46 protein-coding genes and 1 tRNA gene (1 of these 47 cut by a window edge) are annotated in these 57671 nt (G+C 71.9%); 20 read left to right on the forward strand and 27 right to left on the reverse strand.

Annotated features, from left to right (window positions below; genetic code table 11):
* Positions 1-250 precede the first annotated feature (250 nt).
* Positions 251-538 carry a hypothetical protein gene (locus EKH77_RS27070; RefSeq protein ID WP_126916884.1) on the forward strand — a complete coding sequence of 96 codons (288 nt, stop codon included), beginning with the start codon at positions 251-253 and terminating at the stop codon, positions 536-538.
* A 50-nt stretch (positions 539-588) separates the two neighbouring features.
* Positions 589-957: a GntR family transcriptional regulator gene (locus EKH77_RS27075; protein ID WP_126916885.1), complete on the forward strand. Its 369-nt coding sequence runs from the start codon at positions 589-591 to the stop codon at positions 955-957.
* A 406-nt stretch (positions 958-1363) separates the two neighbouring features.
* Here EKH77_RS27075 and EKH77_RS27080 read toward each other — a convergent pair whose 3' ends face one another.
* A complete protein-coding gene (locus EKH77_RS27080) occupies positions 1364-2245 on the reverse strand; it encodes an IS5 family transposase (RefSeq protein ID WP_126916886.1) in 882 nt (293 codons plus the stop codon).
* Positions 2246-3266: 1021 nt separating this feature from the next.
* Here EKH77_RS27080 and EKH77_RS27085 point away from each other — a divergent pair.
* Positions 3267-4646, forward strand: coding sequence for a Shedu anti-phage system protein SduA domain-containing protein (locus tag EKH77_RS27085; protein WP_164737870.1), 1380 nt, complete (start codon positions 3267-3269; stop codon positions 4644-4646).
* Positions 4647-5034: 388 nt separating this feature from the next.
* Here EKH77_RS27085 and EKH77_RS27090 read toward each other — a convergent pair whose 3' ends face one another.
* The 4 genes from EKH77_RS27090 to EKH77_RS27105 all read right to left on the reverse strand — a co-directional run bounded on the left by EKH77_RS27090 (position 5035) and on the right by EKH77_RS27105 (position 9082).
* Positions 5035-5985, reverse strand: a complete 951-nt coding sequence (locus EKH77_RS27090) for a PIN domain-containing protein (RefSeq protein ID WP_126916888.1) — start codon at positions 5983-5985, stop codon at positions 5035-5037.
* 238 nt (positions 5986-6223) lie between these two features.
* Positions 6224-6889, reverse strand: a complete 666-nt coding sequence (locus tag EKH77_RS27095) for a transposase (protein WP_126916889.1) — start codon at positions 6887-6889, stop codon at positions 6224-6226.
* Between the two features lie 168 nt (positions 6890-7057).
* Positions 7058-7951, reverse strand: coding sequence for a hypothetical protein (locus EKH77_RS27100; RefSeq protein WP_126916890.1), 894 nt, complete (start codon positions 7949-7951; stop codon positions 7058-7060).
* A gap of 168 nt (positions 7952-8119) precedes the next feature.
* A complete protein-coding gene (locus tag EKH77_RS27105; RefSeq protein ID WP_240667556.1) occupies positions 8120-9082 on the reverse strand; it encodes a site-specific integrase in 963 nt (320 codons plus the stop codon).
* Between the two features lie 15 nt (positions 9083-9097).
* On the opposite strand from EKH77_RS27105, the gene EKH77_RS34035 reads away from it, so the two are divergent.
* From EKH77_RS34035 to EKH77_RS33140, 3 genes are all read left to right on the forward strand, one after another.
* Positions 9098-9427 carry a hypothetical protein gene (locus EKH77_RS34035; RefSeq protein ID WP_240667557.1) on the forward strand — a complete coding sequence of 110 codons (330 nt, stop codon included), beginning with the start codon at positions 9098-9100 and terminating at the stop codon, positions 9425-9427.
* A 131-nt stretch (positions 9428-9558) separates the two neighbouring features.
* Positions 9559-10233, forward strand: coding sequence for a cutinase family protein (locus tag EKH77_RS27110; protein ID WP_126916891.1), 675 nt, complete (start codon positions 9559-9561; stop codon positions 10231-10233).
* 367 nt (positions 10234-10600) lie between these two features.
* A tRNA-Leu gene (locus tag EKH77_RS33140) sits at positions 10601-10676 on the forward strand.
* A 46-nt stretch (positions 10677-10722) separates the two neighbouring features.
* On the opposite strand, the gene EKH77_RS27115 is transcribed toward EKH77_RS33140, so the two are convergent.
* Together EKH77_RS27115 and EKH77_RS27120 are read right to left on the reverse strand one after the other, a co-directional pair.
* Positions 10723-18735, reverse strand: coding sequence for a type I polyketide synthase (locus EKH77_RS27115; protein ID WP_126916892.1), 8013 nt, complete (start codon positions 18733-18735; stop codon positions 10723-10725).
* 156 nt (positions 18736-18891) lie between these two features.
* Entirely contained in the window at positions 18892-19341 is a 450-nt protein-coding gene (locus tag EKH77_RS27120) for a MarR family winged helix-turn-helix transcriptional regulator (protein WP_126916893.1), read from the reverse strand.
* 103 nt (positions 19342-19444) lie between these two features.
* Between EKH77_RS27120 and EKH77_RS27125 the strand changes: the two genes are divergently transcribed.
* The 4 genes from EKH77_RS27125 (at position 19445) to EKH77_RS27140 (ending at position 23651) form a co-directional block, all read left to right on the forward strand.
* Entirely contained in the window at positions 19445-19849 is a 405-nt protein-coding gene (locus tag EKH77_RS27125; protein ID WP_126916894.1) for a nuclear transport factor 2 family protein, read from the forward strand.
* 382 nt (positions 19850-20231) lie between these two features.
* Positions 20232-21131: a hypothetical protein gene (locus EKH77_RS27130; RefSeq protein WP_240667558.1), complete on the forward strand. Its 900-nt coding sequence runs from the start codon at positions 20232-20234 to the stop codon at positions 21129-21131.
* A 178-nt stretch (positions 21132-21309) separates the two neighbouring features.
* A complete protein-coding gene (locus EKH77_RS27135) occupies positions 21310-22545 on the forward strand; it encodes a wax ester/triacylglycerol synthase domain-containing protein (protein ID WP_164737871.1) in 1236 nt (411 codons plus the stop codon).
* Between the two features lie 38 nt (positions 22546-22583).
* Positions 22584-23651 (forward strand): glycosyltransferase, encoded by a 1068-nt coding sequence (locus EKH77_RS27140; RefSeq protein WP_126916897.1) that lies wholly within the window; start codon positions 22584-22586, stop codon positions 23649-23651.
* A 2-nt stretch (positions 23652-23653) separates the two neighbouring features.
* Here EKH77_RS27140 and EKH77_RS27145 read toward each other — a convergent pair whose 3' ends face one another.
* The 3 genes from EKH77_RS27145 to EKH77_RS27155 are packed head-to-tail and all read right to left on the reverse strand — an operon-like array spanning position 23654 to position 27811.
* Positions 23654-25687, reverse strand: coding sequence for a prenyltransferase/squalene oxidase repeat-containing protein (locus tag EKH77_RS27145; RefSeq protein ID WP_126916898.1), 2034 nt, complete (start codon positions 25685-25687; stop codon positions 23654-23656).
* Entirely contained in the window at positions 25605-26756 is a 1152-nt protein-coding gene (locus EKH77_RS27150) for an aromatic ring-hydroxylating oxygenase subunit alpha (RefSeq protein WP_126916899.1), read from the reverse strand. The genes EKH77_RS27145 and EKH77_RS27150 overlap by 83 nt, the downstream gene beginning before the upstream one ends.
* Complete coding sequence (locus tag EKH77_RS27155) at positions 26753-27811, reverse strand: NAD-dependent epimerase/dehydratase family protein (RefSeq protein ID WP_164737872.1); 1059 nt, start codon at positions 27809-27811, stop codon at positions 26753-26755. The genes EKH77_RS27150 and EKH77_RS27155 overlap by 4 nt, the downstream gene beginning before the upstream one ends.
* A gap of 141 nt (positions 27812-27952) precedes the next feature.
* On the opposite strand from EKH77_RS27155, the gene EKH77_RS27160 reads away from it, so the two are divergent.
* The 3 genes from EKH77_RS27160 (at position 27953) to EKH77_RS27170 (ending at position 30015) form a co-directional block, all read left to right on the forward strand.
* Positions 27953-29266, forward strand: a complete 1314-nt coding sequence (locus EKH77_RS27160) for an FAD-dependent oxidoreductase (protein ID WP_164737873.1) — start codon at positions 27953-27955, stop codon at positions 29264-29266.
* Positions 29267-29398: 132 nt separating this feature from the next.
* Positions 29399-29788 (forward strand): hypothetical protein, encoded by a 390-nt coding sequence (locus EKH77_RS27165; RefSeq protein WP_126916902.1) that lies wholly within the window; start codon positions 29399-29401, stop codon positions 29786-29788.
* Positions 29785-30015, forward strand: coding sequence for a hypothetical protein (locus EKH77_RS27170; RefSeq protein WP_126916903.1), 231 nt, complete (start codon positions 29785-29787; stop codon positions 30013-30015). Before EKH77_RS27165 ends, EKH77_RS27170 begins: the two co-directional genes overlap by 4 nt.
* Before the next feature lie 50 nt (positions 30016-30065).
* Here the strand turns inward: EKH77_RS27170 and EKH77_RS27175 are convergent, their stop codons facing one another.
* On the reverse strand, positions 30066-30392 hold the full coding sequence (locus EKH77_RS27175; RefSeq protein WP_126916904.1) for a hypothetical protein: 327 nt from the start codon (positions 30390-30392) through the stop codon (positions 30066-30068).
* Positions 30393-30562: 170 nt separating this feature from the next.
* Here EKH77_RS27175 and EKH77_RS27180 point away from each other — a divergent pair, with 170 nt between their 5' ends.
* Both EKH77_RS27180 and EKH77_RS27185 read left to right on the forward strand, forming a co-directional pair.
* A complete protein-coding gene (locus EKH77_RS27180; protein ID WP_164737874.1) occupies positions 30563-31663 on the forward strand; it encodes a phosphotransferase family protein in 1101 nt (366 codons plus the stop codon).
* 422 nt (positions 31664-32085) lie between these two features.
* Complete coding sequence (locus tag EKH77_RS27185) at positions 32086-33723, forward strand: ABC-F family ATP-binding cassette domain-containing protein (protein WP_126918323.1); 1638 nt, start codon at positions 32086-32088, stop codon at positions 33721-33723.
* 13 nt (positions 33724-33736) lie between these two features.
* On the opposite strand, the gene EKH77_RS27190 is transcribed toward EKH77_RS27185, so the two are convergent.
* From EKH77_RS27190 to EKH77_RS27210, 5 genes are all read right to left on the reverse strand, one after another.
* Positions 33737-34951, reverse strand: coding sequence for a cytochrome P450 (locus EKH77_RS27190; RefSeq protein ID WP_126916906.1), 1215 nt, complete (start codon positions 34949-34951; stop codon positions 33737-33739).
* Positions 34952-35024: 73 nt separating this feature from the next.
* Complete coding sequence (locus tag EKH77_RS27195; protein WP_126916907.1) at positions 35025-36245, reverse strand: cytochrome P450 family protein; 1221 nt, start codon at positions 36243-36245, stop codon at positions 35025-35027.
* Positions 36242-39361, reverse strand: coding sequence for an amino acid adenylation domain-containing protein (locus tag EKH77_RS27200; protein WP_126916908.1), 3120 nt, complete (start codon positions 39359-39361; stop codon positions 36242-36244). Before EKH77_RS27200 ends, EKH77_RS27195 begins: the two co-directional genes overlap by 4 nt.
* 89 nt (positions 39362-39450) lie before the next feature.
* Positions 39451-39930, reverse strand: a complete 480-nt coding sequence (locus EKH77_RS27205) for a pyridoxamine 5'-phosphate oxidase family protein (RefSeq protein ID WP_126916909.1) — start codon at positions 39928-39930, stop codon at positions 39451-39453.
* A gap of 124 nt (positions 39931-40054) precedes the next feature.
* On the reverse strand, positions 40055-41599 hold the full coding sequence (locus EKH77_RS27210; protein WP_126916910.1) for an MFS transporter: 1545 nt from the start codon (positions 41597-41599) through the stop codon (positions 40055-40057).
* Between the two features lie 158 nt (positions 41600-41757).
* Here EKH77_RS27210 and EKH77_RS27215 point away from each other — a divergent pair, with 158 nt between their 5' ends.
* From EKH77_RS27215 to EKH77_RS27225, 3 genes are all read left to right on the forward strand, one after another.
* Positions 41758-42276, forward strand: coding sequence for an EF-hand domain-containing protein (locus EKH77_RS27215; RefSeq protein ID WP_240667559.1), 519 nt, complete (start codon positions 41758-41760; stop codon positions 42274-42276).
* 93 nt (positions 42277-42369) lie between these two features.
* Positions 42370-43176: a MerR family transcriptional regulator gene (locus tag EKH77_RS27220; RefSeq protein WP_126916911.1), complete on the forward strand. Its 807-nt coding sequence runs from the start codon at positions 42370-42372 to the stop codon at positions 43174-43176.
* Positions 43173-44390 carry a glycosyltransferase gene (locus EKH77_RS27225; protein ID WP_126916912.1) on the forward strand — a complete coding sequence of 406 codons (1218 nt, stop codon included), beginning with the start codon at positions 43173-43175 and terminating at the stop codon, positions 44388-44390. The genes EKH77_RS27220 and EKH77_RS27225 overlap by 4 nt, the downstream gene beginning before the upstream one ends.
* A gap of 105 nt (positions 44391-44495) precedes the next feature.
* Here the strand turns inward: EKH77_RS27225 and EKH77_RS27230 are convergent, their stop codons facing one another.
* From EKH77_RS27230 to EKH77_RS27240, 3 genes are read right to left on the reverse strand one after another with little or no spacing between them, the layout of a single operon-like run.
* Positions 44496-44999 (reverse strand): AAA family ATPase, encoded by a 504-nt coding sequence (locus tag EKH77_RS27230; RefSeq protein WP_126916913.1) that lies wholly within the window; start codon positions 44997-44999, stop codon positions 44496-44498.
* Between the two features lie 39 nt (positions 45000-45038).
* Entirely contained in the window at positions 45039-46904 is a 1866-nt protein-coding gene (locus tag EKH77_RS27235) for an ABC transporter ATP-binding protein (protein ID WP_126916914.1), read from the reverse strand.
* The gene (locus tag EKH77_RS27240) at positions 46901-48730 is read right to left on the reverse strand and encodes an ABC transporter ATP-binding protein (protein WP_240667560.1); all 1830 of its coding nucleotides are present in this window, start codon (positions 48728-48730) and stop codon (positions 46901-46903) included. Before EKH77_RS27240 ends, EKH77_RS27235 begins: the two co-directional genes overlap by 4 nt.
* A gap of 182 nt (positions 48731-48912) precedes the next feature.
* Between EKH77_RS27240 and EKH77_RS27245 the strand changes: the two genes are divergently transcribed.
* Positions 48913-49863 (forward strand): phosphotransferase family protein, encoded by a 951-nt coding sequence (locus EKH77_RS27245; RefSeq protein WP_126916915.1) that lies wholly within the window; start codon positions 48913-48915, stop codon positions 49861-49863.
* A gap of 49 nt (positions 49864-49912) precedes the next feature.
* Here the strand turns inward: EKH77_RS27245 and galE are convergent, their stop codons facing one another.
* Both galE and EKH77_RS27255 read right to left on the reverse strand, forming a co-directional pair.
* Entirely contained in the window at positions 49913-50881 is a 969-nt protein-coding gene (gene galE, locus EKH77_RS27250) for a UDP-glucose 4-epimerase GalE (RefSeq protein ID WP_126916916.1), read from the reverse strand.
* On the reverse strand, positions 50878-51444 hold the full coding sequence (locus tag EKH77_RS27255; RefSeq protein ID WP_126916917.1) for a D-glycero-alpha-D-manno-heptose-1,7-bisphosphate 7-phosphatase: 567 nt from the start codon (positions 51442-51444) through the stop codon (positions 50878-50880). The genes galE and EKH77_RS27255 overlap by 4 nt, the downstream gene beginning before the upstream one ends.
* 52 nt (positions 51445-51496) lie before the next feature.
* Between EKH77_RS27255 and EKH77_RS27260 the strand changes: the two genes are divergently transcribed.
* Positions 51497-52633 (forward strand): glycosyltransferase family 4 protein, encoded by a 1137-nt coding sequence (locus EKH77_RS27260; RefSeq protein WP_126916918.1) that lies wholly within the window; start codon positions 51497-51499, stop codon positions 52631-52633.
* A gap of 74 nt (positions 52634-52707) precedes the next feature.
* Here EKH77_RS27260 and EKH77_RS27265 read toward each other — a convergent pair whose 3' ends face one another.
* From EKH77_RS27265 to EKH77_RS27290, 6 genes are all read right to left on the reverse strand, one after another.
* Positions 52708-53568 carry a galactose-1-phosphate uridylyltransferase gene (locus tag EKH77_RS27265; RefSeq protein ID WP_164737875.1) on the reverse strand — a complete coding sequence of 287 codons (861 nt, stop codon included), beginning with the start codon at positions 53566-53568 and terminating at the stop codon, positions 52708-52710.
* A 29-nt stretch (positions 53569-53597) separates the two neighbouring features.
* Positions 53598-54614 carry a zinc-dependent alcohol dehydrogenase gene (locus EKH77_RS27270; protein ID WP_126916920.1) on the reverse strand — a complete coding sequence of 339 codons (1017 nt, stop codon included), beginning with the start codon at positions 54612-54614 and terminating at the stop codon, positions 53598-53600.
* Between the two features lie 10 nt (positions 54615-54624).
* Complete coding sequence (locus tag EKH77_RS27275; RefSeq protein WP_126916921.1) at positions 54625-55239, reverse strand: SIS domain-containing protein; 615 nt, start codon at positions 55237-55239, stop codon at positions 54625-54627.
* A 65-nt stretch (positions 55240-55304) separates the two neighbouring features.
* A complete protein-coding gene (locus EKH77_RS27280) occupies positions 55305-56081 on the reverse strand; it encodes a phytanoyl-CoA dioxygenase family protein (RefSeq protein WP_126916922.1) in 777 nt (258 codons plus the stop codon).
* Positions 56082-56097: 16 nt separating this feature from the next.
* Positions 56098-57252: a DegT/DnrJ/EryC1/StrS family aminotransferase gene (locus EKH77_RS27285; protein ID WP_126916923.1), complete on the reverse strand. Its 1155-nt coding sequence runs from the start codon at positions 57250-57252 to the stop codon at positions 56098-56100.
* Positions 57249-57671: the final stretch of an NAD-dependent epimerase/dehydratase family protein gene (locus tag EKH77_RS27290; RefSeq protein WP_164737876.1), read on the reverse strand. Its footprint extends 519 nt past the window's final position; 423 of the gene's 942 nt are visible here — the last part of the coding sequence; the start codon falls outside the window, past its right edge — the gene reads right to left on this strand; the stop codon is at positions 57249-57251. Before EKH77_RS27290 ends, EKH77_RS27285 begins: the two co-directional genes overlap by 4 nt.

Genomic DNA, 57671 nt, shown 5'->3' on the forward strand with positions numbered 1-57671 from the left:
GGGACACCCTGGCGTGTACGTGGGCCGTGGTTCCCTGTAGCCCGCCATCCGGCATTGCCTGGAACTGGCCGACAGACCTGGGGGCGCGGGACGGCCGGCCCCGCGCGGGGTGCGCACAGCACGCGCCGACAGTGACACCCGAAGGTGACGTAACCGATCGTCGCATGGTGTGGTTACAGAACCGAGTGGCTGGAAGATCATATTCCGGTCCTATGTTTCGTTCCTGCTCACCGACTCGTGAGGAAACATCATGAACTCGACTCTCCGCTCCCGCCTCTCTGCCGCAGTGGGTGCTGCGGCTCTGATCCTGGGCGGGGCGGTCATCGCCGCGCCGGCCGCCCACGCCGACAACACCGCCTGTGCGGGGTACCTGGCCGCCAGCCCCTCACCCAACCGCAACAACGACCTCAACAGCGTCGGTTGCCTGCTGGGCAGCCTGGGTGTGCCGGCGGGCCAGCAGCTGTGCACCACCGTGCAGGGCCCGGTCGCCGGGGTCCGGGCGGACCGCGCCGCCAACGCCTGCGGCCTCGCCCCCTGAGCACCCGACCCCTGTCGGCATGCGGCCCTCCCCCCAGGGGCGAGGGCCGCATGCCGTGCGCGAACGCGCCCGGCGCGCTGTACGAGTGGGTGGACGCCGAGATCACCAGTGCCGTCACCGCGGGCGAGCTCCCGCCCGGCTTCCCGCTCCCCACCGCAGCCGAGCTCGCCAAACGCCACGAGGTCTCACGCGTCGCGCTGCGGAGCGCGTTCACCGTCCTTCGATCCAGGAGGCTGTTCCGAGGTGTGCGCGGCAAGAGCAGCTACGCCCGCGCCCTGCCGACGGCCGTCGTCAGCCGGACGGTGACCAGCGACGGCCAGGCGTCCACCCTGCTTCCCGGCAGCACCCGGCAGCCTCTTGACGAGCCGACCGCCCTCCACACCACCGCCGGTGCGGCCCTCAGCGCCCAGCTGGGATGAGACCGAGAAGGAAGCACTGTTCGGGTGCAACTGGCTCCTGGCGGACCCCGTCTCCGACGGCCGCCTCGCACGCCGGGCGTTAGGGCCTGTCCGACGGGTCTCAGAATCTGATGGCCTGTCGACTTGTTGTGGCTGGCTTGCCTTCTCAGCAACCCGGCCGAATTGCCACTCAAGCAGGGATGCAGCAAGGGGCGGATGTCAGGACAGGCGGTGCAGCAGCGTGCGAGCGCGCGTAAGATCCAGGCCGACCATGATCACGTTGCTTGGAGGCAAGATGGCTGACGACAAGACTCAACTGGTGAAAGGCATGCACGAGCGCGGCATGGACCTCGAGGACATAGCCAAGTTCACCGGTCTGGACATCTCGGAGGTTCGCCGGATCCTGAAGAGCTAGACGTCCGGCGATCTACGGCCGAAGCCAAAGGCGCACCGTGGCGACGGTGACCGTGCCGTGAAAGATGTACGCGCGCTTGTTGAAGCGGCAGGCAACGGCGCGGAAGCCCTTGAGTGCGTGGATCGTGCGTTCCACCTCGTTGCGGCGCTTGTAGATCGCCCTGTCGAAGCCGGTGGGCCGGCCGCCTGCGCTGCCTCGGCGCCGGCGGTTGGCCTGCTGGTCTTTGCGTTCAGGGATGGTGTGCTTGATCTGGCGACGTCGTAGGTAGCGCCGGTTGCGGCGGGAACTGTACGCCTTGTCGCCGCTGACGCGGTCGGGCCGCGTGCGCGGATGCCCTCCCGCAGGGCGGGGGACACGGATACGTTCGAGCACGGGGATCAGCTGCGGGGCGTCTCCCCACTGACCCGGCGTGATGACAAACGCGAGGGGACGTCGGCCGCCGTCGCTGGCCAGGTGGATCTTGCAGGTCAGCCCGCCCCGGGACCGGCCAAGGGCCTCGTCGTCCCGGTGCTGGGCAGGTCGGCCGCTTCGGCCCGGAACGCGTGGTGGGCGGTTACGGGCACCGGCGGCATGCTGGTGAGCCCGGCAGGATGTCGAGTCCACGCTGACCATGCTCCAGTCGATCCGGCCCTCTGCGTCGGCGTCGGCCTGGACGGCCCGCAGGATCCTGTCCCAGGTTCCGTCCGCCGACCACCGGCGGTGCCTGTCATAGACCGTTTTCCACTTCCCGAAGCGCCGCGGCAGATCCCGCCACGGGATACCGGTTCGCTGACGGAAGAGAATGCCGTTGATCACCCTACGGTGACTCTTCCATCGTCCACCCCGACCGGCGTTCTTCGGCAAGTGCGGCTCCAGCCGAGCCCATTCCGCGTCCGACAGATCACCACGCCCCACGAGGGTCGGAACGACGTGGACGCCTTCCGGTCACACAACCCGTCAGACACTACCTAGTCAGCCCGTCCAGGTCCGCCTCGTGGGCGAGGACCGGGCAGTGCGGCGCCTCGCCGAGGCCATGCAAAAGGCAGGGCACTGCGGGCCGGCCTCCTACAGACCGATGCGCGACGGAACCGGAACCCGCGTGTATCTCTCGGTGGTCGTCCCGCTCGAGGAGATCGCCCAATGAACATCATCCGTGGACGAACAACCGCGCCACCCGAACTGCCGGGACACCGTTCCTGCCAGTCAGTCATCAGCGGATTGGCCGGCGGTACCGTTCGGCGCGGGCGGCTCGGGTTACCTGGTCTCGGCGCACCTCAAATGGATCGAGTTCATCAGTCCGCTCGGGGTAGCGAAGGGACCTCTGTGCGATCTCGGCGAAGTACAAAGCCAGTCGTATGCGTGCAGGGCTGACAAGCCCAGCATCGAACGTCTCAGAGCGACCACCTTGAGGCATCTGATCCGGGGACAGGAATGCTCCCTCCAGAAGCCGAAGACGAGGAGTGGCGGGCGGGGCCCCGCAGTGACGGCAACCCGCGATAGTGCCGTGTCCGGGTAAGCCGTCGATGCCGCGGGCGCCCCAGCCACTCGCTTCCCACACTCGGGTCGCAATACTGTCGAGCACCACCCGCTCGATCTCCTTGGCGTCAAGGGCCGTGGGGGTGCTGAAGTCGGCCAGCAGAACCCACCCGCGGCGTTCGTGTTCGCGGATCCTCCGCCGTGACTCAAGGCAGACCCCTGCCTTGACCGCCCCATAGCCGGGGTGGTGCATCGCGTACACGACAGCCGGTTGCTCAGGAGAAAGTCCCATGGGGGGTGGGATACCAGAAGCCTCTGACAATGGCGCCTGACCAGGTGAGACTTGGCAGGACGTGGAAACCTCCTGCCGGACTCGGGTGTCTGGGGCGCATGCACATGCCCCATGTGGCCCGTCAGCCTTGCACGTTCGCTGTCAGACCCCCCTGGCAACATGTCCTGCATGGTCGACAGAGATGCGCAACATCCGGCAACCGATGCGGTCCGGGCCTGCTGGACTCGCCACTACAGCCGCCCGGACGAGGGCGGGGCAGTATCCATCAGGCAAGCCTGGCAGCCCATCATGCAGTTCATCACGGATGACCTCGTAAGGGCCGGAGTCGACGCCGATTCCATCCACACGGAGCTGAGGAAGTCCCTCCCTAGCGCCTACTCGCCGAGCGGTAAGCTCTGGGACCTCGTCGTTCTAGACAATGGCGTTCCGATCGCCGCCATGGAAATAGTGTTCCAGTCCGGCACCGGCGCAGGGCCAAATTTCAGAAACCGAATCTCCGAAGCTGTAGCAGATTCCATCGGCCTCTTGCAGTCGTACCGGAGATCGACGGTCGCACACCTCACACCCTTCATTGGCCGGATGTTCGTCCTTGAAGAGACAACGGAGACCACAAAACCACGACGTTGGCCGCATCAGTTGCTTGAAGACCCCGCAGCAACGACGGCCCCGCAAAGCGTCCTGGACCGCTATACAAGCGCTTTCCGCGAACTCATCGGGGACGGCACATATAGCAACATCTGCTACCTCACCTTCGATCGAAAAAATGACGGCTTCGTCCGCGAGCCATGCCCCGATATGGGGTACAGAAAATTCATTCAGTCCGCAGCAGACCGAATCGCGCAGCTACGGAAATTGAACAAAGAATCCTCCGTCAGCGCCGTGGAGTTCGGACGCCTCCTCGCTCAGCGAGACGACATCGCCGACGTCGTATCCGGGCTAGTCTCGACACCAGAGGGCCTCTCAGCCGCAGAAGCCGCTGTCATCAACCAACGCCGCAAGACGGTGGCCGCACTCCAGAAACTTGCTCTGGACGGCGGGTCCAACGAAACGACCATGCAAAAGGCCCTCAAGGATCTGTACTGGGTTTTCGGAGGACAGTACGTAGGCATCGCCGAGCGACGCGATCTAATGCCTTTGGATCAGCACGACATCCCACTTGTGTGCGCTGACGGAAGTCTTCAAATCGTTGAGCTAAAGGGGCCAGAATGCAAGGTCGTTGAGCGTCACCGAAATCACTTCATCGTCTCCAGTGAAGTCCACAAGGCTGTTGGTCAGTGTATGAACTACCTCCGCACTATGGATGAAACCGGCATGGGGTTGCAGACGGTTCACGAAAACGATCTCGGGATCAGCTATGACTACCGCCGCGCCGGTGGGATCGTGGTAATCGGGCATCCGGGCCGTAAGGGCAGCACGGAAATCGAGCGCAAGCAGGTAGAGCAGACGATCCGCTCCTACAACTCACATCTATCGAGAGTTCAGGTACTCACGTATGCCGATCTCTTGGACAGTGCAGAGCGAGCCCTCGGGGTTGGAGGGCAACCATAAAGCCATCCAGATCTTTCCCGGAGATTCGGCCTTCAGTGAGGCAGTTGGTCCTGACGGTGTCGCGAAGCATCACACCCTTCACAACAGCCCCAGGGAGCTGGTGACGCGCTCCAGATGGCCAGCGCGCAGCATCACCTTCTTGTGCTGCCCGTCTCGTACAGGGCCTCGGCCCGGTGCAAGTAGAGGGACGACTGGGGTTGAGGCAGGAAGGGCCTTCCGTGCGTTGTCAATGGCCGTCGTGATCGAGTGGACACGGTCTTTCGTGTGGCCGCTCTCGGAGGCATGCACTCCCATTTCCGCCAGGATGAACGCTCCGAAGTGGCCTTGTCTCGGTATAGCTACCGCCAGGTGGCGTGTAGCGCAGTGTTACTGCCGCGGTGCTTGACTCTCAACTGGCCGTCGGGGCCTCGGTTTCGGCCTGCCGGGCGCGTCGCTGCGCGCGTACGCCACTGCCTGACCTGTCCGGGGCCGACCAGTCCGGCTCATCCCCGGGGTCCTTCGTCGCCACCTTGGTCACCCGCAGCCCGGCGGCCCGGCCCCGGGTGTGCTGACTCGTATCGCACGTCAGCAACCGCACGTCGCGGCCGGCCAGGCCCTGGATGGCCACCATCCGGTCGATGATTTCGACATCGGGGCGGTCCAGGCGCACGTGGCCGGGGGGATCGAGGATGATCTCAACATTGACCCTGCCGCGGGTCTCGCCGTCCTGAACAGTGTGCTCACCCTCATGCAGGACTCCGTGGGTGTCGCCCTTGAGGACCCCGTCGAGGAGACCGAGCGTGTGGGCGGCACGCCAGCGGGCCCGCTGCTTGCTGGCGTCCTTGAGGTCGTCCAGCTCGTCGACCACCACGATCGGGAACAGCAGGCGCACGAACTGCCAGCGCGGCACGTCGAGCACCTCGTGCAGGTCGACGTCGGCCAGCTTCACCTCGTTCTGGATGTAGAAGCTGGAGTCGGCCACGACGAACACCTCCCGCTGGCTCCACCGGCCGATCCGCGTATCCAGCGCAGCCACGGCTGCCTCGAACGCCTCGATCCGTTCGGCGACCTCAAGTTGGACCAAGCCGTTCACGAGTCGCTGCTGGGCGGTCCCGGCGAGCGTGCCGCAGCTGCCCAGCAGCGCCCGGTAGCGGTCAGTGAACACGAGCTGGTCGAGATCCCGGTCACTGATCTGGGAGCGCAACATTCGCGCAGACTCCGTGGCCCACTCCAGATACGCCAGCAACCCCTCGAAGGCGCTGCCGTACGGCCGCCGCAGGTTCATCGCCGTGGTGTGGACGCCGCTGAGGGCCTGCCGGATGTTCTTCCGGTCTGCGCCGGGGCGCGGTGTGATGAGCATGCGGTGATCCTGCCAGCGCGGCCCGCTGCACCACGACCGCAGCCCACCCCGTGTTCCTCGGCAAGTGCGGCTCAAGCCGGGCCCACTCCCGATCCAAAAGATCACCTCGCCCCACACCGCCCGGAACGACGTCCGCGCAGCCCGGTCACGCGACGCGTCAGACACGCTCTAGAAATCCAGTGAAGATGTTGGAGTTGGGTCGTTCGGTCAATGGGTCGGGGTGGCCCGTTGCGCCTGGTCAGGGGCTGGTTGGGGCGAGGGTCCAGGTTCCGTTGTGGTGGTCGAGTCCGAGGTTGATCAGTCGGCGGAGGTTGAGGGCGGCGGCCCGGTGGCGGATCCAGCGTTCGCCTTTGATGGTGCCGCGGCAGGGCAAGCGGCGGTTGCCTCGGTGGACGAGCCAGGCGATGGTCCGTTCCACGGCGGGACGCCAGCGGCGGTAGTCAGCCTGCCAGGTAGGGTCGGCGGCTTGCTGCCGGGCGGCTTCCTGCAGGTGGTGGTGCGGGCGCCAGGTGACGACGCGGCCGCCTTTGGCGGTGGTGCACCGCGGCCTGAGCGGGCAGATGGTGCACTGCTTTGCAGTGAACCAGGCTTTGCGCTGCTGGTGTTTGCCGCCTGGCGGCAGCAGGGCGGTGGTGTGGCCAGCCGGGCAGGTGACCGTGCCGGCCGCCGCGTCGATGCGGAAGTCGTCGAGGGTGAAACCGCCGGTGACGGCCTTCTTCAACGCGGCCGGTTTGATCAGAAGGCGGTGCCCGGCCGCGGTCAGCGTCGCCCACAGGGCGGCGGTGGAATAGGCGGAGTCGGCCAGGACATCAAGTGCTCGGGTCTCCTCGTTGAGCAGGGGCCGACGGACCGTGTGTACGTGTGCTCCGGCGCACGCCCCAAGATGTGGTGCGATCCTGCTCATTGTGTGGTGGGGTACCCGCCACTGACGGCGCCCGGCGGCGAGCCCCGCACTTGGCGGGTCCGCTTTATGTTGTGCCCGGCACCGGCGCCAGCCCCTGTGCCGGGAGACCAAGGGCAATCGGTCGCAACTGAACACGAGGTGATCGGTGCGGGTGTACCGGCTGCGGGATCAATCGATGTCCACCTCGGACTCCAGGGCACGACGTAGTTGTTCGAGTTTTGGTGGCAGTAGGTGCGTGAGTTCGTAGCGATGGCGCCCGCTGTTGTAGCTGCGGATGAGTCCGCGCTGTTGCAGAGGCATGCCCTGGCGGCGCCGGGTGTATGAGCCGTCGTCGTGCAGCGTTCCGGCGTGGTTGTGGGCGAGGGAGACCCACAGCGCTGTGGCGCTGCCCTCGAGGGTTTCGGTCAGTTCCGTGCGGATGGGGAGCCAGCGGTCGAGGGCATCCCGGCTCAGCGGGGACAGGGGAAGGGTTTCGCGGAGTGGCGGGGTGTCCGTGCCGTGCTGTGGTCGGCGGAGGATGTCGATGCTTCGACCGTTTCCTGAGAGGTGGTCGATGCGCTGGGCCACCAATTCTCCCACTCTGGCCCGGGTGTCGAGTGCGACCGCCAGTACGGCGATGAACCTGGCGTGAGCGGGTGACCGAACCCTCGACAGATCGTGTCGCAGCCGGCGTCGCAGGGCTCCGAGCCGCTCGCTCTCGGGTACGGACTTCAGCGTGACAGGTCCGGCGGTTTCCAGGGCGATGACCGGCAGTCCCGCCGACCGGCGGATGATCGTCAGGCAGGCCAGCCGGGCAGCGTTCGTCGGCCCGGAAGTGGGCGGCTTCTCGCCGTTCACCAGGCGACTGCGCAGCGCGCCGGTCTTCGCCACCTGGACGTAGTGCCGTAGGACCGCCTCGTCGAGGAGCTGCGGTAGATCCCTTCGGGCTCCGCCGGGCAGCAGGTGCTGCTCGAGGGCGACGGTCAGCTCCTGACGCACCATGCCGAGCTGCCGCCGGCGTGCGGGCCCGACGGCCAGACTGCGGAGAAGCTCGTCGAGGACCGTGATGGACGGATGTGACACAAGGGCATTGTGCAGCACAAGTCGATGCGCGAGCTGCCGCTAATAACAGGCCCCATGCGCCATGAGGCGGCGTACCGCCCCTTTCGGGGCGCACAACGGAGATAAGCCATCAGCAAGGGAGGGTGGTGGCGTTGCGGCCGCTTCAAGGCCGCGCTGCGGCAGGGAGGGTCAAGCTGCGCCAGGCTCATCCAGTGGGACCAGTTTGGGACCACACGGTGCGCACGCTGCCAAACGGAATCCGTTATGCCCAACCTTGAGAAGCGTCTTTTGGTGTCGATTGCCCCTTTTTGGGGGATGTCTACTTGACTGGGGGTCAAGGGGTCGTGGGTTCAAATCCCGCCGTCCCGACCAGCGATTTTCGCAGGTCGGAGGCCGTTCTCGCATGATGCGGGGACGGCCTTTCTGATTTGTGTCGGCTTGTGGTCGCAAGGCGGTCGCAGGTGTTGGAGATCTTGGGGCTGGGGTGGAGTAACCCCTGGTCCTGGTGGGCTGTCTGATGATGGTCATCTGGTTGTGCAGCTGGGGGATGTGGTCGCGGAGCGGTCGCGGGGTAGTGATCGGCCGTGGGGCAGTGGGTGGCCGGTCGGCTCGGGTGAGGACTTTGTCGATAACGTCAACGGCTTCGCGGGCGGCCTGGGCGGTCAGATGGCTGTAGATGTTCGCTGTGGTGGAGAGCGTCGAGTGGTGCAGGGTCTTCGACACCACGGTGAGCGGCACGCTGGCGTTGAGCGTGATGGTGGCCGACAGGTGCCGGAGATCATGGATCGTGGTGCGGGAAACACCGGCTTGCCGGCAGCGGTAGTGGAAGTGGTTGAGGACGTACTCCGGGCGGAGTGGCTGTCCGTCGTCGCGGTGGAAGACGAAGGCGCCCTCGAGCCCCTCGGCGGTGGAGGGGCATCGTTCGCCTCTGCGAGGTCGCAGGTCGTCGGCGACGCGGCGGGAGATCGCGACCCAGTTGCGGCTGCTCCTGGTCTTCGGCGTCGTGATCACGAGGCGGTTGTTGTCGATCGCGGACAGAGGGGTGTGTATATAGAGGACACGCTTGTCCAGGTCGATATTCTCCCAGCGCAGGGCGAGAGCCTCTCCCTTGCGGATGCCGGTTCCGATGAGGACTTCGACGAGATCGGCCATGAGCGGGTCCGCAGCATGGCAGTACCGCAGGAAGACGACAGCCTCATCGATCGTCCAGATGCGGCGCTCGGCGGCGGCCGGCCGGGGGATGATCGTGGGCCGGGCCGGGTTGTGGTCGAGCCGGTGGTGCCGGAAACGCTGTCCGCGACACGTGACCTCGACGGGCGGCTCGAACTGTTTGCCTCCGGCGAGGGCCGGGTGGACCGCAAGGCACAGTCGGCGCCGAACGTATGGCAGGACTGGGAGAGCTTCGGTCCCGGCACGTCCGGGTCCGGGTCCGGTGCCAACGCCGACGGCCGTATCGAGATCATCGCCGGGACCTCCGCCAGCCCGCCCCTGGCGTGAGTCCGCTCGGGCACCACGGGTTTCACAGGGATTTCATCGGCCACTGCCACTGTCGTCCGATGAACTCGGCCGACCGACCGTGCACCGCATCGGACGGCAGACGCGTAGGCCCACTACATCGGGAGAATCGAATGAGAAGAGGAAGAATCGCGGCCGCGTTAGCCGCTCTTCTGCTGACATCCGGGCTTTCGCTGGCGCAGGGGTCCACGGCGCAAGCGGCAATAGCACGGGCAGCAACAGCTCCGTGCGAGGGCACGTACACGATCGTTGTCGGGGGCACGTGGAGCAGGTGGGACAACGACCGTTTCACCGGCAACATCCAGCAGCACGTGGGGTACATGAGTGATATCCCCACCGGCCTGGGCGTCCGGTCGGGCGTCAACGAGCTGAACCGGCTGGTCCGAGAACAACGTGCCGCGTGCCCGGGACAGCACGTCAAGATGGGCGGGTACTCCTTGGGCGCCGCGGTGGTGCACGTCTGGATCAGCGAGAACTGGCAGACGTTCGGCGGCAACGTCAACGCGATTCTCCTCGCGGACCCCAAGCGTCAGGGCGGGCCCGGCACCAACGGCAGCACCTCGCCGTGGGGCCCCCTCGTCGGCTTCCCGCTCGCAGGCACTGACCGGAACTTCGGCAACGTACCGGTCAAGTCGATCTGCTACTGGGACTACATCTGCGACGAATCCGCCGGTATCGGGACCTACCCGAAGAACCACAACGACAACTACTGGCCGGACTTCAACATGGATCACCACAACGACGACGCCAACGAGCAGTGGTACAACGGCGCGTGGTATCCCTGGTAACCACGGGAAGGTCCGTCGGGCGGGTGCGTAACCGAGGTACCGCCATGGCGATGGCGTGGTGGTACCCGGACCATCTTTGCAGCGGAATTCCGCTGGGCATGCTTGCCAACGCGCGATCTACACCACCAACGCCGATCCGCGATTCGAGGGCAAGGGGCACTCGCCGATTGGCGCCCGATCGGCGAAGACCACTGGTACTCCCGGGGGCGAGGCAGTGGTGGCAGATCTTCCTGAGATGCCCGGCGTGAGCCGCGACGGCTGCGGCGGCACCCCTGCCCTTGACTCGGGCTTGGGACCAGTTTGGGACACGCGATCCGCACACCATCGAACGATGCCCCTAATACCCCACGTCGAGAAACCCCATTTGATGGATATTGTGTACACCTGATGAGGTGTCAACTTGACTGGGGGTCAAGAGGTCGTGGGTTCAAATCCCGCCGTCCCGACAGATCGAGCGGGGATCTTCCCAGCTCAGAGGTCCTGTCTCCATCACTGGAGGTAGGACCTTCGTCGTTGTGGCGGGCGATCTTGTGTGCCGAGCCATGCTCTGATCGCCTGCGCGGTCGTGTGGGCGTGCTCCTCGGTCATGGTCCAGTGGTCGCCGGGGACGTCCACGGCGGTGTGCGGCATCGGCCAGGAGGTTCGCGGCTCGTCGGACACCGTGCCCGGCCTGCCGTGGGCGGGTGGTCTCGGCAGCGGTTCGCCGGCGCGGATCAGCAGGGTCGGGACGTCTGCCGGTTCCGGCTGCCAGCCGCGGGCGATGCGGGTGTAGGCGCCGAGGGCGGCCAGGGACATGTCGTCCACGGCCGTGTCGAACCGCTCGCCCATGCGCAGGGGGAGACGGGCGGGCAGGGCGAGCAGCCACGGTTCGTCTTCGAGGTCGGGGGTGACGTGGTAGGTGTCGACGAGGACGAGGCCGACCGGTGGTGTGCCCGTCGCCGCGAGGCGCGCGGCCACCGAGTGCGCCGGGCAACCGCCCATCGAGGAGCCGAGGACCGCGTACGGGCGGTCGCCGAGGTGTTTGCGCACCGTGCCGGCATGCAGGTCGACGAGGGTCTCCCAGTCGCGCGGAACCGCGTCGCCGTGGACGACGCCGGGGTGCTGGATCTCGAGGACGTCCCGTTCGCCGGCGAAGGAGGCGGCCAGGGCCGCGTGCCAGGGCCTGCCGAGGGCGGGGGAGAAACCGGGGAAGCACACGAGCACGGGATCAGCTGTGCCTTCCGCGAGTTCGAGGGGCGCGAGCTCGTGCCGGCCGCTGTCGGCACGTTCGAAGACGGGCACGGCGAGTGAGGCGGTCACCAGCAGGCGCATCGCCGATACGACGTCTCCTGTCTCGCACACACGCCGGTAGAGGGAGGTGAGGGTCTGCGACGGCCGTCCCGTTGTCCGTGGGGCGGCGGGCCCGGCGGTGTCGGACTCTTCGAGCATGGCGCCGCTCAACTCCTGGTGGAGATGGCCGGCCAGCTCGGCGGCGCTCGGCCACTCGAACACGACGGTGGCAGGCAACGGCAGACCGGTGAACGTACTCAGACGGTTGCGCAGTTGCACCCCGCTCAGGGAGTCGAAGCCCAGCTCGGCGAAGGGGCGGCCGGGGGCCACGGCGTCCGCGCCGGCATGGCCGAGCACCATGGCCACTTCCTCGCGGACGAGATCCAGCAGGGCTGTCGCCCGGTCGGATCCGGGCAGCGCGGCGAGCCGTTCCCGCCAGGATCCGGCCGCGAATCCGGCATCGTCGCCCGCACCCGCACCCGCCCCGGCAGTCGGACGGGCTGTGCGCAACAGTCCGCGCAGAGGCGGCGGCACCGGGCGCCCGACGGTCCCCGCCCGCCGGGAACGGTCCAGCAGTAGCGGGGCGAGCACCGGTTCGCCGCTGCCCAGCGCGGCGTCGAACATCGCCAGGCCCTGTGCGGGGGAGACGGCCCGCAGCACGCCGTCCAGGGCCTGGCCGTGGCCGGCGGTGCGCGCCGCCATGCCCTCCCCGCCCGCCCACGGGCCCCAGGCGAGGGAGAGCGCCGGCAGGCCGAGGGCGGCGCGGTGGTACGCGAGCGCGTCCAGGAAGGCGTTCGCGGGGGCGTAGTTGGCCTGGCCGGCGGTGCCCAGCAGTCCGGCCGCCGAGGAGAACAGGACGAAGCGGGACAGGGGCAGACGCCTCGTCACCTCGTGAAGATTCCAGGCGGCGTCCACCTTCGGCCGCAGCACCGCGGCAAGCCGCCCGGATGTCAGGGCCTCCATCACACCGTCGTCCAGGACCCCGGCGGCATGCACGACGGCGGTCAGCTCGTGCGCGTACGTGGTCACGACGGCGGCCAGCCGGGCGCGGTCGGCGGCATCGCACGCGATCACGTCCACGCGGGCGCCGGACTCCTCCAACTCTGCCGCGAGCCGCCGCGCGGCAGCCGACCGGAGGCCGTGACGGCTGAGGAGGACGAGTCGGCGGACGTGGTGCCGGGCCACGAGGTGCCGGGCCAGCAGGCCCCCGAGGGCTCCGGTGCCGCCCGTCACCAGGACCGTGCCGTCTGCCGGAAAGCCGCCCGGCCGGGTCGGTGAGCCGGCCAGCCGGGGGACGCGTACGGCTCCTTCCGCGAGGGAGATCTGGGGTTCGCCGGTGGCGACGGCGGCGGGCAACAGGCGTAGCGAATCGGGTCGGCCGTCGATGTCCACGACCGTGAGGCGCCCGGGATACTCCGCCTGCGCGGAACGCACCAGACCCCACACCGCCGCGGCCGGGAGGTCCGGCTCCGTGGATGTGGCGCCGCGTGTCACCACGACGAGGCGCGATCCGGGCGCGGCCGGGACGGACAGGCGGGCCTGCAGCACGGCCAGGGCACGTGCGGTCAGCACATGGGTGGCCACGACGGGGTCGGCGCCCGAGGAGGGGGCGGACAGGGAGAGCACCACCGCCCCGGGGTCGCTCCGCCGTGCGGCAGGCGGCTCGGGGAGCACGGAGCGCAGGCCGAGGTCGTCGGGTTCCGCCACGAACAGGGGCGGTCCGTCGCCGTCGGCCCGGATGCCGGCCCACCGCAGGCCGTACAGCCGCCCGGCCGCGCTCGCTTCCGCGGCCGCGGAAGCGACGGATTCCGGCACCGGCCGGACGGTCAGGGAATCCACCCGGGCCACCGGCCTCCCCGCCGGGTCGGCGAGGTCCACGGAGGCCGTGTCGCTGCCGGTGGCGCGTACGCGTACGCGCAGCGCCGTGGCACCGACCACGTACACGCTCATGCCGCGCCAGGCGAAGGGCATCCGGGCGGGCCCGGTGGCCGGCGCGGCGAGCAGTGACGCGTGCAGGGCGGCGTCCAGCAGGGCGGGGTGGATGCCGTACCGCCCGGCGTCGGCGCTCGTCGCCCCGGGCAGCCGTACCTCGGCGAACACTTCCTCGTCCGGCCCGCGCCAGACGGCCGTGACGCCCTGGAACGCCGGGCCGTACGCGTGACCGGCGTCGGCCAGGCGGTCGTAGGCGTCCGTGAGGTCCACGGGCACGGCACCCCGGGGCGGCCACGCGGAAGCGCCGCGATCACGCCCTCCCTGCCCGGTGGCCGGGCCGAGCCGCCCGGTCGCGTGGTGCGTCCAGGCGCCGAGCGGGCCCGACTCTCCCGGGCGGGAATGGACGTCCGCGGTGCGGCGGCCGGAGGCGTCCGGTTCACCGAGGACCACCTGCACCTGGACCCCGTCCCCGGTGCCGGGCAGGGGCAGCGGAGCCAGCAGCGCGAAGTCCTCGACGACGTCCAGCCCGCACGCGTCGCCCGCGTGGACCACCATCTCGGCGAACGCGGCGGCGGGTACGAGCACCTGCCCGGCGATGACATGGTCGCGCAGCCACGGCTGGGCCGCGACGGAAAGGTGACCGGTGCACAGCAGGCGCTCCGTGCCGGGCAGGGTGGTCGTCCCGGTCAGCAGAGGATGTCCGCCGTCGGCCGACGCGGGGGCCGTGTCGTCCAGCCAGTAGCGCTGCCGCTGGAAGGGGTAGGTCGGCAGATCCACCCGCCGGGCGCCGCTGCCCGCGTACACCCGGGGCCAGTCCACCGGCAGACCGTGCGCGTGCAGCCGGCCGAGCGCGGTCAGGACCGCTTCCGCCTCCGGTACGCCGGCTCGTACGGTGGCCGTGCACATCGGCCCCTCGCGCTCCCCGGCGACGCCGCTCATGGCAGCTGTCGTGAGCTGCGCGTCGGGGCCCACCTCGGCGAAGGCGGTGACCCGCTCGTCGTGGACGAGACGACGCGTCGCGTCACCGAATCGTACGGATTCGCGGGCGTGGCGCACCCAGTACGCCGCCGAGCGCAGATCGCCCCCTTCCGCCCGGCGTCCCGTCAGCGTCGACATCACCGTGACGCGCGGCTTCCCGTACGTCATTCCCGACGCGACGCGGCCGAACTCGGCGAGCATCGGTTCCACCAGCGGTGAGTGGTAGGCATGGGCGGCCCGCAGCCGCGTGGTGCGGCGTCCGCGGCCGGCGAACCGGGCCGCGACGGCGCGTACGGCCTCCTCCTCCCCGGAGACGACGACCGACCGCGGACCGTTCACCGCCGCGATCGCCACACGGTGCGCGAGATCCGCCAGCTCTTCCGCCGCCTCGTCCTCGGACGCCTCCACTGCCACCATGGTCCCGCTGCCGGGCAGTTGACGCATGAGCCGCCCCCGGGCCGCGACCAGCTCCACCGCTTCCGGCTCCGACAGGACGCCCGTGACGTGAGCCGCCGTCAGCTCGCCCACGGAGTGGCCGGCCACGGCGTGCGGCCGCACGCCCCAGGACTCGAGCAACCGGAACAGCGCCACTTCGAAGACGAACAGCCCGGCCTGCGCGAAGTCGGCCCTGTCCAGCAGAGCGGCATCGCCGGTGTTCCCGTCCGCCCACAGCACGGAACGCAGTGGCCTCTCCAGGTCGCCGGTGCCGTCGAACCGTTCGCACAAGGCATCGAAGACGGCCGCGAAGCCGGGAAAGACGGCGTGCAGTCCCCGGCCCATGCCGGGCCGCTGCGCGCCCTGGCCCGAGAAAAGCAGTGCCAGCCGCCCGGACGGCGCTATCGGCCCCGCCCCGGAGCTTCCCGGCGCGTCACCGGTGGCCGCCCATGCGTCCAGAGCCTTCAGCAGCGTCTCGCGGTCCCCCGCGGTCACGGCTGCCCGGTGCGTGAGCGCCGCCCGGGACGTGGCGAGGGAAAAAGCGACGTCCAGCGAGGTCAGCTCGGGTCGTTCCCGCAGCAGGTGCGCCACCTGCCCGGCTCGCGCGCGCAGGGCCCGCGGATCCGCGCCCGACAACAGCAGCGGCGGCACCGTACTCCAGGGCCTTTCGGGAGAAGCCTGCTCAGCGGTGTTCTCAACGGCCTCTTCCAGGAGGACGTGGGCGTTGGTCCCGCCGATGCCGAAGGCGGACACCCCGGCCCGGCGTGGGCTGCCGGGCGCCGGGTGCCACTCCTCCTCCCGCGTCAGGAGCCGTACGGCGCCTGACGCCCAGTCCACATGCGGTGACGGCTCCTCGCAGTGCAGGACGCGCGGCAGCCGTCCGTGGCGCATCGCCATGACCGTCTTGATGACACCTCCGATACCGGCGGCGGCCTGGGTGTGCCCGATGTTGGACTTGAGCGCCCCGAGCCACAGCGGCCGGTCGCCGGGCCGCTCCCTCCCGTACACGGCTTGCAGTGCCCGGGCCTCCACGGGGTCGCCGAGCGCGGTACCCGTGCCGTGGGTCTCGACCGTGTCGACGTCCGCCGGGGACAGGCCGGCGGCGGCGAGGGCCTGACGGATCACCTCCTGCTGGGCCGGGCCGCTCGGCGCGGTCAGGCCGTTGGACGCGCCGTCGGAAGCGACCGCCGAGCCGCGAAGGACGGCCAGCACCGGATGGCCGTTGCGCCGGGCGTCGGAGAGGCGCTCCAGCAGGACCACTCCGGCGCCCTCCGCCCAGGCTGTGCCGTCGGCGGCGGCCGAGAACGGTTTGCACCGGCCGTCCGGCGCGAGGCCGCGCAGCCTGCTGAACGCGACGAACGGGGCCGCGGTGGCCATGACGGTGACGCCCCCGGCCACGGCCAGAGAGCACTCGCCGGACCGCAGCGCCTGTGCCGCCGAGTGCACGGCCACCAGCGACGACGAGCAGGCGGTGTCCACGGTCACGGTGGGCCCGCGCAGGTCGAGGGCGTAGGCGATGCGCCCCGAGGCCACGCTGCCCGCCGAGCCCAGGGCGAGGTCCGCCTCCAGCTCGTGCGGGCCGCGGTGCAGGAAACGGCCGGCGTAGTCGTCGTGCATCACACCGACGAAGACACCGGTGTCGCTGCCGCGCAGGGCCGCCGGGTCGATACCCGCGCGCTCGCAGACCTCCCAGGTGGTCTCCAGCAGCAGCCGCTGCTGCGGATCGGTGGCCAGTGCCTCCCGTGGGGACATCGCGAAGAAGGCCGCGTCGAAGTCGGCCGCCCCGCGCAGGAAGCCGCCGCGCCGGGTGACGGAGGTGCCGAGCCGGTCGGGGTCCGGGTCGTGGAGACCGGACAGGTCCCATCCTCGGTCGACGGGGACGTCCGAGGTCGCGTCGATCCCGTCCGCGACCAGCCGCCACAAGTCCTCGGGCGAGGCCACGCCACCCGGGTACCGGCAGGCCATCGCGACGACGGCGACCGGCTCGGCCGGAGGCACACGCGCCGCGCCGCCGTCCGGGGCCGGGCCACCGAGTAGCCCGGCCTCCAGGAACGCCGCCGCGGCGGCGGGCGTCGGGTGGTCGAACACCAAGGTCGCGGGCAGCTCCAGGCCGGTGACCGTGCCCAGCCGGTCACGCAGCACCACACCCCCGAGAGACGTGATCCCGAAGGCGGTGAAGGGCCGGTCCGGTGCGAGGCCCCGTTCCGGCACGCCGCTCGCCCGCGCCGTCGCGGCGAGGACGAGACCCAGCACGGCGTCGGACCGGCCGGACGGGGACAGCGCCGACAGACGCCGGCGCAGGGCGGACGCCGTGGCCTCGCGCGCCGGACCCAGCCGCTCGGCCAGCTGCCGGGCCAGCGCGGAACGGTCGGTCTTGCCGGAGGGGGTACGGGGCACGGCGTCGGTCCCGTACACCTCGTCGGGCACCTTGAAGCCCGACAGCCGCTCCCGGCACAGGGCACGTACGCGGTCGGTGTCGACGCGGTGCCCCGGTTCGGCGACCACGAAGGCGACCGGCACCTCGCCCAGCACGTCGTGCGGTCTGCCGACGACGGCCCCGTCCGCGACGCCGGGGCAGGCGAGCAGCACGTTCTCGACCTCGACCGGGTTGATGTTCTCGCCGCCGCGGATGATCAGTTCCTTGACGCGACCTGTGACGCGCAGCCCGCCGTGCCGTTCGCGGCGGCCGAGGTCTCCCGTGCGGTACCAGCCGTCCTTGAACGCCCGTGCCGTGTCGTCCGGGCGGTCGTGATACCCGAGCATCAGGTTGGGACCGCGAACCCGGATCTCTCCTTCGCCTCCGTCGGCGACATCCTCACCACTGGCGGGGTCGGTCAGCCGCACCTCGACGCCGGGCACCGGCAGACCGCCGTCCCCTGAGCCACCGAGCCGCTCGACCGCGATCTTCCCGCAGGTCTCGGTACTGCCGTAGCCGTCGAGCAGCGGGGCGCCCAGTAGTTCCTCGACGTCCGCCCGTAGCTCCGGGGGACACGGCGCGCCTCCTGTGACGCACAGACGCAGGCCGGCCGGCGATCGTAGGGAGGCTTCGCGGGCCGCGCTCGTGAGCAGGCGGTAGGTGGCGGGCACGCCGGCCATGATGGTGAACCGCTGTTCGGTGAGTGCCTGTGCGACGTTCGCGCCTCGGTCGAGGAGGTACGCGCTCGCGCCCACGGCCACCACTCCCAGCAAGCACAACGAGTGCGCGTAGGCGTGGAACATGGGCAGCGGCCACAGCAGTCGGTCCTGCGGCCCCAGGTCCCAGAACGGGACGTAGGCCGCCGCCACGGACCACAGCGCGGCGCGCTGGCTGGAGACCACCCCCTTGCTCCGGCCCGTGGTCCCCGAGGTGTAGAGGATCCAGGCCGCCTCGTCGAGCCCGAGGTCGTCCCGTGGCGTGCGTCCCGGGTCCGCCCCGGCGAACTGCTCGAAGACGTGCGTGCCCGCCGCCGCTCCATGCGGCATGGCCTCCGTGCCCACCACCAGGATCCGTGACCGCAACCGTGGCCGTTCGGCGGCCAATCGCGAGACCCGGGGCAGCAGCGTCCGCTCGGTGATCACCGCCACCGCTCCGCTGTCGTCGAGGAAGTGGGCGAGCTCCACGTCCGCCGCCCCGGAATCGAGCGGAACACCCACCGCCCCCGCCCGTAGAACCGCGAAGAAACCCTCGACCGTCTCCACCCGGTTGCCCAGGAGGAGCACCACCCGGTCGCCCCTCCGTACCCCCAAGCGCACCAGGTGTCCCGCCAGCCGACGGGTCCGCACTTCCAACTCCTGGTACGTGACGCCCCGTCGCGCGTCCAGGAAGGCGGTCTTTCCTCCGGATCGGGCCGCGTGCGCCTCCAGCACGCCCGGCAACGCGCGGATGAGTTCGCCCCGGATCTCCGTCATTTCGGCGCCTCCGGCGACGTGGCGTGTGGGTCCACTCCATGAAACCAAGGGTGTCCCATCACCGACAGACCCAACCGCCGCCGGGCCGGGATCGTCGAGACGCCGCCCAAGGGCCGGCAGCGGGTGAGGAGTTCGCGGTGGTCCGCACCATGAACGTCACTTGGACGCGAACGGGCCGGTGGTGACAAAGCGGTGGAGTTGGCGGGCGAAGCTCTGTGCCTCTTCGGGTGGCCAGGAGGCGAGGGACGCCTCGATGAGCGTGGCGAGGCGTTGCCGGGTGGTCCGCACGGTCCGGTGTCCGGTTTCGGTGAGGGCGAGCAGGGTGGCGCGGCGGTCGTCGGGGTCGGGTTCCCGGCGTAGCAGGCCGGCTTCCTCCAGGCGGGTGGCGCGGCGGGTGACGCCGGAGCGGTCCAGGCCGATCTCGCCCGCGAGGTCGGCCGCGCTGCGCGGGCCGGTCCGGGCGAGTCCGCTGAGGACGGGGTAGGTGGTCTCGTCCACCGCCTCGCCCAGGCCGTCCGTCAGGCGGGCGTACAGCTGTGCCCGGGTGCCTCGCCTGAGCAGGGTTCCCAGGGCGTCGGCGATCTCGTGTCCCACATCGTCGGTCATGGCCCAAGAATAGCGTGCGCGACGCACGCAATCTGTAGTACGGTGCATATGCGTGCTCAGCGCACGCACTTTCCGCCGAAACGCGAACCCCAAGGGGACCCTCATGACCGTCGCCGGCACCCGCACCGACGTCCGCGCCGCCCTCACCGACCTGCTCCTCACCCCGGGCCTCGACCTCGACGAGGCCGCCGACCGGCACTTCGCCCCCGACTACCGCCAGCGCACCGACGGAAGCTGGGCGGACCGCACCGAGTTCCTCGCCCACATCGCCCACCTGCGCACGGTCGTCGCCGGCGGCTCGGTCGAGGTGCACGACGAACTCTCCTCCGGCGATCGCTACGCCGACCGCCACACGATGGAGGTCATCAAGACCGACGGCTCCACCGTCCGCATGGAGGTCTACCTCTTCGGCGAGTTCGCCCCCGACGGCCGCTTCCGCCGCATCGAGGAGACCACCCTCATGCTCGAAGGCTCCGACGCCGACCGGAACCTCGGCAGCGCCCGCTGAGCCGCATCGCCCACCTGACGCCACGAGGCCGCGCCCGTGCCGGCGCACGGGCGCGCCGCCGTCATCGCCGGGGCCGGCCCGGTGGGGCTCTGGACGCAGCCGACGCGCACCCTGTGCCGCTGAACGCCGCTCGGTGAGCCCACCCGCCCGGCCCGGCTCGGGGTTCCGCCGCCACGGTGGACGACAACCGGGACGAGGCGTAACCCCCGTTCCGGCGGCGGTTGGAGGTCACCGGTCCAGTTGTTACTTCGTATCGGAGACGTATCGAGGAGGTAACCGGGTGAGGCTGTCCCGGGGCCCGGCCCGTACGGGCTGGTGACGGCTTCGGGCGGACCGGAGCGTTTGACCGTGGGGGGTAACCGTGATCCGTAAACACACCGCAGTGATCGTCTCTGTCGCCACGAGTGGAGTACTTCTGCTGTCCGCCTGCGGCGCGGAAAACAAGGGCGGTTCCGCATCCGCCTCTTCGGCGGCCGCTCCCGCGGCGGGCCAGGGCGGGGCCGCCGGCGGCAGCCCGTCGGCCGGGCAGGACCTGAGCCTCCTCAGCGGCACCGCGAAGGCGAACAACGCCTCGCCCAAGACAGGCGACTGGGCAGTCGAGCCCGGGAAACCGGCGACGAAGCCGGAGGCGCTGCGATGGGTGCAGTTGTCGGCCTCGAAGGCCGGGGCACTGAACCCGGTGGTGGTCAACGGGGCGGGCTTCACGCTCTACCGCTTCGACAAGGACACCGCGAACCCGTCGAAGTCCACCTGCGACGGCGACTGCGCGTCCACCTGGCCCCCGGTCGTCGTCGCACCGGGCGGCAAGGTCTTCCTCGACGGCGTCGACAAGTCGAAGGTCGGCACCGTCAAACGGGATGACGGCACGCTCCAGGTCACGGTCGGGGGCTGGCCCGTGTACCGTTTCAGCAAGGACTCCAAGCCCGGCGAGACCAAGGGCCAGGGCGTCGGGGGCACCTGGTTCGGTGTCACTCCCGACGGCAAGAAGGCCGGCGGTGGCGCCGACGGCGACGCCGGCAGTGGCAGCCCCCAGGCCAAGCCCGCCACCAGCGTCGTCCTCTTCGACGACCGGAACTTCGGCGACCCCTCCCAGGGACTGGCCGGCAAGGGATGCCAGAACGTGCCCCGGGACAACGTCGCCTCCTCCCTCCAGGCCCAGGGCAGCCTGAAGATCTGGTCCGAGCGGAACTGCACGGGCAAGTCCAGGATCGTCAACGGTGACGTGGCCGACCTGGCGGCCATCGGCTTTGACAATGACATCTCCTCGGTCTTCTTCGGCTGACGGGCCATTGAGCCGGCTGCCGCCGGTTCAATGGACAGGTCGTCAGACCGCGGTCGGTGTGCGGGCCCGCTGGAAGGCCGACGGAGGGGTGCCGGCCCCGCGCGCGATTTGGACGGGTGCGTCGCCCTATGGACGGCCCCGCGTTTCGTCCGCACGCCGCGCAGGCAGTATCAGGCTGATGAGCCGTTGCGTTCCTCTCTCGCTGGCGGACGAGTTCGTGGCCCGGCACACTTGCGGCCCTCTGATCTGGTGCGTGGTCTTCCTGCTCCGCGGCCGCCCACCGGGCGCGGAGGAGCTGCGACGTCGCGTGGCGGCACGGTGGGCCCATCTGCCGCGGATGCGGTGGGTGTTGATGCCGTCACCCGGGGCGCCGGCCGCCGGCCGGCGTCGCTGGACCGAGCGGTCCGCGTTCGTGGCCGAACACCATGTCCTGCGGGATCCGACCGGACGCACGCTCGAGGCGTGGGCGTCCGGGGCATTGACGCATCCGCTGCCGCCGGACCGGCCCTTGTGGCAGCTGCGCCTCATGCCGTGCCCGACGGAGGGTGGGTACGGGCTGTTGCTGCGCATGCATCACGCCCTGGCCGACGGCCAATCGGCCATCACGTTGATGCGTCTGCTCCTGGACGGCCCCGGCGACGCACGGCCCGCGCCGGCGCGCCGCCCCGAGCGCAGCGACCCGCGCCGCGTCGCGGAGAGCTACCTGCGGGCGGGACTGGCCGTACCGCTCCCTCCGGGGCGCGGTGTCGAGCCGGCTCTCGCCTGGTCACCGGTGGATGCCGACATGTTCCGGGCGGCCCGCCGGGCTCTGCCCGATGGCACGGCGACCACCACCGAGACATTGATGGCGGCCGCGGCGGGAGCCCTTCGTGGCTGTTTCGGCGACCCGGCCGGATGGCCGGGACGCGGCCGTGTCTTCACCTGGGTCCCGGTGAGTCTCCGCACCGCCGAGAACGCCGATGAACTGGGCAACATGGCGAGCGCGCTCCGTCTGCCCCTGCCCGTCGACGGCGATACGCCGGTCGCCCGTCTCTCGGCGTGCCGCGGTCTCGTGGACGCCTTCGGCCGTCGTGCCCTGGACCTGCCCTGGCGACTGGCCCGTCTGGTGCGCCTCATGGGGCCACGGGCCATGGACGCCGTGCTCGCCCGTGCCATGCGGCCCTCACATGCGGCTGTCAGTTGCACAAGTCTGCCGTGGGGACGCACCCCGTGGGCGCTCGACGGGGATCCCGTGGCCCGCGTCGTGGCGTCGTCCGTCGTGCCGCCGGTCGGCTGCTGCCACTTCGTCCTCAGCAACTACGCCGACACCCCTGTCGTCGCCGTGACCACCCACCGTCTGCCCGGCGACGCCCGTCGGCTGGCGGCGGCCTTCGCCCGCGAAGTCGCCCGTCTCGCCGAGTGCGGCGCGGCGTGACGCGGGCCGGGGGAACCGGTCGCAGTGGGCCGCCGCGTGTGCTGGTGGTTTCGGGCGGCATGGGGGCGGGGCACGACGGTGCCGCGCGGGAGCTGGTCCGGCAGCTCGGGGAACGCGGCGTGGCCACGGAGGTGCGTGATTTCCTCGACGCGTTGCCCCGGCCGCACCGGCCACTGCTGAAGGGCTGGCACGCCTTCACGGCCCAGTACACGCCTCGCCTGTTCGACTGGATGGCCCGCTGCGAGGAACGCGACTCGGTCGTCCGGGAGGCGACGCAGAGGGTGTGCCGCACGGCCCGCCGCGCGGTGGCTCGCTGGGCGGCCGGCGGATTCGACGCGGTGGTCTCGGTCTTTCCCCTCGCCACACAGACGCTGGGCATGCTGCGGTGGAGTGGTGAGCTGGGCGTGCCCGTGGTGTGCTGCCTGACCGATCCGGCGCCGAACCGCCTTTGGACGCATCCGGGGGTCGATGTGTATCTGACGGCCCTTGAGGCGACCGCGACCGAAGCCGCGGAGCGTTACGGAGTGGCGATGTCGGTGGGCGGGCCGCTGGTCGACCCCGCGTTCCGTCGGCTGGTGGACGAGGCCGTGCGCCGGGCGGTGCGTGCGGAGTTGGGGGTTTCGCCGGATCGGCTGATGGTGCTGTTGGCGGCGGGGGCCTTGGGTTCCGGTGAGGTGATGGCGAGCGCCACGGCCGTGCGGGACGTGCCCGGCACCGTGGCCGTCGTGTTGTGCGGCCGCAACGACCGGCTGCGGCGCAAGGCCGCGGCCTCGCGCGGCGTGGTGGCGCTCGGCTGGCGCGACGACATGCCGCGGTTGCTGGCCGCGGCCGACGTCCTGGTGCACAACGCCGGGGGCCTGTCGCTGACCGAGGCGCTGGTCGCCGGGGTGCCGGCGGTCAGTTACCGGGTGCTGGCGGGCCACGGCAGGCAGAACGCCGCCACGCTGGCCCGCGCCGGGCTCGTGCCTTGGCCCCGTACCCCTGAGGAGCTCGCCGAGGTGCTGCGCCGACAGGCCTCCCGGGGCCGGATGTCCCTCCTGCCCACGCCGTCGCCCGGGACGGCCGAGACGATCGAGGCGTTGACACGGCGGGGCCGTACGGGCTGACGTCAGCCCGTACGGCGGCGGGCGGCGAGGTGGGCACCGAGCGCCCAGAGCGGGAAGCAGTCGGCGTAGCGGCGGTAGTCGAGCATGGCCGTGCCGAAGAAGACGCCGGTCACAGCCCCCTGATGCCAGGAACCGTCCTCCCCCTGCCGCTCGCACAGCCAACGGACGCCCTCGCGCACGCTCGCCGAGTCGGGGCCGGTGATCTGCAGCAGCGCGAGCAGCGCCCACGCGGTCGTCACGGGCTGGCTTTCGGGGTGCTCGACGTAGCGGTCCTCGGCGCATCCGCGATGGTGTTCCCCCCAGCCTCCGTCGCCCCGTTGGACGGACTCCAGCCAGGCCGCGGAGCGCTTGAGCCGAGGGTGGGTCGGCGCGAGTCCGGCGGCGCGCAGGCCACGGACGGCGAACAGGGTGCCGTAGACGCGGTTGACGCCCCAGGCGGCGCGCCATGAGCCGTCCGCGCACTGGGTGCGGAGCAGGAAGCGGGCGCCGCGCCGGATGGCCCGCGACACCGCCTCACGGTGCGTCTGTCCCGCCTGCCGCCTCAGTTCCGCGAGGGCGACCAGGGCGGAGCCGGTGCATTCGGTGTAGGAGTCCTCCACCATGCAGTGGGAGAACATCTCGGCCGGGTTCGCCGCCTCCAGCAGGCGGCTGCCCCGGCGCGGCTCGTACGACCCGAAGCCGCCGTCCCGGTTCTGCCGGTGCAGCAGGAACGCGACGGCCTGGCGCAGCCGCCGCTCGTCGGGTGCCGGGGCATCCGGGACGTGGGTGGCGGTGTGGAGGAGCGCGGATACCGCCTCGGCCGTGCAGTCGCTCACCGGCCAGCGGTGGGCGCTGTCGGAGACGCACCAGCCGCCGGCGGCCGGGGCGCGGGCGGTGACCTCGGGCCGGGGTACGTCCTCGGTGACCTGGGCGTCGCGCAGATACGCGCAGGCCCGGCGCAGGGCAACGTCGGCGTGGGCATCGGTGTCGGCGTGGGCGTCGGTATCGGTATCGGCATCGGGCCGGTGAGCCAGCAGGGCCTCGACGGCGAACGCGGTGTCCCACGTCTGCGTTCGGGCGCCGGCGTAGCGGATGCCGCGCTCCGGGTCTTCCCAGCGCCAGTGGTCGAGGGCCTTCAGGGCGCGGTCCACGTCCGCCGGGCCCGCTCCGGAGGCGTGCAGCACCAGGACGTTGAGCAGCGAGCTGACCGGGGAGAGGCCGAGGTGGTGCGTGGCCTCCTGCTCGTGGGTCACGCGATCGAGGCAGCGGGCCAGTGCGCGCTCACGCGTCCGGCGCGGGGGACGGCGCTCGTACAGCGCGAGTGCGTCGAACGCGGCCCGCAGCAGCGGGTGCGGGGGGACGACGGTGTCGGTGCCGAGCAGGCGGCGCCGGGTCCGGAACGGCAGGCGCCGCTCCTGGCCGAACAGGTCCTCCCGTAGTTCCGCGGTGAGCGAGTGGCCGAGGTCGCCGGAGAAGCGGATGCCGTAGAGGTAGGCCATGGCTTGGTAGATGGTGCGGGTGTGGCAGTAGAGCCGGTCGGGGTGGAATGGCAACCGGCGCGGCAGCAGGAAGAGTTCCGGAGGCAGCGGATTGACGGCCCGGTAGTCGTACAGCCCCGCGAAGGCCAGCCAGAGCCTGCCCCAGGTGGGCACGGATCCCGCTCCTGCCGGCCGGGACCGGAGCCAGGCCGCCGAGCGGGCGCACAGCGGGTCGTCCCGGTGGTTGCCGAGCAGCCGCAGCGCGACGTGCGCGAGGGCCGTGCAGTACGGGGAGGTGTCCGACTCCGGGTGCAGCCCCCACCCGCCTGCCGGGGTGAGCGTCGTGCGGTAGTGCAGCGTCATCGCCGCCCGGGTCCGCTCCGGCAGGTCGTGCCCGACGAGGCGGCACACGATGACGTACTGGGAGAGGATCATGGTGTTCCACACCATCTCGCCCTCCCAGCAACCCGACTGCTCCTGGAGGGACAGCAGTCGCTCAATCGCCTTGCGGTGCGCCTGATCCGGGCTCGGGGCGCGGCCGGCCCCCGGGCTGTCGCCGGGCGTGTGCGTCGCGCGCAAGGTGTTCCCCCCATTTGCGGATGGTCAGGTCCTGGCAGAGCCGGACGGCCGGGTTGAGCTCGACCGAGGGCGCGGCGAAGTGCCGCTCGTAGCCGAGCTGTTCGCCTTCCACCGCCCTGCCGTCCTGGGACAGGGTCGGGCGCGCGGTGAGCGCGCTGACCGCGCGCATCAAGGGGGCGGTCAAGCGGTAGGGCATGGTCAGGCCGGTGCCGGGCAGCTGGATCCCGTCGGCCTTGAAGTAGAAGAGGAAGAAGACCCGGGTGGTGCGTCGGTCCATGGGGAGGAGGAAGAGCCAGTGCTTGATGTAGCCGCCGGTGTCGGAGCACTGGTACGGGTAGTGGTAGGTGATGTCGATGGAGGTGGTGTCGGCGCGCCTGCGGTCGACGAAGTGCCGTACGAAGCGGCCGCCGCCGATGAAGGCGTCGTAGGAGATCTCCACCCCTTCGCCATCATCCGTCGTGGCGTGACGGGTCAGCTTGGCGTCCCAGAACGGCCGGTACCTGCGGTGGAGATAGGCGTGGGTGAAGTCGCTGGTGTTGTCCATGATCAGGGAGTGGTGGGCCCGCCAGACGTAGGAGATGTCCATCCGGGGCCAGGGCCTGGGGCCCGTCAGTTCGGGGATGCCGGGGATGCGCCGCCCGCCCGCGAGGGCGGGGTCGCCGGGGAAGACCCAGATCAGGCCGTGGCGGGTGGCCACGGGGTAGTCCCGCACCTTCACCTCGGGTTCGGCGCGTCCGAAGAGGTCGTGGGCGTAGTGCACCACGCGGCCGTCACCGCGGTAGGTCCAGCCGTGGTACTCGCACGTGAGGTGGCAGCCGTCCACCACGCCCGCCGAAAGCCGCAGTTGGCGGTGTGCGCAGCGGTCCTCCAGGGCGTGGAGCGAGCCGTCGGCGCCGCGCCAGACGACGATCGGCCGGTCCCAGAACGAGGTGGCGAGGGCCTGCCCGGGGGGCAGCGCCCGCTCGTACTCCACGGGGTACCAGTGGTCGGGGTCGAGGCCGGCCGCGAGGACCTTCTGGCGCCTGCCCCGCGCCGTTCCGAAACCGGGCGGGCCCGGCGGGCCGGTCATGACGGTCCCGCCGTGCGGCGTACGGGCCGCTCGACCCGCCGCCGCACCGGCACGGTGACGACCCGGCGGGCGTCGATCAGCCCGCGCCGGGCGAAGCAGGTGAACGCCTCCTGCACCGCGCGCGCCACACTCGTCGGGCGGTAGCCGAGCTCCGCGACGGCCCGGGAGCAGTCGGCGCGCCGCCGGGAACGGAGGAAGTCCAGCGCCGCCGGGGTCAGCCGCATCTCATGACGCGGCGCCAGCACGGACACCACCGGCGCGGCCGCCCTGGCGATCCCCGCCATCACCGGCGACGGCACCCGCAGGAGGCGCCGGCGTCGTCCGCAGACCTCGCCGTAGTGGTCGAGTATCTCCTCCACCGTGTGGAATCGCGTGGAGAACAGGTACTTCCGCCCCGCGACCCCACGGCGCATCGCCAGCATGTGCCCCGCGACGAGATCCCCGACGGACACGAACTCGAAGCCGCCCGGGACGTAGGCCAGCAGCCGCCCATTGGCGAAGTCCAGCAGCAACCGGCCCATCCGGGACGGCCGGTAGTCATGGGGCCCGATGATCGCGGTGGACGTCGCGACGACGACGTCCAGCCCCCGTGCCGCGGCCTTGACGCACTCGTGCTCCACCAGCACCTTGCTGACGGTGTACGGCGTGTGCGCGGCGAAGGGGTAGAAGAGGTCCTCCTCCGTGCACGGAACGCCGCGCCGCCAGCCGGTCGCGCTCAACGACCCCGTGACCACCACCCGCCGGACATCCGCCCGCCCGGCCGCCGCCAGCACATGGTGGGTGCCGAGCACGTTGATGTCGTAGATCCGGCGCTCGCCGCCGCTCCTCGTGGAGACCTCGGCGGCGCAGTGATAGACCTCCTCGCAGCCCGAGACGGCTCGCCCCACCGCCGCCGGGTCCCGCACATCACCCGGTACGCGGTGCACCGCCAGGCCGTCGAGAGCGGACCCGGCCGGCCCCCTGAGCAGCACGCGTACGTCCTGACCATCCGTCAGCAGCGCGCGGACCAGATTGGCGCCCAAGTGCCCGGTAGCGCCCGTGACAAGGATCACCACGCCCCCCAATCACGCCCCCGCCGTGCCCCGTTCATGCGCGTTCGCAGGCGCCATGAATATGCGATCACATCGCATATTTCGCAGTTTAGCGACCCTGCGATACGAGCAGAAGAGGGCCAAGGAGACACCGAGGGGGAGCTCGTGCGGACCGTGGATGTACTGGTCGCGGGAGCCGGGCCGGCGGGCTGCATGTCAGCGCTGTGCCTAGCCCGGCAGGGCGCCACCGTTCTCGTCGTGGACCCCTGCCCGCCCCCCGTCCGCCAACTGGCCGGGGAGTGGCTCCACCCGGCCGGGGTGATCGCACTGCACCGGATGGGAATCACCACCGCCGGCCGCGAGTTCACCACCAACCGCGGGTTCCGGCTGCACACCTCCGACGGAAAGCCTCCGCTGCACTGCCCCTATCCCCACGGCACCGCCGTGAGCATGTACCACCATGTCCTCGCCACGCTCCTGCTGCGCACGGTGCGCGCCACTCCCGGCATCACCCTCCGCCAGGGAGAGCGGGTCACGGCCGTCACGACGACCGGCCGGGCCCGCACCACCCGGGAGGAGGTGTCCGCCGGGCTCGTCGTCGGCGCGGACGGCCGCTCCTCCACCGTGCGCCGCTTCCTGCGCCCCGACGAACAGGCGCCCCTGCGGCTCTCCCGCGTAGCCGGACTGCTGCTGCCCGGCGCCCGGCTGCCCCGTGGCGGATACGGCCATGTCTTCCTCGGCGGGCCCGGCCCGGTCCTGGCCTACCAGGTGGCGCCGGGCACCGTCCGCCTCTGCGTCGACGTGCCCCTCCCCGGCCCCGGCCCCTCGGACATCCGTGGTTACCTACGGCACGGCTACGCCGACGTACTCCCCGAGGAACTGCGCCCGGCCTTCCGCGCTTTGCTCGACGCCGGCAAGGTCCAATGGGCGGCCGCCCGCTTCCGCGAGCGCTCCTTCTTCGGCCGGGGACGCTGCGCCCTGGTCGGCGACGCGGTCGGCCACGGCCACCCCCTGGCCGCGCAGGGCATGACCCTCGCGCTCCTGGACGGCGAATGCCTCGCCCGCCACAGCCCGGACATCCCCGCCTACGCCGCCGAACGGACCGCCCGCTCCTGGTCCGCCGAACGCCTCGGCGCCGCGCTCCACCGCACGCTGACCGGACACGACCCCACCTCCCTCCTCCTGCGCCGGTCGGCCTTCGCCCTCTGGCGGCACGACGCCCGCCAGCGCGGCCTCGTCCTGGGCCTGCTGAGCATGCGGGACGACCGCCGGAGCACGTTCTACGACGTCCTCGCGCATGTGGCGGCCCGGGCGCTGACGGAGCGCACCCGCACCGCCCGCGCCTTCCCGGGCGCCGCCCCCTCCATGGGCCGGCTGACGGGCCTGGCCGACTGGCTGCTCTGGCTGATCGGCCCCACCATCGGCCCGCCCCGCCCGCCCCGCGGGCGACTGCCGGCGATCGCCGTCATGGGGCCGTGATCGCCGTCATGGGGCCCTGACCCGGCTACGGCGATCCGCCCGCCTGGTGAGCGTCGCGCTGATCTTCCGTGCTGTGGCCCGTTTGGGTGCGTTGGCCGGGTCCCGCTGCCCGATCGCGGTGATCCTTGGCATGTGGGCACCTTGATGCCGCATCGCTGCTCGCGTACCCGCGGCATGCTGTGGCCGACCGTGGGAGTGGAAGAGGAGTACTTCCTCGCCCGTCTTGGCAGCCGCACCCTTGCACCTGGCGGGACGCGAGTGGTGAAGAGGGCTGCCGCGGCGCTCGGGCCCCTGGTGGACGGTGAGTTCACCGAGTGCCAGGTGGAGGTCAGGGCCATGGACGTGCCCGCCACGGCCGCCGACACGGCTGTCCTGGCGGCGATCGTCAGGGCTCTGGTCGTGGTCGCGTTGATGAGCGTGCGCGCGGGAGCCCCGGACCGCCGGTCTGCGGCGAGCTGCCGCGCGCGTCCTACTGGCGTGCGGCGCGGGACGGATGGAGCGGTCACGGCCTGGACGTCGTGACCGGGCGGCTCGTCCCCATGCCGCTCCAGGCCGCCAGGATCCTCGACCACGTGCGCCCGGTCCTGGAGGAGTACGGCGAGGCCGACCAGGCCACCACGTTCGTGAACCAACTGGCGGCGCGCCGCGGCGGCGCGGACCGCCAGCGCGAGGTCTTCGCCCACCGGGGCAACCTCCAGGACGTCGTGGACGACCTGGCCGACACGGAGGACAGCGCCCTGAGTCACTAGCGCGGCGCCGGCCGCCGTGCGAGGCACGGGCTCCGCTCGTAGGGTGGCGCTCATCGGACGAGCGGAGGCGGCCGGCGGGCCGATCCCGCACGCCTACCTCGCCCCCGGGGCCGGGCCGAGGTGGCCGGGGCGTGGCGGCGGCGCAGTACGCCCAGCACCGTGCCGAGGCCCTCCGTCTCCCAGGCGGCGTTGAAAATGGTGCGGTTCTCCGAGCCGTAGAGAGCCTGGAGGCCGGCGGCTGTGCAGGGTCGCTCGGCGTGGGTGTGCGTCGCACGCCCCGCCGGTAGGGCGGCCGAGGACGACGCTGAGCCGAACTCCGCCGCGGTGGCCACCACGCCGGCCATCGCCCTGCGGACCGCTTGAGAGAAACGGGTCATGGCTGGTCACGCTACCGTCAACCGGAGATGAGGAGTTGGCACCTCGGACGGGTGGTACGGGGCGACGGCCGCCATGGCGGTGCGCCATGCTGGCGCGGTGACGACCAGCGACCGCGAGGGCGCCGCTCGCGATGCGACAGACATCTGTATGGGACCGGAAAGGCGCAAGCATGCCCGTACCGCTGCGGCGTGAAGCGCGGCGCACTCGTGAGGCGATCACTCAATGGCTCGCCGACCGGTTCCCCGACGAGGGGACCCCCTCGATCGGACCCGTGCGCACCCCTGTCGAGACCGGCTTCAGCGGGGAGACGCTGCTGTGCGACGCGACGTGGAACCACCGGGGCCGGCGTCTGGTCCGGCCCCTGGCCATCAGGGTGGCTCCCGCCACCCACAGCCTGCTGCCCGAGTCCTCGTGGCACCGCCAGGTCAGGCTCCAGGAGCTGTTGGCCGGGACCGACGTGCCCGTGGCCAGGATCCATGGCAGCGAGCCGTCGGGCGAGCTCCTGGGCTCGGCGTTCGTCGTCATGGAACGGATCGACGGGCGGGTGCCGGGGGACGTCCCCTCCTATCACCGCTCCGGCTGGCTGGCGGAGGCCCACCCTGTCGACCGCGCCCAGGTCTGGAACGGGGGCCTGGAGCTGATGGCACGGCTCCACCGCCTGGACCCCGGCGCGCTGGACCTGTCGTTCCTGGACGACGTGGCCCACGGCCCGGCCCCCAGCCCCGCCCCCGTCGGCATTCGCCGTCAGCTCGGCGAGTGCCTGGCTCGCCTGGAGTTCTACGGCGCCCAGAACGATCCCGTCGTCACCGCCGCCGCCGACTGGCTGCGGGCCCGCTGCCCGGAGGAGCCCGATCCGCCGCGGCTGCTGTGGGGCGACGCCCGCATCGGCAACATCATCTACTCGGGACGGAAGCCGGTCGCCCTCCTCGACTGGGAACTGGCCACGCTCGGCGCCCCGGAGAGCGACCTCGCCTGGTACCTGTTCACCGACCGCTACCTGAGCGAGGGCCTCGGCCTGCCCCGGCTCCCCGGCCTGCCGAGCCGGCAGGAGACCGTCGCCACCTACGCCTCCCTCCTCGGCCGCCCTCTGCGCAACTTCACCTACTACGATGTTTTCGCAGCCTTCCGGTTCACCCTGTTCACGTGCCGTCTCACGCGCTTGATGAAGCGCACGGGCATCGAGTGGCCCGGCGGACGGACCCCCTACGCGCGGAGCACGGCGTTGCTCGCACGAGCGCTGGAACCGGTGCGCTCACCATGTGACCGGTAGCGCTTGTCGCTCTCCATGGCCGGTGCGCGATCGGCAGCCGCCCGGGCAAGGGCCGGACGGCCCGGGAGTGCCGGGCCCGCGGTCCTTCTGGCCGCGGTCCAGGGCGGTGTGCTGATCCTCCTGACGACGTGACGGGCGCCATCGATCACCTCGAGGCCGCCCTGGACCGGGGCATCGCACACCTGCGAGGAAAACCCTTCGCGCACCCCGCCTAAGCTGTTTACACTGGCACGGATTCTGATCATGCGTTGAGGAGACCGGACATGGTGGTGGACGACGACATCTCCGGGTGATCACCCGGACCCGACAGGCCACCGGCCGGTGCGCGGAAGCACCGCCGTCAGTGGCTTCGTTGTCGTTCCCCTTTTCCACTTTCCCCTTGTCTGTCACTGCGCTCCCACGAGGTCACCTTCATGTCCGGTATCTCCGGCGTTTCCGTCGTCTGCTCGAACCTGTCCTTCGCCTGGCCCGACGACACCCCCGTCTTCCAGGACCTGTCCTTCACCCTCGGCCCCGGCCGCACCGGTCTCGTCGCGCCCAACGGCGCCGGCAAGAGCACCCTGCTCAAGATCGTCGCCGGTGAACTGCGCCCCGCCACCGGGTCCGTCTCCGTCACCGGCACCCTCGGTTACCTGCCGCAGAGCCTCCCCCTGACCGGCGAGCTCACCGTCGCCGAGGTGCTGGGCGTCGCCGCGATCATCCGGGCCATCGACGCCGTGGAGTCCGGGGACGCCGACGAGAAGCACTTCACCACCATCGGCGACGACTGGGACATCGAGGAACGCACCCGCGCCCAGCTCGACCGCCTCGGCCTGACCGACGTCACCCTGGACCGCACGCTGAGCACCTTCAGCGGTGGCCAGGTGGTTTCCCTCGGCCTCGCCGCCCAACTGCTGAAGCGCCCCGATGTATTGCTGCTCGACGAGCCCACCAACAACCTCGACCTCGACGCCCGGCACAAGCTCTACGACGTACTGGCGAATTTCACCGGCTGCCTGCTCCTCGTCAGCCACGACCGCGCCCTGCTCGACCGCATGGAACGTATCGCCGAACTCGACCCGCGCGGCGAACTCCGCTTCCACGGCGGCAACTTCACCGTGTACGAGGACGTCGTCCGCGCCGAGCAGGAGGTCGCCGAGAAGAACGTCCGCAACGCCGAACAGGAGCTCAAGCGGGAGAAGCGCGAGATGCAACAGGCCCGCGAACGCGCCGAACGACGGCAGAGCAACGCCGCCCGCAACCTCAAGAGCGCCGGCCTGCCCCGCATCTTCGCCGGCAACATGAAGCGCGGCGCGCAGGAAGCCGCCGGACGGGCCGGCCAGATGCACGCCGGCCGCGTCAGCGAGGCGAAGGCCCGGCTGGACGAGGCCGGGCGCGCACTCCGCGACGAACAACGCATCACGCTGGACCTGCCCGAGACCAACGTGCCCGCCGGCCGCAACCTGTTCCTCGGCGAACAGCTCCGCGTCCGGCTCGGCGGCAAGGACGTCTTCGCCGGCAACGGCCTCGACCTGACGATCCGGGGCCCGGAACGCATCGCGCTGACCGGCCCCAACGGCGCAGGGAAGAGCACCCTGCTCCGGCTGCTCGACGGCGGCCTGGCCCCGGAGAGCGGCGCGGTCAAGCGGGCCGACGGGCGCGTCGCCTACCTCTCGCAGCGCCTCGACCTGCTCGACCCGGACCGTACGGTCGCCGAGAACTTCGCCGAGTACGCCCCGGAGCGGTCCGAGGCCGAGCGGATGAACCTGCTCGCCCGTTTCCACTTCCGGGGCGCCCGCGCCCATCTGCCCGTCGGGGTGCTCTCCGGCGGCGAGCGGCTGCGCGCCACCCTGGCCTGCGTCCTGTGCGCCGAACCGGCCCCGCACCTGCTGCTCCTGGACGAGCCGACGAACAACCTCGACCTGGTCAGCGCGGGCCAGCTGGAGAGCGCCCTGAACTCCTACCAGGGGGCGTTCGTCGTGGTCAGCCACGACGAACGGTTCCTGTGGGAGATCCGCGTCGACCGGTGGCTGCGGCTGGCCGACGGCGAGCTGACGGAGACGGGGGCTCCCGAGGTGTGAGCCCCCGGCCTCGCTACCAGGTGACCGGCAGCCCCGCCGGCATGATCGCCATGCGGTTGGGGTGCCAGGGCACCTCGTCCACCGGTACCGCCAGGCGGATGCCCGGCAGGCGGTCGAGCAGGACGCGGAAGGCGGTCTCGGACTGCCGACGGACCAGGTGGGCGCCCGGGCAGTGGTGGCGGCCGTAGCCGAAGCGGAGATGGGGGTTGGGGGAGCGGGTGGGGTCGAAGGTGGCGGGGTCGGGGAAGGCGGCGGGGTCGTAGTTGGCCGCGTCCAGCGAGAGCAGGACGAGGTCGCCCTGCCGTACCTCCGCCGTGTCGAGCTTGGCATCCTCGGTGACGAAGCGGGGGATGGCGTTGCCCAGGACGACGCTGTGGCGCAGCAGCTCCTCCACGCATTGCGGCATGGTTTCCGGGCGGGCGCGCACGGCGTCCATCGCCTCGGGGTGCTGGAGGAGGGTGAGCGCCGCGACGCCCAGGAAGCCGGCGAAGTCCTCGTAACCGCTGACGAACAGGACGGAGACGATGTTCGACAGCTGCTTGTCGGTCAGCCCCTGCCGCTCCGCGTTGAGGTCGGCGAGACGGTCGACGAGGCCGCGGGGCCGCCCGGGGTGGCGGGCGGCCATGTACTCGTGCATGTAGACGCGGATCTCTTCCCAGTTGCGGGCGAGCTCCTCCTGGGTGGGGGTCACCATGGTCAGGTCGAGGTCGGCCCGTACGGCGAGCCACTCGTGGTCCTCGAAGGGCAGCCCGAGGACCCGGCACATGCACTGGGCGGCGACCCACTCCGCGAAGTGGCGCTGGAGGTCACCCGGACCGCCCTGCCGGACCATGGCGTCCAGTCCCTCACGGGTGACATCGGCGACCCAGTCGGCGGGGAGCTCGGGCTGGTTGCGGCCGAGCGCCTTGAGGACCTCGTCCCGCAGCCCGGCCTGCTGGAGGTGGTTCATGGCGTCCAGCAGCTCGGGTGCCAGGATCGGGGTGTCCTGGGCGGGCCCGTCGGGGTCGGCCAGCACGGACCGGGCGAACTTCCGGTCGCGCAGCACGTGCTGGGCCGTCTCGTAGCCGGTGACCAGCCAGGCCTCGCCGCCGGAGTTGGTGCTGACCCTGGCCACCGGGCAGCGGCTCCGCAGCTCGTCGAGTTCGGGGGCCAGACGGACGCCTTCGGTGCTGAAGGGGTAGTGGGGGAGGTCCGCCTGCGGCAGGTCCTCGTGTGGGGCTGTGGTCACGGGGTCGGGCCTTTCTCGTCCGGTCGTCCGGTCGTCACTTCGCACTTCGTCACTTCGTCGAGGGGTTGGTGCGTCACCAGCGCACCGGGAGCCGGGCGGGGGCCCGCAGTGGGGTGGACTCGTCCCAGGGGACCGACTCCGCCGGCACGGCGAGCTCGATGCCGGGCAGCCGCTCCAGCAGCACCTCGAGGGCGATGGAGAGTTGCAGCCTGGTCAGGTGCCCGCCGGTGCAGGCGTGCGGCCCGTGGCCGAAGGCGACGTGGGCGTTGGGGGTGCGGGTCAGGTCCAGGCGGTCGGGGTCGGTGAACGCGGCGGGGTCGCGGTTGGCGGAGGCGGGCACCGGGATGACCGCGTCCCCGGCCCGGATGTGCTGCCCGTGGAGGGTGAGGTCCTCCTGGGCGACGAGGATGTTGATGGCGTTCATCAGCGGGACGTGGCGCAGCAGCTCCTCCACCGCCGTGCCCATCCGTTGCGGCGACTCGCGCAGCTCCCGCAACTGGTCGGGGTGGGTGAGCAGGGTGAACAGCGCGTTGCCGGTGTGCTGGATGTTGGTCTTGTAGCCGGCCATCAGCATGGTGACGACGAAGCTGACCACGTCGTCCCGTGTCATCCCGCCGTCCGGGCGGCGGCTCTCCGCCAGCAGGAGGTGGATGTAGTCCTCGCCCCCGTCCTCCTTCTCCTTGCGGGAGATGAGCTCCTCGGCGTAGTCCTGGAGCGCGTACAGGGCCGCCAGCACCTCGTCCATCGACAGGCCGGCGGCGCCGAGCAGGGTGAGGGTGTGCGGGAGGTAGATCCCGTGGTCCTCGTGCGGGATCCCGGTGGTCTCGCACAGGACGCGCAATGGCAGCGGATCGACATAGGCGGCGACCAGGTCGGCCGTGCCGCCGTCGGCGGACGCCACCATGGCGTCGATCAGCTCCCCGGCCATGGCCCGGATCCGGGGCTCCATGAATTCCAGGCGGCGCCTGCCGAACAGCGGCAGCACGGTGCGCCGTACCCGCTCGTGGTGCTCGCCGGTCATCTCCAGGAACGTCGGCAGACACGGTGGCGGGGCGTCGGGGCCCTCGCGGGGCGGCCAGGCGGAGAGCAGCGGCCGGACGAGCCGGGGGTCGGCGAAGGCGGCCCGCGCGTCCTCGTAGCGGCTGAGCAGCCAGCCCGTCTCGCCGTTGGGCAACTCCGCCTTGACGACGGGCGCTTCGGCGCGCAGGCGGGCGTAGCCGCACGGCGGCCCGGCGGTGCCCGGCTCGACGGCCGGGACCTGGACGAGAGCGGAGAGGTCCTCGGGCTCGTTCATGCTGTGTGCTCCGTTCCGGGAAGCGACGGGTCTCCGGGAGTGGGCCGCGGGATGTAGCCGGACGAGAAGAAGAACTCCAGGTACCGGTCGAGCAGCGCGGTGTCGACGGGCGGGCAGTCCAGCCCGCTGCCGTCCAGGGCCTCCTCGGCGTTGCGACGGCCCAGGACCGGGAAGACTCCCTTGAGGTACATCTCCTTGACCGACATGTCGGCGTTGCGGCTGCGGTCCACGCACAGGGAGACGAACGGGGCCGTGGCGCTCTTAGGGTTGCGTGCGACGTGGCGCACCAGTTCGCCCACCCACTGGTTGTAGGGCAGCGTGCGTATCGCGAAGCCCGCCGCGCGCATCCGGTCCAGGACGTCGGCGAGCATGGCCGGGCGCGGGTTGGTGAGGTGGTGGACCCGCCAGTCGGCCGGGCGGCGGGTGGCGATGTGGACCACGGCCTCGGCGAGGTGGTCGACGGGCACGAAGTCCATCGGCAGCTCGATGTCGGGGGCCAGGCCCGTCTCGGCGATCGTCTTGAACAGGGAGCAGATGGCCGTCTCGGTGTTGCACGCGCCGGTCACCCGGTCGCCCGTCACCTCGTACGGCCGGTGCACCGCCACCGGCAGGCCCTGTTCGGCCGCCCGTCGCAGCACCTCCTCGGCGACCCACTTGCTCTCCGCGTAGCCCATGGTGAGCCCGTCGGCGTGCGCCAGCGGCATGTCCTCGTCGACCTTGTCCACCCCGGCCGTGCCGAAACCGGCGACGACGGCGACGGTGGAGATGAAGTGGACGGGCACGCGTCGGGGTGCCGCCAGCTGGACGACCCTGCGGGTGCCCTCGACGTTGGCCGAGCGCAACTCCTCATACGGGTAGAGGAAGTTGACCCGGGCCGCGTTGTGCACGATCAGGTCCAGGCTGCCGGACAGCTCGGCGGCGTGGTCGGGGGAGAGGCCCAGACCGGGTTCGGACAGGTCGGCGGGGAAGCACTCCACCCGCCGCCAGGCGGCCTCGTCGAGGCTCAGCCCGTAGCGGGCGAGGGTGTTGCGCACCCGCCGGGCGGCGTGCGCGTCGCTGGAGGCCCGGACGGGGCAGTGGACGCGCGCGGACGTCATGCGCAGCAGCCGGTCGAGCAGGAAGGCGCCGACGAACCCCGAGGCGCCGGTGAGCAGGACGTTCCGGGGGTCCTCGGGGCGCGGGGCCGGGCCCTGGGCGGGCGGCAGCTCGAAGCCGAGCTCGCTCTCGCGCTCGAAGTCGATCGCCGGTTCGTTCCGCGCCGGGCCGCCGGCGCCGCCGCGCAGTGCGCGGACGGCCGTGCTGAAGCCCTCCAGGGTGGGCGCCGCCAGCAGGGCCCTGATGAGGGTGGAGCCCAGTGCGGCGTCGAGGCCCAGCACCGCGAGGGTGCGGGTGACGGTCTCGGAGGCGAGCAGCGAGTCGCCGCCGAGCCGGAAGAAGTCGTCCTGGGGGGTGGGGCGTACCCGGAGGACCTGGTGCCACACCTCGGCGAGGGCGTCGAGCACTCCCTCGACCTTGGACGGATCGGCCTCGCTCGGCCGGGGTGCGAGGGCCTTCAGCCGGGCACGGTCGACCTTGCCGCCGCTGGTCACCGGCAGGTGGTCCATGGCCACCAGCGCCGGGACGGTCTGGGGCGGCAGCCACTCGGCGCAGTAGGCGCGGATGCCGGGCAGGTCCAGGGGGCCACCGGGCGTGGTGGCGGTGACATAGGCGGTCAGGGCGCCGGATTCGAGCTGGACGACGGCCTCGCCGACCTCGGGGTGGGCCCGCAGCCGGGCCTCGATCTCGTCCAGCTCGACGCGCACGCCGCGCAGCTTCACCTGGCGGTCCAGCCGTCCCCGGTACTCCAGCAGCCCGTCGGCGCGCCGGACGACCAGGTCACCGGTCCGGTACAGCGGACCGGACGACTGATGAGCGGGCAGGTCGACGAACCGCTCGGCGGTCAGCCGGGCGTCGCCGAGGTAGCCCAGGGCCAGTCCGTCCCCGCCGACGTACAGCTCCCCCTCCTCGCCCGGCGCCGCGGCCGTGCCGTCGGGGCGCAGGACGTGACAGACGGTGGCGCCGAAGGGGCGGCCTATGGGGACGTGCGTGGCGTCGGCGGGCAGTTCGCGCACCACGTGCGCGGTGGAGACGACCGAGTTCTCCGTCGGGCCGTAGAAGTTGACGACGGTGGTGCCGGGGCAGGCGGCCAGCACCTCGTTCGCCAGGCGGGGGTCCATCGCCTCGCCGCCGGCGGAGGCGAAGCGCAGGGGCGCCAGGGCCTGCGGGCGGGTGCGGGCGACGAGGTGGAAGACGCTGGTCGTCAGGTAGGCGACGGTCACGCCTTGGGCGCGGAAGAGCTCCTCCAGCGCGGTGGGCGAGAGGAGTTCCTCGCGGTCCGCCAGGACCAGGCAGGCGCCGGTCAGCAGCGCGCCCCAGATCTCGATGGTGGAGGCGTCGGAGGACAGCCCGTAGGCGTGGAGCACGCCGTCGCCGGGGCCGGGCGGGGGTAACTCGCCGTCGGACAGGACGAGACGGGCCACGCCGCGGTGGGGTATCGCCACCGGCTTGGGACGGCCGGACGAGCCGGAGGTGAACACCACGTAGGCGCAGTCGGCGGCGGAGGACGTGGGTGCGGCGGCGGGCCGGGTGCCCGGGGTGCGGTCGGCGGTGTGCTCGACCGTGTCGAAGTCCACGCGGACGGGCAGTCCGCGCACCGGGTCGGTGCTGCCGGGCAGTACGACGGCCGCGCGCAGCCCGGCGTCCTCGGCCATGGCCCGCAGCCGGGCGGGCGGCAGGTCCTCGTCGAGCGGGACGTAGGCGCAGCCCGCCTTGAGGATGCCCAGCAGCGCGACCAGCGCCTCCAGGGAGCGGCTGCCGCACACGCCCACCGGCGTGCCCGGCTCGACGCCCCGGTCGAGCAGGTGGGCGGCCAGCGCGTCGGAGCGGGCGCCGAGCTGCCCGTAGGTCAGGGTGCGGTCCCCGTGCCGGGCGGCGAGGGCCTGTGGCCGGGCCGCCGCCTGTTCCTCGAAGAGCTCGGGAAGGCTCCGGTCACGCGGGTAATCGCGCGTGCCGCTCGCGCCGGCCGTCCCGGGGTGGGCGGTGGGGGCCGGCCGGGCGGAAACGTCGATGTCTGTCATGGAGACCTGTTCGTTCTGGTTCGGGGGGTGTGGGTGATGTCATGTCGTCCGTGCCGTGTGAGGTGTGCGGTGGGTGGGGGAGTGGGGGCTCAGCCGTCGGAGTCGCTCTTGCCCTGCTCGGCGAAGTCGGCGGCGAAGGCGGCGAAGTCCGCGGTGCGCCAGTGCTGCGGGCGCATGCGGAAGGTGATGTCGCCCTGGAGCTGGTGCGCCGTCGCCTTGAGGTAGGCACGCGCTTCCTCGGGGTCCAGATAGCGGTGGGCCATGGCCTCGCGCATCTCGGGGTCGGCCGGGTCGGTGACCGAGGTGACGGGCCCTTCGACGCTGACGTACCGGTAGGGGCGGTTGTCGTCCTGGGCGCAGAGGCTGAAGCGGCCCGCCTCCAGCAGGAGCTTGGTCTTCACCATCTCCCGGCCGGTCTGGACCACGACGTCCCCTCCGGGCTCGTAGTGGTACCAGACCGGCACCAGCAGCGGGGCGCGCTCGCCCCGGGGGTCGGTGACGCCCAGCACGCCGACGCGCGGCTCGGCGAGGAAACGTTCACGTTCGTGGTGCGGCATCTTGGGCAGCATGAAACGGCTCCCTATATCTGTCGTAAATCGCCCATAATCAAGAGGTTTTGCGGGACTTAACGCCAATAGTCAGGCTATGGCTGGCGGTTCGGCTGAACGAGACTGGACGGTTCTCTTCCGTCTGTCAATCACCAACATCATTTCCGGTCAGCCGACCGGTTGTGGTTACGCCCGGTTCGGCGGGAAGCAGGAAGGACGCGACGAGCGTGATCGCGAGCAGCCCGGCTTCCGCGCCCAAGGTGATCTCCATGGCCCGGGACCAGTCGAGGCGGGCCGGCGTCCCGGAGGCGTCGGCCCCCGTCGCGTCCGAGACCCGGCCGGCGAGCGCGGAGAAGAGGACCGTGCCCAGCACCGCGCTGCCCAGCGCGCTGCCGAACTGCTGCACCGCCGTCAGCGTCCCGGCGGCCGACCCTGTCTCGTGCGGCTCCACGGTCCCCAGCACCGTCTCGAAGAACGGGCCCATCACCAGCCCCAACCCCAGCCCCACGACCGCCAGTGCGGGCGCGCCCTGCCACACCGTGACGTGCGCGCCCGCCCAGCGCAGCGCGCAGGCGAACGCCCCGGCACCCAGTGCCATCACCACGACGCCGGTCCGCACCAGCGCGCGCCCGTACCGGCTCAGCAGCCCCGCGCCGTCCAGCACCTGCACCACCACGAAGCCGACGACCGTACCGGCGGACCAGGGCAGCACGGCCAGCCCCGCCTTCAGCGGCGAAGCGCCCAGCCCCGACTGGAAGTAGAGGCTGAGCGCCAGCGAGAACCCCGCCACCGCGGCGAACAGCGCCGCGCCGGTCACCAACCCGCCCGAAAAGGCCCTCTTGCGGAACAGCCCCGGCACCACCAACGGGTCACCGCCACCGCGCGACACACGGTCCTCGTACCAGCCGAAGACCCCGAACAGGGCCACTCCGGCCGTCATCGACACGAAGGCCCACACCGGCCACCCCAGTTCGCGTCCCTGGACCAGCGGGAAGACGACCGCCAGCGCGGCGGCCGAGGCCAGCGCGGCACCCACCAGATCCAGCCTGGTCCTCGCCGTGGGGCCCGACGCGGGCAGGAACCGCCACCCGCCGAGGAACGCGAGCCCCCCGAGCGGCAGGTTGACGAGGAAGACCATGCGCCAGCCCGCCCCGAACCAGTCGGCGCCCACCAGCCAGCCGGCCAGCACCGGACCGCCCACATAGGACAATCCCATCACGGGCCCGTACATCCCCAGCGCCTTGCCGAGCTCCCGGCCGTGGAACATCTCCTTGATCATGCCGAGCCCCTGCGGGATCATCACCGCCCCGAACAGCCCCTGGAGCCCGCGCGCCCCGATCAGGAACCCCGGCGACACGGCCGCCGCGCACAGCAGCGAGGCGACGGTGAATCCCGCCGTGCCGATCAGGAACGTCCGGCGGCGCCCCACGACGTCCCCCAGCCGCCCGCCCGTGATCAGCCCGACGGCCATGGCGAGCGCGTAGGCGGCCGCCAGCCACTGGGTGACGCCGGCCCCACCGCCCAGCTCGGCCCGGACCGACGGCGCCGCGATGGTGGCCACCAGCGAGTCGAGCATGTCCATCGCCTCTCCGGCGAGGATCACCCACAGCGCCGCCCAGCGCCACCGGTAGGGCAGCGGCGTGGGGGAGGCGGACAGGACCGCGTCATCGGCGCGGGGGAAGTCGGACATGGAAAGGATCTTTCCCAGAAGATCGGGAAGCGAGTCCGACGCGGCGACGGTTGGCGGGAAAACGAGCCCGCCCGTGGCCGCGTGAGAAGCGCGGCACGCTGGGTATGCACGGCGGGACGAACTCTCGTCGCGCCGCAGCGAGCAGGAGGAAAACCACGTTGGACCGTACGACCACCACAGCCGCCGCCCCCACCCCCACGTGGCGCGTCTTCGCCATGATGGACGCGGACGGGGACGGCGTCATCTCGGCGCACGACTACCTCTCCCGCATCGACCGAGTGGTCCAGGCGACGGGGCGCACGGAGGACGACCCGCTCGTCGCCACCGCCCGCGCGAAGGGCCTCAAGGCCTGGGAGGTGATGGACGCCGACGGGGACGGCCGGCTGACCTTCGACGAATACGACGCGTGGGTGGACGGCGACAAGTTCGACAACGTCTGCCAGTTCGCGCTCGGCTCGCTGTTCGACCTCGTCGACGCCGACGGGGACGGCGCCCTGGACCGGCCCGAGTTCACCACCCTGCGCACCGCGCTCAACAACCCGCCCGGCAACGCCGAGGCCGCGTTCGACGCGCTCGACACCGACGGCGACGGGCGGATCGCCCGCGCCGCGTACCTGGCGGCGATCCGCGCCTATGTCGTCGGCGACGACTCCCCGATGGGCGCCGCCCTGTACTGACACGGGAGCTCCGGCCGTCCCGGGCATCATCCACCCCGGTTGACCCTCCCCTACGTCAGGCCCGAGGCTGGGCGCTGACGAAAGGGCAGGTGGATGAGTTACTCCGTGGGACAGGTCGCGGCTTTCGCCGGGGTGACGGTGCGGACGTTGCACCATTACGACAAGGCGGGGCTGCTCTCGCCCAGCGAGCGCAGCCACGCCGGGTACCGGCTCTACGGGGACGCCGACCTCGCCCGGCTGCAGCAGATCCTGTTCTACCGCGAGCTCGGCTTCTCCCTCGACGAGATCGCCGCGATCCTCGAGGACCCGCAGGCCAACGCCCTGGAGCAGTTGCGGGCCCGGCAGCGGCGGCTCGGGGAGGAGATCGAGAGGCTGCGGCGGCTGGCCGAGGTGGCGGAGCGGGCCATCGAGGTGCAGCAGACCGGGGTCGCCCTGACCCCCGAGGAGCGCTTCGAGGTCTTCGGCGAGATCACCTTCGATCTGAGCTACGCCACACAGGCGGAGCTGAAGTGGGCCCACTCGGACGGCCGGCGCGAGGCGATGGCGCGCGCCGCCGCCCACACCAAGGAGGACTGGCGGCGGCTCATGGGCGAGGCCGCCGCCTGGCGCGCGGAGCTGCTCGCGGCCTTCGACGAGGGGGAGCCCAGCGACGGCGAGCGGGCCATGGACCTCGCCGAGGAGCACCGGCTGCACATCTCGCGCTGGTTCACCTCCTGCCCCGCCGACATGCACCGGCGCATCGCGGACGACTTCGTCACCGAGCCGCGCGCCTTCGCCCTGGTCGTACCGCCGTCACAGCAGCGTCCCGGGCTGGCCGCCTACGTGGGCAGGGCGGTCCACGCCAACGCGGCCCGTCACGACGGCGGCCGTACCCACTCCCTCTCCGAGGAGCACTCATGAGGATCCTGATCGCTGCGGCCGGATCGCGCGGCGACGTCGCCCCCTACACCGGTCTGGGCGCCGAGCTGCGCCGGGCCGGGCACGACGTCACGATTGCCGCCACCGCCGCCTACGCCCACCTCGTACACGCCGCCGGGCTGGAATTCCGCGGCCTCCCCGCCGACACGCGGGGGCGCGGCGCCGGTACGGGCAGACGTGAGCTGATGCGCACGGCCGCCGCGTTCGTCACCGAACTGGGCCGGGGGTTCGCCGACGCGGTGGACGACGACACGGACCTGCTGCTGCTCTCCGCCACCACGGCCCCCCTCGGCTGGCACCTCACCGAGGCCACCGGCATCCCGAGCCTCGGCGTCTACCTCCAGCCCACCGCGCCGACCGGCGACTTCCCGCCCGCCGTCACCGGCACCCGCTCACTGGGCCGCCTCGCCAATCGCGCGGCGGGACGCTTCGCCCTCCACATGGTCGACCGCCTCTACGAGCAGGCGGCCGGCGAACTGCGCGACCGGCTGCGGCTGCCGCCCCTGTCCCCCTCCGCCATGCGCCGCCGGCAGGAACAGGCCGACTGGCCCGTCCTGCACGGCTTCAGCACGGCCCTGGTGCCGCGCCCCGCCGACTGGCGGCCCGGGCTGAAGGTCGTGGGGACCTGGTGGCCCCACCACGAGCCCGCCGAACCGCTGCCCGCCGAGCTGGAGGACTTCCTCGGCGCCGGGCCCCGGCCCGTCCTCATCGGCTTCGGGTCCATGGCGGGCGGGGACGGGGAACGGCTCAGCGAGATCGCCGTGCGCGCCCTGCGCCGTGCCGGGCTGCGCGGCATCCTCCAGTCCGGCAGCGCCGGCCTCGCAGCCGACGGCGACGACGTCCTGACCATCGGGGACGTACCGCACGCCCCGCTGTTCCCACGGCTGGCCGCCGTGGTCCACCACGCCGGGGCCGGCACCTCGGCGGCCGCGCTGCGCGCCGGGGTCCCGGCGGTCACCGTGCCCGTCACCGGTGACCAGCCGTTCTGGGCCGGACGGCTCGCCGCGCTCGGCGCCGCCACCGATCCGATCCCCTTCCCGGCCCTCACCGCCGAACGGCTCGCGGACGCGCTCCATCGGGCGGTGAACGATCGGACGTACGCCGAAGCCGCGAGCGCGGCCGCGCGGCACATGGCTACCGAGGACGGAGCCGGGCAGGCCCTCAAGGCGATCGAGGAGCTGACGGGGGCCGGGTGACGTCGTCTGCGGGTGCGTCGTGGCTGGTCGCGCCCACGCGGCGGTAGCCGCATATCGACACAGCCCCGCGCCCCTTCGGGGCGCCCCGCTCAGCCGGCGCCCCGCTCAGCCGATGGCCCACTCCGCGAGGGCCGCCGCCGTCGCGTTGGCCGAGCGGCCGCTGGTGGTGAACTCCCGGTCGACGACACGGCGGAGTTCCGCCGCGTCCTCGACCGCGTCCTCGATCCGGCCGTCGTCCCAGCCGCGCGCGGCGAGGCGCGCGCGACGGTCGGCGTCGGAGCAGTCGAGCCGTGCCCAGGCGGCGGCCTCCGGGACGGCCGCCGAGGCGGCCGACGCAGCGCGCCGCCATTCGCCCGGTGCCAGTGGGCACATGACCAGCACGGGCCGGTCGCCGCGCAGCAGCAGGGCGACGATCTCCACCCACAGCTTGTTGTAACCGGGCCACACCCGGCTCGCCGCCGAGTATCTGACGTCCACGCCCAGCAGTTCGCCGATGGGTTCGATCAGCTCGTCGAAGTCGACGGCGACCAGCGGATACGCCGTCAGGTGCGCGATCAGCGTGGACTTCCCGGCGCCCGGGGCGCCGGTCAGGAGGCGGAGCGTCGGCATGCCGGGCATCGTATGCCCGGCATGCCCGCTCCGGCAGCGTCAATCCCCGCCCACCGCCGCGATCCACGTGCGGTACATCCGGCTGAACGGCCCCGACGCGTCGATGAGCCGAGCCGGCGGCCCGTCCTCCACGATGCGGCCGGCGTCCATGACGAGGACACGGTCGGCGGCCAGGACCGTCGACAGGCGATGGGCGATGATGAGGGCCGTGCGGTCGGCGAGCACCTTGGCCATGGCGGCCTGCACGGCGCGTTCGGTGGGGATGTCCAGGCTGGACGTGGCCTCGTCCAGCAGCAGCACCGTGGGGTCGGCCAGGAAGGCGCGGGTGAGGGCCACCATCTGGCGCTGGCCAGCCGACAGCCGGCTGCCGCGCTTGCTGACGTCCGTGTCGTAGCCGTCGGGCAGCGCCTCGATGAACGCGTGGGCGCCGACCGCGGCCGCCGCCGCGCGGATGTCGGCGTCGCTCGCGTCGGGCCGGGCCAGCGCGACGTTCTCCGCGACCGTGCCGCTGAACAGGAAGTTCTCCTGGGTCAGCAGCGTCACCTCGCGGCGCAGGTCGCCCTCGGCGAGGTCCCGCAGGTCCACCCCGTCCAGCAGCACCGCGCCGGCCGTCGGGTCGTAGAACCGGGCGAGGAGCTTGGCCAGGGTGGACTTCCCCGCGCCCGTCTCCCCGACGAGCGCGACGGTCTGCCCGGCGGGGACGGTCAGGTCCAGGCGCGGCAGGACGAGCCGGCCCGTCGGGGTGTAGCGGAACTCCACGGCCCGGAGCCGGAGCCGGCCGCGGCCCGGGCGGTCGGCGTCGAGGGTGGCGGGGGCGGCCGGTTCGGGCACGGAGGACCGCACGGCCAGGAAGCCGGAGATCTTCTCCAGGGCCGCGGCGGCCGCCGCGTACTTGTTGGTGAACGTCGCGAGCTCGTCCAGCGGGTCGTAGAACTTGCGGAGGTAGAGGACGAACGCGGTCAGCACGCCGAGCTGGAGGGTGTCGTTCGCCACCCGCCAGCTGCCGATCGCGAGCACCAGGGCCAGGCAGACGTTGCCCACCAGCCGGACGCCCGCCGTGTAGCGGGCCACCACGTGGAGGGCGTCGGTGTGGGCGTCGCGGAAGTCGTCGTTGAGCCGGTTCATCCGGTCGGCCGCGCGGGCTTCGGCGCGGAAGGCCTGGACGGCCCTGATGCCGCCCAGCGTCTCGCCCAGCTCCACGAGGATCTCCGCGACGGTGTTGCGGGCCCGGCGGTACGCCTGCCGCGACCGCTCGCGGAACCAGCGGGTCATCAGGACGAGGGGGACGGACGTCCCGAGGACCACCAGGGCCAGCGGCAGGTCCAGCCACAGCAGCAGGACGGCGATGCCGCCCACCGACAGCAGCGAGGTCAGCAGGCCGTCCAGGCTCGTCTCCACCAGGTCGCGCACCGCGTCGACGTCCGAGGTGAGCCGGGAGACGACGCGACCGGAGGTGTAGGCGTCGTGGAAGGCCACCGGCAGCCGCTGCGCGTGCTCGAAGATGCGGGTGCGCAGGTCCAGCAGGACGGCCTGGCCGACGCTGCCGCTCAGCCGGAAGAAGCCGTAGCGCGCCCCGGCGGCGACCAGGGCGCACGCGGTGAAGCCGGCCACGCACCACACGAGCGCGCCGGACCGCCCCGCGACCGCCTCCGGTACCCCGACGTCGATGGCGCGCGCGATCAGCAGGGGCCCGGCCAGTTGGCCGAGGTTCTCGGCCACGAGGGCGGCCAGCGCCAGCAGGGACCGGCGCAGCCAGGGGCGCAGCAGCGAGCCGAGCAGCTTCCGCGAACGGGCGTGGACGCGCGCCTGGGTGGCCTTGTCGAGGACGGGGGCGTCCTCGGCGGAGAGAGCGCCGGTGAAGTCCGGGGCCTGTTCGTCCGGCTTGGCGTACGTGGTGTCGCTCACGGGGTCACCGCCTCACTGTCCAGTCGCGGGCCGGCCCCTGCCGTTCGCTCCGCGCCGGGCTCGCCAGGGGTCGCCATCAGGGTGCGGTAGTGCGGGCAGGAGTCCAGGAGCTCCTGATGGGTGCCGACGGCCAGGACGCGGCCGTCGGCCAGGACGGCGACGCGGTCGGCCATGCGCGCGGTGTTCGGCCGGTGCGCCACCACGAGCGCGGTGGCGTCGCGCAGCACCTCGCGCAGCGCCCGTTCCACCTCCGCCTCGGTGTGGAGGTCGAGTGCGGAGAGCGGGTCGTCGAGCACCAGCAGGGCGGGCCGGGGCAGCACCGCGCGGGCGAGGGCCAGCCGTTGCCGCTGTCCGCCCGACAGCGACATGCCGCGCTCGCCGATGCGGGTGCCGGGCCCGTGGGGGCGGAGCGCGTCGACGAAGCCCTCGGCGCCGGCCACCCGCAGCGCCGCGCGGATGTCCGCGTCGGAGGCGGCGGGGACGCCGAGGGCGACGTTCTCGCGCACGGAGGCGGAGGAGAGCAGCGCGTCCTCGAACGCGCAGCCCATCATCGCCCGCAGCTCGGCCAGGGGGATGTCCCGGACGTCCACGCCGTCGACGGTGACGCGGCCCGCGGTGACGTCCGCGAGCCGGGGGACCAGGGAGGCCAGGGTGGTCTTGCCGGACCCGGTGGCGCCGACGAGCGCCATCGTCTCGCCGGGGCGCACCTCCAGATCGACGCCGCGCAACAGCGGGCGCGGCTGGTCCGGGTACTGGAAGTGGACGTCCTCGAAACGCAGCCGGCCCCGCGCGGGGCGGGCCGGGGAGACGGGCCGGGCGGGGTCGGTGACCGTCGGCGGGCAGTCCCTGATCTCCCAGTAGCGGTCGCAGGCCGCGGCGGCCGTGCTCGTCTCCGACAGCGCCCAGCCGATGCACTCGGTGGGCCAGCGGAGATAGGTGCTGATCGTGATCGCGGCGACGAGCTGACCCAGCGTCAGCCTGCCGTCGGCGATGCCCCAGCCGCCCACCGCGAGCTGGCCGGCGATGCCCAGTTCGGGCAGGATGAGCAGGCCGGTCGACAGCCCGCCGAGGATGCGGACGATGCGCAGCTCGGTCGACCGCAGCCGGCGGGCCTGGGCCACGAACTGCCGGGTGCGCTCGCCGGACCGTCCGAACGCCCTGATGACGCGGGTGCCGAGCATCGTCTCCTCGACGATGGTGGTGAGGTCCCCGGACTGGTCCTGCGCCCGGCGGGCGACCTTTTTGTAGCTCGTCTCGTAGAAGTACGTGATCAGCAGCAGCGGCGCCGCGCTGATCAGCCCGACCAGGGCGAGTTCGGGCGCGATGGTGAACAGGATGCCCAGACCCACCACCAGGGTGAGGGAGTTGACGACAAGGAAGACCGCCGCGAAGGCCAGGTACTTGCGGAGCGTCACCAGGTCGTTGACCGCGCGGGACATCAATTGGCCGGACTGCCAACGGTCGTGGAAGGCGACGGGCAGTCGCAGCAGATGGGCGAAGAGGTCGGCCCGCATCCGGGACTCCACCAGCGCGGTGGGGCGGGCGATGAGCTTGCGGCGGGCCCACAACAGGCCGGCCTCCGCCGTGCCGAGCACGGCCACGAGGGCGATCAGCCAGGGCAGCCGGCCGAAGTCGCCGGAGCCGAGCGGGCCGTCGATGACGCGCTGCACCACCAGGGGAATGCCGAGCCCGCACAGCAGGGCTCCGAATGTGGCGCCGGCCGCCCCGGTGACGGGGAGCCATACCGGCCGTAAATACGGGCCGAGTCGGCGGAGTACGGCGAGAGAGGAAGCGTTCGTCGGGATCGGGGCGCCCTCGACGTTCAATGCGCACACCTCGCAATGACGGGTCGAATGGCCGGGCTTCACCGTTGCCCGGCAGGCCGACCATGTTATCCTGAACCGAATTCGACAGGGCATCACCACACGCAGAGATTCACCACACGCGGAGAAATCGGGGACCTGCCGTGCCTGAGAATGCTGTGCCCGCTAAATACCCCGCCCAGCCGATGGAAATTACATCGGACGAAACCTACGCGAAACTCCGGAACGACCTGGAATTCTGGGAGCCCTGGGGCCGGCGGGCGCTGGCCGCGGTCGGCCTCCCCGCCCCGGGGGCCTTACGGGTCCCGGGGGAGAGCACCAACCCCGTCCTGATCGCCGACACCGGCGCGGTCGTCAAGCTCTACGGCGAGCACTGGTGCGGCCCCGAGAACTACGCCTCGGAAGCCGAGGCCTACGAGGTGCTGGCAGGCCAAGGGCTGCCGGTCCCACCGCTGTTGGGGCGCGGCGAGCTGTTCCCCGGCGGCGACGGCTGGCCGTGGCCGTACCTGGTGATGGCCGCGGCCCCCGGGGCGACGTGGCGGGAGGCGACGGCGCGCGCGGACCGGCCGACGCAACTGGCGCTGGCCCGGCGGTTCGGCGCGGTACTGCGCCGGCTGCATTCCGTTCCGCTGACCGGCACGGGAGCGCTGCGACCGGATTCCCCGGTCTTCGCCGAACTGCTCGAGGAACGCCGCACGGCCACCGTCGAGGACCACCGGGAATGGGGTTACCTCTCCCCACGACTGCTCGACGCGGTCGATGACTTCCTGCCCCCCGTCGACGCACTGCTCGACGGCGTCGAACCCGTATTCGTGCACGGCGATCTGCATGGCACCAACCTTTTCGTCGATGCGGGGAACGCGTCGGTGACCGGTCTGATCGATTTCACCGACGTATACGCGGGCGACCCCCGGTACAGCCTCGTCCAATTGCACCTCAACGCATTCCGCGCCGACCGCGGACTGCTCGCCGCGGTGCTCGAAGGGGCGGAATGGCAGGTGACCGACACCTTCGCCGAGGACATGCTCCGGTTCACCTTCCTCCACGACTTCGACGTCCTGGAGGAAGTGCCCCTCGATCTCTCCGGTGTCGACGACATCGGGGAGCTGGCCCGGCTCCTGTGGGACGTACGGTAGCGGAAACGGAAGCCCTCCGTCGGGCGTGCGGCAGTCATGAGCGTAGCCGTCATGAGCGCGCCCGGCGGAACCGCGACGCGTCCTCGATCATCTCCTCCAGGCCCGGGCGCGCCGGCTTCCAGCCCAGCTCCCGGCGGACGCGCTCACCGGAGGCGACGAGAACGGCCGGGTCCCCCGGGCGCCGGGCCGCCGACCGGGTGGGGACGCGCCGGCCGGTGACCCGGGCCACCGCGTCGAGGACCTCCCGCACCGAAAAGCCCCTGCCGTTGCCGAGGTTGTAGTTGCGGTGCTCGCCCGGGACGGCGCCGGCCAGTGCGGCCAGGTGCGCGTCGGCGATGTCCGCGACATGGATGAAGTCGCGGACACAGGTGCCGTCGGGGGTCGGGTAGTCGTCGCCGAACACCGCGAACTCCCGGCCCGCGCCCTCGCCCAGTGCGGCGTCCAGGGCCAGCGGGATGATGTGCGTCTCCGGCTCGTGCCGCTCGCCCGACTCGCCCAGCGCGCCGGCCACGTTGAAGTAGCGCAGGCTCACGGAGGCCAGACCGTGGGCCCGGGCGTACGCCTCCAGCGCCAGGTCGACGGCGAGCTTCGACGCGCCGTACGGGTTGGTGGGCACGGTGGGCGCGCTCTCCTCGATCGGTACCCGCTCCGGCTGGCCGTAGACCGCGGCCGTGGAGGAGAAGACGAGCCGGCCGACCCCCGCGCTCAGCACCGCGTCCAGCAGGGTCAGGCTCTCCACCGTGTTGTTGCGCCAGAACCGCTCCGGGTGGCGCACCGAGTCGTCGATGAGGGCCCGCGCGGCGAGGTGCAGCACCGCGTCGAACGGGCCCAGGTCGCCGGTCAGCACGTCCAGCGCCCGGGCCATCGTGCCCCGTACGAGCTCGGCGCCGCGCGGGACGGCGTCGGCGAACCCGGTGGACAGGTCGTCCAGAACGACGACCCGGTGCCCCTCCTCGAGGAGCCGGCGCGTCACCACACTGCCGATGAAGCCGGCACCGCCGGTCACCAGGATCTTCACGCGCGACCGCCTTTCGACGACGTGAGCAAGAGGCCGACAGCCGTTCGTAAATCGGCCGCGACAAGGTCGGCCACAGTGTTTTCCCTCGGTTTTCCCGGGCCCTGGAGAAGAACGGTTCCGGTGCCCGCCGCCCGGCCCGCCAAAACGTCCGACTCGGAGTCGCCGATCATCACGGAATCCGCCGGATCGATGTCCCGGAAATCCCGCATGGCCGCCTTGAGAAGCCCGGGCAGCGGTTTACGGCAGCCGCATTCGCCCACCTCGTGCGGGCAGACGTAAACGGCGTCCAGGAATGCCCCGTGCCCGCGCAGCAGAGTGGCGAGCCGCGCATGCACGGCCGCCAGATCCGCGCTGGTCATGAGGCCTCTGGCCACGCCCCGCTGATTGGTCACGAGCACCACGCGCCGTCCGCCCGCGTTCAGTTCGCGCACGGCCTCGGCGGCGCCCGGCAGCAGGACCAGCTCCGCGGGACACCTGATGTACCGGCCGTCGGGCGGCTTCACATTCAAGGTGCCGTCCCGGTCCAGAAAGAAAGTGCGCACTTCTGCCTGACCCGCTTTCACTGTTATGGTCTTTTCGGCTCCCCGAGGGGGCCGGAATGGAGGCAATGCGAGAATGGGCACCGCCGATCGAGCACGACTCCGTATTCTTTTCGTCTCGGCGAACGAGACGGCGCCATGGGGCCCCAGTGAGACGAACTGGGCGCTGGCCGCGCGGAACTGGACGGAGCGGGGCGCCGAGGTCCACGCGAGCGTCAAGGGCTGGGACGAGGTCCCCGCCGAGCTGGCCGCCGCCGAGCGGGCCGGGGTCGTCGTCCACCGCCGCTGGGAGCAGCCCCCCTACGACCTGCGCCCCGTCCACCAACTCCCCTGGTCCGAAAACCAGTCGAGCACCCTGGACAAGGTCCGCCCCGACCTCGTCGTCGTGTCCCAGGGCGACAACTACGAGGGCCTCGGCTGGATGGAGGAGTGCCGGACGCGCGGCTACCCGTACGTCGCCTACTCCAACTCCGCCGCCGACTTCGAATGGCCGGCGGACGACGTGGCGCAGCGACTGGCCGTGGCCTATCGCGCGGCCCGCGCGTCGTTCTTCGTGTCCGAGGCCAACCGGGAGATCACCGAGCGCCAGGTCGGCACACGCCTGCCCAACGCCCGGGTGGTCCGCTGCCACTTCAAGGTCGACTACGACGCGGCCCCGCCCTGGCCCGGGGACGCCGAGCCGCTGCGGCTGGCCTGCCCGGCCCGGCTCGACCCCATCAGCAAGGGCCAGGACGTGCTCTTCGAGGTCCTCGCCCGCCCCAAGTGGCGCGAACGCCCCCTGACCGTCTCCCTGTTCGGCTCCGGGAGCCACGCCTGGGTGCTGCGCTCGCTGCGCGACCGGTTCGCCCTCGACAACGTCGAGTTCGCCGGGTACACCACGGACGTCGAGGCGATCTGGCGCGAGCACCACGGCCTGGTCCTGTGCTCGCGGGCCGAGGGGCTGCCCACCGTGATCATCGAGGCGATGCTCTGCGGCCGGCCCGCGATCGTCAGCGACGTGGCGGGCAATGCCGAACTCCTCGAGGACGGGGTCACCGGCTTCGTCGCGGCCGCCCCGGCCGCCGCCTGCCTCGACGAGGCGCTCGAACGGGCCTGGCAGGCGCGCGGCGAGTGGCAGGAGATGGGCCGCCGCGCGGCCGTGGCCGTCCGCAAGCAGATCCCGCCGGACCCCATCACGGTCCTCGTGGACCAGCTCGCGGAACTCGCCGCCTGACCCCGCCGTCCCCGGGCGCCCGGCGCCCGGGGACGGACGCCGGCCCGGCCGGGGCAGACGCCGCCGCCGGGCCATCACACCCCCCTCAGCGTCTCGGCCGCCCGCTCCGGCTCCAGCGGCGTGAAGTACATCCCGCTGCCCAGCTCCCCCGCCGCGATGTACCGGGGCGTCCCCGGAGCCCGCCAGACCACGTTGATCTCCAGATACAGATGCGCCCACGGCCACTCCCCGCCGTCGGCGGGACGCTGGTGGACCCACAGCAGATACGGCGCCGGGCGCCCGAACAGCGCGTCCACGCCGCCGAGGACCCTCGTCAGGAGCGCGGCCAGCTCCCGCCGCCCGGCCGCGCCCGCGCCCGGCAGGTCCGGCAGATGGACGCGCGGCGCCAGCCGCAGCGCGTACGGGAACAGCGGCGCCTCGGGAACCCACGCCCGCCAGCCGCCCTCCTCCGCCACCACCAGCTCCTTCGCCGGACCCTCGCACAGCGCGCAGCGGCCCAGCGCGCGGCTGCGCTCCAGCTGTGTCGCGGGGGCGGGCGGCACACCGGGCAGGCCGAACGCCTGCCCGTGCGGATGGTCCACGGTCGCGCCCGCGTCGGCACCCCGGTTCTCGAAGAGCAGCACGTAACCCACATCGGGCCGCGCGCCGAGCTCCTCCGTGCACTCGCTCCACAACTCCACGGCGTGCTCCGCCTGTTGGAGCCCCATTGTCGCCCAGGAGGCGCCGTGCTCGGGCGCGTACAGCAGCACCTCGCACCGGCCCCCGTCCAGCGCGGGCCAGCGGTTGGGGAACCGCCGCACCCGGTACTCCTCCGGCGCCTCCAGCCCGCCCGGGCAGAACGGGCAGTCCGCGCTCCGCGCGCGGGGCCGGGCCTGGCGGCGGCCGTCGACCGCCACCGTGAGGCCGGTCAGCGGATCCGTGCGCAGCTCAGCCACCCGTGCCGCCCTCCCCTCCCTCCCCGCGCTCAGCCGTCGGCACGGATCGCCACGCGGATCACGTCCGGGCCGGGCTGGTCGGCGAGCCGGAACGCCTTGTCCGCCTCCGACAGCCCCAGCACGTGGGTGATGACCCGGTCGGTGCGCACGGCACCGTCCGCGAGCAGGTCCGCCGCCCGGCGCATGAAACGGCCCGGCCCCATCACGCCGATCGTCGACATCAGCTTCAGCGGCCACTGCGCGGCCGGCATCTCGACCCGCTTGCCGACCTTGTAGCCGATCAGCCCGACCCGGCCACCGGGCCGTACCAGCTCGGCGGCGAGCCGGATCGCCTCCGGCTCGCCGCAGGCGTCCAGCACGACGTCCGGCAGCCCGGCGGGCCCCACGTCCTCGATCCACCGCGCGACCTCCTCGGCGTCCGACAGCGCGGTCCGCGCGCCGAGGGATCCGGCCACGGAGGCGCGCCGTTCGATCGGGTCGACGGCGAGGACGACCCGGCCGCCGGACGCCCGGGCCGCCTGGAGGACGTTCAGGCCGATGCCGCCGCACCCCAGCACGGCGACGGTCTCCCCGGCCTCCAGCCGCACCCGGTCCAGCGCGTGGAGGGCCACGGCCAGCGGTTCCGTCTGCGTGGCCGCCAGCAGGTCGGTGCCCGGCGGGAGCCGCACCAGGTTCGTCGCGGGCACGGCGATGAACTCGGCGCAGCCGCCCGGGTCGGTGAAGCCGAACTCGCGCAGCTCCGGGCACATCACCACCTGCCCCGCGCGGCACCACGAGCAGTGTCCGCAGGTCAGCGCGATGTCCCCGGCCACGATGTCCCCGGGGGACACCAGGGGGCTCCGGGTCTCGGCGACCGTGCCGCTCCACTCGTGGCCGGGTACGGCCGGTAACGCGGCGCCGTGCCACACGTCGTTGTACAGGGAGACGTCGCTGCCGCAGATCGCGTTGTAGGCGACGCGGACCAGGGCCCACCCCTCGGGGAGCACCGGGTCGGGGACGGTCCCGACGGACAGGTCGCGGGGGCCGTTGAGCACTGCTGCACGCATGGGAGACCTCTCAGCCCTGGTGGGAGTGGGGGGTGCTGCCGCTGTTGTCACGCAGGGACTGGGTGACGAAGTGGAAGATCATGCTGTGCATGGCCTCGGCCATGCCGACGTCCTTGGTGGGGGCGTTGACCTCCGTGTCCGCCAGGTCGCGCAGGATGCCTCCGGTGCCCGCGGTCACCGCGATCACCCGCAGCCCCGCCTCCTTGGCCCACCGGGCCGCGGCCACCACGTTGGGGCTGGTGCCCGAGCAGCTGATCACCAGCAGCCGGTCGCCGGGGCGCGCCATCAGCCGCAACGGCTCGACGAACACCCTCTCGTACCCGCAGTCGTTGGCGTAGGCGGTGAGCATGGACAGGTTGTCGGTCAGGGCGATCGCGCGCAGCGGCGGGTTCTGCTCGGCGGAGGTGCCCTTGAGGAGATCCTGGGCGAGGTGGGAGGCGGCCGAGGCGCTGCCGCCGTTGCCCGCCAGGTAGACCGTGGCCCCGTCGCGCCGTACCTCGTCGAGTTCGCTGATCAGTCGGTGGACCTGGTCGCCCATGGCCTCGAGGAGGGGGCCCGCGGTGTCCAGGTACTCGTCCCACGGGCCACGGGCCGGACGGCCGGCGGCGGTGGAGTCCTGCGTCATCTCTGCGTACCTGCAATCGTGTCGGGGAGCGCCGGGGTGCGGGGGACACCACGGTCGTTGAGGGGTCAGCGGACGAAGTCCTCTTCGACGTCGTGGTCGACGTATCCGGTGCCGCGCAGGTCGCCGGTCTCGCCGTCCCACTCGCTCCAGTCGGCCATGTAGGTCGGCCCGTACCCGAAGGCGGCCAGGAGGCGGTCGCCGGGGGTGCGCTTGCGGCGGGTGCCGTGCATCAGCGCCTCGTTGAGGATCAGCAGGTCGCCGGCGCCGACGAAGACGTCGGTGAGCGTCGGGAAGCCCTCGTCGATCAGCGAGGCGCGCTCGCCGCGCTCGGCGCGGTGGCGCAGCAGGGGGTAGTTGGCCTTGTGCGAGCCCTGGATGTAGCAGAACGAGCCGTCCTCGGGGGAGCGGATGTCGCTGAGGTAGACCAGGGCCTTCACGTAGGGGCAGAACAGTTTGCCGTCGTGGTAGGTGTGGGTGATCGACAGGTCGCGGCCCACGGTACCGCCGTCGAGGTCGAGGAGTTCGGAGTTGCCGCCGTGGAGATAGAGCACGCTGTCCCGGCCGCGCCGCAGCGCGTAGCCCTCCAGGACGCGCAGCGGCTGGTTGACGACCTCGCGGACCCGGCCGACGATGCGCTCGTCCCGGCCGAGCTTCGCGAAGAGCTCGCTGGTGGTGGGCAGGTCGTCGTAGCGCCGGGTGTTGGCGAAGCCGGGGTCGACGGGGTGGAGCCGGTCGAGTTCCGCGCGGAGGCCCGTGACCTCCGACGGGCCGAAGACGCCCGGCACGACCAGGAATCCGGTGGTGTCGAAGAGGTACAGCTCTTCCGGTGACAGGGCGGGCACAGGGGTTCCCTTTCCGTCAGTGCCTCGGGGGCAGGGTCACGTCCTCCTCGGCGAGGGCCTTGTCGAGGGCGCGCAGCACGGTGTCGGTGTCGTCGTCGCTCATCCGGGTGTGGAGGGGCAGGCAGATGTGCCGGGCGCACAGATCCGCCGCCACGGGGTGCTCCCCGGGCGGGAACCGGCCCTCGAACACCGGCTGGGCGTCCAGCGGCATCTCGTAGATCTCGCCGCCCAGCTGCACCCCGGCGTCCCGCATCCGCTCCCGCAGCCGCTGCCGGTCCACACCGGGGTCCAGCACGACGACGTACTTGTACCAGCTCGCGGGGGAGTGCCCGGGCAGCAGCGGGCGGACGCCGCGCATCCCGGCCAGGCCGTCGGTGTAGCGCCGGGCGAGCCGGTCGCGGACGGCCAGGAACTCGTCGAGGCGGCGGAGCTGGGTGCGGCCGACGGCGGCGTGGAGCTCGCTCATCCGCGCGTTCTCGCCGAGCACGGTGTGGATGCTGCGCCAGGGTTCGGGCTTGCCCAGGTTGCGGTACAGGCGGACGAGCCGGGCGAGTCCGTCGTCGTCGGTGGTGACCATGCCGCCCTCGGCGGACGTGATGACCTTGGTGGCGAAGAAGGAGAACGCCCCGGCCGCGCCGAACGTCCCGGCGTGGCGCCCGTCCAGGCGGCTGCCGTGGGCGTGGGCGCAGTCCTCGAACAGCCACAGGCCGCGCCGGGCGCACCAGTCGGCGATGTCCTCGAGGTCCGGGGTGACGATGCCGCCCATGTGGACGATCAGGACGCCCGTGGTGGCGTCGGTGACGGCCTGCTCCAGCTCGCGGACGCCGGGCGCGAGCGTGGCGGCGTCCACGTCGGTCAGTCGTACCCGCAGCCCGGCGAGCAGGGGCGCGGCGGCCGTGGAGTAGAAGGAGTTGGCCGGTACGAGCACCTCGCCGCCGGCGGTCTCGCCGGCCAGCGCGCGCAGCCCGCAGACCAGGGCGGCCGTGCCGGAGGCGACGGCGACCGCGTGCCGGGCACCGGTGTAGGCCGCCATCTCCCGTTCGAAGGCCTCGACCTGCGCGCCCTGGGTGAGCTGCCCGGTCTCCAGGCCGGTGCGCACGGCGGCGAGCACCTCGGCGATGTCCTCGGCCGAGAAGTCGGGCTTGACGGGGACCACCCGCGGATCGGTCATCGGCCGCCCACCTCCGCCGTGCCGCTGCGGTCCGTGCGGTGCTCCAGCTCCATGCGCAGCCCCTCGTCGATGGTGATCCTGGGGGCCCAGCCGAGCTGGGCGCGGGCCTTGGCGGTGGAGACGAAGCGCTGGGAGTAGACGAGCTCACCGCGCCGGGTGGGCTCCTCGCGGTAGGTGATGGGCACCCCGCCGAACAGCGCGGAGACCCGCTCGGCGAGCTCCCCGGTGGTGATGATCTCTGGCCCCTCCAGGTTGTAGACCTGGCCCGCGGCTATGGGCGCCGTGGCACGGTGGAAGGCGTCGGCGAGGTCGTGGACGTGGAGGAACGCACGGCGCTCGGAGCCGTCGCCGAAGACGGTCAGCTCCCGGCCCTCCGCCGCCGCGCGCAGGAACGCGGAGACGACGAGACCGGGCCACAT

Origin of the sequence: Streptomyces luteoverticillatus (assembly GCF_003970715.1) — a bacterium.
GTDB classification, from domain to species: domain Bacteria; phylum Actinomycetota; class Actinomycetes; order Streptomycetales; family Streptomycetaceae; genus Streptomyces; species Streptomyces abikoensis.

Bases quoted from the DNA above. Each gene is read 5' to 3' on its own strand.
- EKH77_RS27070 (WP_126916884.1), top strand. From the start codon at position 251: ATGAACTCGACTCTCCGCTCCCGCCTCTCTGCCGCAGTGGGTGCTGCG.
- EKH77_RS27075 (WP_126916885.1), top strand. From the start codon at position 589: ATGCCGTGCGCGAACGCGCCCGGCGCGCTGTACGAGTGGGTGGACGCC.
- EKH77_RS27085 (WP_164737870.1), top strand. From the start codon at position 3,267: ATGGTCGACAGAGATGCGCAACATCCGGCAACCGATGCGGTCCGGGCC.
- EKH77_RS27090 (WP_126916888.1), bottom strand. From the start codon at position 5,985: ATGCTCATCACACCGCGCCCCGGCGCAGACCGGAAGAACATCCGGCAG.
- EKH77_RS27095 (WP_126916889.1), bottom strand. From the start codon at position 6,889: ATGAGCAGGATCGCACCACATCTTGGGGCGTGCGCCGGAGCACACGTA.
- EKH77_RS27105 (WP_240667556.1), bottom strand. From the start codon at position 9,082: ATGGCCGATCTCGTCGAAGTCCTCATCGGAACCGGCATCCGCAAGGGA.
- EKH77_RS34035 (WP_240667557.1), top strand. From the start codon at position 9,098: ATGGCAGTACCGCAGGAAGACGACAGCCTCATCGATCGTCCAGATGCG.
- EKH77_RS27110 (WP_126916891.1), top strand. From the start codon at position 9,559: ATGAGAAGAGGAAGAATCGCGGCCGCGTTAGCCGCTCTTCTGCTGACA.
- EKH77_RS27115 (WP_126916892.1), bottom strand. From the start codon at position 18,735: ATGACGGAGATCCGGGGCGAACTCATCCGCGCGTTGCCGGGCGTGCTG.
- EKH77_RS27120 (WP_126916893.1), bottom strand. From the start codon at position 19,341: ATGACCGACGATGTGGGACACGAGATCGCCGACGCCCTGGGAACCCTG.
- EKH77_RS27125 (WP_126916894.1), top strand. From the start codon at position 19,445: ATGACCGTCGCCGGCACCCGCACCGACGTCCGCGCCGCCCTCACCGAC.
- EKH77_RS27135 (WP_164737871.1), top strand. From the start codon at position 21,310: ATGAGCCGTTGCGTTCCTCTCTCGCTGGCGGACGAGTTCGTGGCCCGG.
- EKH77_RS27150 (WP_126916899.1), bottom strand. From the start codon at position 26,756: ATGACCGGCCCGCCGGGCCCGCCCGGTTTCGGAACGGCGCGGGGCAGG.
- EKH77_RS27175 (WP_126916904.1), bottom strand. From the start codon at position 30,392: ATGACCCGTTTCTCTCAAGCGGTCCGCAGGGCGATGGCCGGCGTGGTG.
- EKH77_RS27180 (WP_164737874.1), top strand. From the start codon at position 30,563: ATGCCCGTACCGCTGCGGCGTGAAGCGCGGCGCACTCGTGAGGCGATC.
- EKH77_RS27195 (WP_126916907.1), bottom strand. From the start codon at position 36,245: ATGAACGAGCCCGAGGACCTCTCCGCTCTCGTCCAGGTCCCGGCCGTC.
- EKH77_RS27200 (WP_126916908.1), bottom strand. From the start codon at position 39,361: ATGACAGACATCGACGTTTCCGCCCGGCCGGCCCCCACCGCCCACCCC.
- EKH77_RS27205 (WP_126916909.1), bottom strand. From the start codon at position 39,930: ATGCTGCCCAAGATGCCGCACCACGAACGTGAACGTTTCCTCGCCGAG.
- EKH77_RS27210 (WP_126916910.1), bottom strand. From the start codon at position 41,599: ATGTCCGACTTCCCCCGCGCCGATGACGCGGTCCTGTCCGCCTCCCCC.
- EKH77_RS27220 (WP_126916911.1), top strand. From the start codon at position 42,370: ATGAGTTACTCCGTGGGACAGGTCGCGGCTTTCGCCGGGGTGACGGTG.
- EKH77_RS27225 (WP_126916912.1), top strand. From the start codon at position 43,173: ATGAGGATCCTGATCGCTGCGGCCGGATCGCGCGGCGACGTCGCCCCC.
- EKH77_RS27230 (WP_126916913.1), bottom strand. From the start codon at position 44,999: ATGCCGACGCTCCGCCTCCTGACCGGCGCCCCGGGCGCCGGGAAGTCC.
- EKH77_RS27245 (WP_126916915.1), top strand. From the start codon at position 48,913: ATGGAAATTACATCGGACGAAACCTACGCGAAACTCCGGAACGACCTG.
- EKH77_RS27260 (WP_126916918.1), top strand. From the start codon at position 51,497: ATGGGCACCGCCGATCGAGCACGACTCCGTATTCTTTTCGTCTCGGCG.
- EKH77_RS27270 (WP_126916920.1), bottom strand. From the start codon at position 54,614: ATGCGTGCAGCAGTGCTCAACGGCCCCCGCGACCTGTCCGTCGGGACC.
- EKH77_RS27275 (WP_126916921.1), bottom strand. From the start codon at position 55,239: ATGACGCAGGACTCCACCGCCGCCGGCCGTCCGGCCCGTGGCCCGTGG.
- EKH77_RS27285 (WP_126916923.1), bottom strand. From the start codon at position 57,252: ATGACCGATCCGCGGGTGGTCCCCGTCAAGCCCGACTTCTCGGCCGAG.